Here is a 44,719-nt window from a genome sequence, read left to right on the forward strand (position 1 = left end):
AAACATTATTATCTGTCATTGCGGTGTTCCCTTTTTTATTGGTTGATCTGCCGAGATCTCTACCAACAGGTTACACCGCTTTCTTCTCCTGACATACACCAGAAATAATCATAGCTCTATGAACGATGATAGAACAGTAATTAATTCATCGGATACTCTTCCGAAAAAATTCAACTCAAACCATACTGCGTTAATACAACCGAAGTTAAGAGTATGCTTGCTTGATGACTATGGGAAACCATTAAAGCAATTTTTGTTTGCAAACCCATTTACCATAGGGCGTTCGCCGAATAACGATATTGTCATCGTTAGCAAATTAGTGAGTCGTTACCATTTTAAAGTTGAATGGGAGAATGGGAACTGGTGGGTTGTTGATTTGAACAGTTCAAATGGCATCTATGTTAACCACCAATTGGTGGATAAAAAATTACCATTGGATTCTTTCACCATTATTTCTCTCGGCGCTGCTAATGTTTCTTTATCAATTGAAGTGATTCATCAAAATGATGAATCATCTTCGTTCAGCAATAATATCAATGCCGAATCTCCATTAGAGTTACCTGCACAACCGAATCAGAATTTGTCGAAAGATAAACTGAAGGCTCGCCTGTTAGCAAGAAATGAAGAGGGAGATATTGGAGACTATACGCGTATGGTTCGCAAAATAATTCATGAAGATCGTACTGAGCACTCGAAGGGTTACAGAAGGATTATTATTTGGTTAGGTTGCTTGTTCTTAGTATTTGCTGCTCTGGCTACTTATCAGCAAATGATGTTGACGAATGTGCGGACTCTGGCCATTGATATGTTTTATGACATTAAAACGCTTGAAATCAGTCTGTCGCAATCTGAAATCAGATTGGATGAAAGTGCAGAAGTACTAGATCTTACTATGAAAGTCATCGTAGACCAAAAATTGGGAATTGACCAGGAGAGAGTGAAGGCTGAACGAGAGAAGATTGCTATCGAAAGAAAACGAATATCGCAGGAGAGGCAAAAACTGGCAGGCATGAAATTAAAATATCAACAATATGTCGATGAAGCTAAGTCTTTAAGAATTCAGTTTCCTAGTGATGCACAATATGAAGAAGAATTGATTGCTAAAGTGGCCAGAGGATTTGGTGAGAGTGAACTGGAACTCCCTGAAGGTTTTGTGGCTGAAGCTAGAAAGTATACCAAGTACTGGCAGGGCTCATCAAGAATGCAGCAAGCAATAGAGCGCCTTGAGAAAAATTATTATGCACCTGTGATTATTGAAGCATTGGAGAAAGAAGGGTTGCCCTTGTATTTTATGTATTTGCCACTTCAGGAGAGTAATTATGACGCGTATGCCATCGGTCCTGAGACTCGTTTTGGCATTGCTAAAGGCGCATGGCAATTTTTAGCAACTACTGCACAAGAGTATGGACTTTCCCCAGGTCCTTTAACTAATGCTAGAGCCTTTGATGAAAAAGATGAACGTTTTGATTTTATTCGCTCAACCAAGGCTGGGGCTAAATACCTTAAACATATCTACAGTACCGAAGCTCAGGCATCCGGGTTACTCGTCATAGCGAGCTATAACTATGGGCACACTCGTGTGAGAGGTTTGATTAGTAAAATGCAGGATAATCCTCGAGATAAGAATTTCTGGAAATTTATTCAACAACATAATCTTCCAAAGGAAACTTATGATTATGTTTTTTATATATTCTCTGCGGCTGTGATTGCAGAAGACCCCAAGTATTTCGGATTTAACTTTAATCCTCCTCTGGCTTTTTCTAACACACAGTAAAAAAATAATAATCTTTCGCCTTTCATGCGAAGGGTAGCGATAAATTTACCTGAGAAATTTTACTAAAGTGTGAGTTTCCTCACAGATAACGACATTCAGAATTATTATTCTATTAAGGTATTAATATGTTACTGATATGCAACAGTTTAAGGATAAAAATAATTGGTAATCTGTTGCTACTGGTAAGGGTATTATATTAAAAAGATTAAAGAATTATTTTATAGTCAGAGCAAAGAAATAAAAATGAGAGGGAGCAAGTAGTGAAAAATCTTTGGCTGTTTCTACTGCCGTTATCTGTGATTGGTTTTTGTATGAATGCACAAAGTCAGTCACTACTTCCAGTTGAACCACCACAATCCTCGGTATTCTCTGTAAAAACATTGAAAATTCATGGAAATACATTGCTTCCAGAAAGTAAGTTGACGGCGCTGGTTGCTCATCTTGTCGGGGATGGTCGAACTCTGAATGATCTTGTGCAAGGGGCGACTGCAGTGCAACAGGTCTATCGTGAGGCTGGGTACGGAGGAGTCGTTGCTTTTGTGCCTGAGCAAAAGCTGGAGGACGGGAATGTCATTATTCAGGTGATCGAGGGGAAAATTGATAAAGTACTAATTTCCGGTCATGCAGAACGCGATGAAGCGAATATCCTAAGAAGCTTGCCGCATTTGCGGCCAGGAGGAACTCCAGTCATTAGAAATATTGATCGCAATATTCAAATGGCCAATGAGAATCCGACAAAGAAAATGCGCGTTGCGTTGGTGGCAGGTTCTAAGCCTGGCTCTATTGATGCAGATGCCAAGGTAACTGACGAAAGACCGCTTCGACTCCTGTTTGGAACGGATAGTGCAGGCACGCCGGGAACAGGTAATTTTCGAACTAATGTTGGCATTCAACATGCTAATTTGTGGAATCGCGATCATATCGGTACATTTCAATTCCAGACTTCACCTACTGAGCCTAGTCGTGCTCATATTTATAGCGCAGGTTACCGAATTCCTTTTTATAATCAATTTGCAGCTATTGATGCATTCTATGCGCATTCTAATGTAGAAAGTGTCGCTTCAGCTGTACAAGCAGGTCCATTTGGATTCACGGGTAAAGGTGATATCGCAGGTTTTCGGGCCCATCGTTTTCTTCCTCGCCTGGGTGAATACGATCACCGTGTCACGTTTGGTTTTGATTGGCGTCATTTTAATAATAACTGTGCTTTTCAGGGAAATACCGGTTCTGCAGCATGCGACAGAATTGCTGCAGACGTAACGATTACGCCGCTTAGTCTTGGCTATGTTGGCCAAAAAGACGGACCGATTTTCTCTTGGGGAATCAATACCAACATCTCCGGCAACTTCGGTGGTAGTAGTCAAGCGGTCTTTAACACGGCGCGTCTTGATGCGGATAAGCAATATACCGTATGGCGTTTTTTTGGATTCACCAACGTGAATCTGCCGGCAGGTTTTGGTTTGTCGACGCGTGTGTTAGCGCAATACAGCCCGCATGCATTGGTTCCGGGTGAACAATTCGGTATTGGCGGCGGCGGTAGTGCAATGGGCGGTTTTATTAGCGTACGCGGTTATCGTGAAAGGGAAATCGTTGGCGATTATGGGGCTTCTTTCAACATAGAAGGCTTAGGCCCTGATTTTGCCAAGCTAGTTAATTCTGAAAGTCTGAGTTTACGCCCCCTTGGTTTCTTTGATTTTGGTTGGGCGGGAAACAATCATCAAGCGCCTTGTGATGTTCACGGATCATCATCCTGCGAAATCGCCGGGGTGGGTGGGGGCATACGTTTTGCCATTGGCAAGAAATTCTCGGGCCGCTTGGATTTTGGACATGCATTGATGGATGGCAACCAGAAAGCAGCTGGTACATCACGTGGGCACTTAGCTGTCAATTTCCACTATTAAGTTGGGCCATGATTAATAATTATAGTAAAACATTGACTTGATATTTGTGGAGAAGGAATAATCGTTATGGTCATCAAATACTTTCTGGCATTGTGGATGACGCTTTCACTAATCGGATATTCATTGACGAGTTATGCTCAATTACCGATAGATCCATCCATAGTTCATGGTCATGCGGTTATCGACACCGCAGGTAACCATATGACAATCATTAATACGCCTAATACTATTCTGGATTGGCAAAGTTTCTCCATTGGTACTGATAGCAGCGTTTATTTCCAGCAACAAAGTGCAGAAAGTATGATTCTTAACCGTGTTACCGGTAATGATGCTTCACATATCTTTGGTAGTCTGGGGAGTAATGGCCATATCTGGCTGATCAATCCTTATGGTGTATTGTTTGGTGAGCATGCGCGTATTGATGCGGCTGGATTAGTTGCCTCGACTCTGGATATTGCCAATATCGACTTTCTGGCAAAGAAATATCATTTCAATTCGACAGGCACTACCGGTGAAATAAAGAATCAAGGTGAAATTCGTACTAGTCTGGGGGGGCGCGTTTGGTTAATGGGGGATCGTGTCCAAAATGACGGTTTAGTACAAACACCCAGTGGCCAAACAGTCATCGCAGCAGGTAAAAGTGTCGAGTTTGTCGATTCTGGTGCACCGAATATCGTGGTACGCGTCAAGGCACCTGAGAATGAGGTCGTCAATTTGGGATCGCTAGTGGCCACGAGTGGTCAAGTGGATTTGCACAGCAGTATTGTGAACCAGGAAGGGATCGTTCGTGTTAATAGCCTTGGCACCGATGCAGCCGGGCACATTGTATTAAAAGCTGACCAAGCAACGCTGGCAGTAAACAGCCAGACCCAGGCTGACAAGGGTTCAGTACACATGGAAGTTAGTTCTACTCTGAATAACTGGGGCGCAATCAGCGGTAAAGAAATTGCTCTTACGGCCAATGAAATTCTGCAGAAAGGGCAGATAAGTGCTCAGAGTGGTAACGTAGCCTTGACTGCCAAAACATCGACTTATTTGGATGGATCAATCGATGTTTCCAATGTTCAAGGCACAGGCGGCAATATTTGGCTTACCACGAACAAATTGGAGGGCATGGCTGGTGGTGCGCTACGGGCTGATGGCGAACAAGGTGGCAATATCCGGGTAGATGGCAATGGCATAGTCGCATTTTCCTCCACGCTAGCTGCAACCGGCAACAAACAAGGCGGTACCATCGAAGTGACCGGTGATCAGGTTTATCTGCTCAATGCTGACGTTAATGCGTCGGGTGGTACGCAAGGCGGTGCAGTGCATTTGGGTGGAGGCTGGCAGGGTGGTGGTGAGTTGCCATATGCCCGTGAAGTATTGGTGGGCGTAGGGAGTGAAGTCAAAGCGAATGGCGGAACAGATATTAATGCCAAGGGTGGAGAAATTGTGGTGTGGTCGACACAAAGCAGCGAGCACTATGGTTCCTTGCAAGCCAAAAATGGAGGTCATATTGAACTATCTTCCAAGGGTGAGATTCGGCAGATCGGTGACATGCAGGTTGGCGTAGGTGGTGAAGTATTGTTCGACCCAAAGAATCTTATCATTACTGATAACCCACCAGATAATCTGGCTCTGGCACGAATATTAGCTTCAGGAAGCGTTAATGGTAAACCGGAATTAGCAAGCGGGGATAATTTTGGGACATCGGTAGCACTCGACGGCGATCGACTAGCTGTAGGAGCGCCTAGGGATGATACCAGTGGTCGTGATCGTGGTGCCGTACATTTATTCACCGGCATGGAAACAGATAACATGACTGGACTAACCTGGCAAAAGGTGCTTACTTCCAGTAGTGGTGCCATTGGTATGCCGTCATTGGAAGATTTTAATTTTTTTGGAACTGCGGTAGCACTTGGCGGTGACCGGCTGGCAGTAGGGGCGAGAGGGGCAATTCTCAGTGATAGCAATCATGGAGCAGTATATTTGTTTTCAGGCGTCGGAGCGGATTTTTCTGGGCTGACCTGGCAGAAGAGTCTTACTTCCGGTACAAATGGTATGCCTGTTCTGAGTGCTTTTGATTTTTTTGGTACATCTCTGGCAATGGATGGCGATCGATTGGCAATTGGAGCATCGGGTGATAGTGCTAGTGGAAAGAATAGTGGTGCAGTGCACTTATTTGCCGGCTTGGAAACAAATAACATGAGTGGACTGGCTTGGCAGAAGAAGCTCTCTTCCGATACGGGCGCGAACAACATGCCTGCATTAGCCGATTCTGATTTTTTCGGTTGGTCGCTAGCAATGGATGGCGATCGGCTAGCAGTGGGCGTACTTGGTGATAGTTTGAGTGGTGGCAATCGTGGTGCTGTGCATCTATTTACCGGCATGGAAACAAGTAACCTGAGTGGCTTGACTTGGCAGAAGAAGCTCTTTTCCGATACGGGTGCGAACAACATGCCTGCATTAGCCAATTCTGATTTTTTTGGCTGGTCGCTAGCAATGGATGGCGATCGGCTAGCAGTTGGTGCATTCGGTGATAGTTTAAGCGGCAGCAGTCGGGGTGCTGTACATTTGTTTACCGGTTTGGAAACAGCTAACATGAGTGGACTTACTTGGCAGCAGAGGCTTGCTTCTGGTACGGGTGCGAACAATATGACTTCGTTAGCTGATGGCAGTGGTTTTGGCTGGTCATTAGCGCTTGACGGCGATCGTTTGGCCGTTGGAATATTAAGCAATAATGGTGGCGATAGCGCTGTTTATTTATTCAATGGCATTTCGAAATTGAGCAATGGTATGACCGACACTGCTTTTGCTGCCAATCCCTCTGCAACTAGCTACATTACACCTGCTTCAATTACAGCATTATTAGATGCGGGAACATTTGTTACGCTGCAAGCTAATAACGACATCACAGTACAATCCGATATTACTGCCGGGAAAATTGGTACAAGCAGCAATCTCATGCTGCAAGCAGGGCGAAATATATCTCTTGATGCAAATATAACAACAAATAATGGTAACTTTACAGCTATCGCTGGCGACAGCGCTACCAATTCGGATTTTAGGGACCCTGGCACACCAACGGTGACTATCGCTAACAATGCTAGTCTTAATGTGGGTTCGGGATTGGCAACGATAGCTGCGGTAAATGGTGATTTTATCAATAACAATGGCGATTCCGCCATTGTGACGGATGGCGTTGGTCGATGGTTAGTTTATGCATCTAATCCTGCCAGCAGTTTGGAAGGTTTTTCGCCAGCCAATCACAATAAGGATTTTAATCAGTCATTTGCACTTGGCAATGTCCCAGGGAAGGCGGCAATTGGTAACTGGTTTTTCTATAGTAAGGGAGATATAAACTCTACCTTTCCTAACCCGGTCCAAAAGCAAGAAACACTTGATACTCTCGTTCAGAGCGTGAATGCCTCGGCATCAGGAGCAAAGGGAGTGCGAAACGAGTTTGTCGAGGGTAAAGTGATCGATATGATGTCTTCCCTAATACCCAACTTTGGTCGCCTTGATCTTGCACGTATGAGTCGTGCGGAAATGCAACTCCTCGTTAATGATAGAAAGGAATTCAAACAAGCACTGTTCGCAGATGCGATTTATAGGCTGGAGTTGGATCCACGCTTATCTGATGTGCCGCTATGCTCGAATATAATGGAGGTCAATTCGGGTTTATGTAGAATTTCTGCTGACCAGAGCAAGGAGTACAAGTCAGGCGTAACAGAAGTGCAACCGCTGCGGCACAAAAATAGATATAAAACAAAGGTCGCAAGTATCCCGCAGATCGGACAGAAATTTGTTGTGTTATTTGGCATCGATAAATACGTGGACAAGACTATTCCATCTTTAGAGAATGCAATCATCGATGCGGAAGTGGTTGGGCAACTATTCGCTGATAAGCTAGGGTATGAGGCCCTCGTAGTACGGAATGCAACAAGAGCCGATATTGTTCGGACCTTGAATCAACTTTCTACCGAAATGGCAAAGAATGACAGTGTGGTTGTCTATTATGCGGGGCATGGATATCAAAATGAAAAAACCGGCGCTGGATACTGGATTCCTTCAGACGCATCAGCAAAAGACCCGGCAAGTTGGATATCGAATGCCAGCATTTCTGAAATGCTGTCGGGCATTCATTCAAATCAAATCATGATGATCTCGGATAGTTGTTATTCCGGGGTTTTTACTCGAGAAGAGAAACTCAAGTTGAGTGACAACAAGGCTCAACCAGTCGATATTCTTGCCAATCGCTCGGTGGTTGCGATGTCTGCAGGTAATGATGAACCGGTTGCCGATGAAGGTAGAGGAGGACATTCGATTTTTGCTTGGTATTTGATGCAAACAATTCGTAATGTCGATAACTGGAAGTTGGGTAACAATATCTTTGAGCAGGTTCAACGTGAAGTCAGGAAAAGCTTTCCACAAACGCCGCAATACGGAGCAATCATTTCTGCCGGCTATGAAAAGAATACCGATTATCTTTTTGAATTCAGGCAATTGGAAGCGATGCATTAAGATTCTCTTTTCTGAGGAAAAAGTATTTTGATGAGAGAATCAAAGAGTGAAAGTTTTCTTGAAATTTTTATATATTGTTAGCTCAAGGAGAAAGCCATGGTACTAAGTCATTCAGATCCCAATATGGTTAAAGTTTTGTTGCTAACAAGCAATTTTCCTGGGTCAGATGCGTTACATAGCGAAATCATACAGATCTACGATCAAACGCGCGATTGGAATCAAGTTGCGGCAGTAGTCAATAATTTCATGAATCAACTGGTAACCCAATATGAAACGGGTGTGAGTGGCGTAGCACAAGCGATATTTGATAATAGCTTTGGTATAAAATTATCGATTACGCAGATCGAACAGTTAGTGGTTGATTTTATCCGACAAGGTATTGACTCATGGTCTGGTTTCTTCGAATTTGTCATCACTGATACAGGCGGGGAATTGGGGAAAACTTTGGATGGCCGCGTGGAAGAGCTGGATGCTCCCAAGCTATTAACCAGCTTGCCTGTTGATGAGGCTACAAAAGTAACGATCGATAGTAATGTAGTGCTCACTTTCGACGAGAATGTCATGGCGGGCGTGGGCGACATCATTATCAGCGATGGGCAAGGTGATAACCGCGTCATCGCTGTGACGGATACCAGCCAGGTCACCTTTAATGGCAATATGGTGACTATCGATCCTGCAAAAAACCTGATTTTTGGTAGAACCTACAGCGTGCAGATGGCAAGCGGTGTGATTGCTGATCTGCAAAACCATCCTTATGCGGGTATCACCGATGCTACGACACTAAACTTTGATACAGTCCTAATTCCACCAGGTGTAAGGTATGTTTTGACTACTAGTCCTACTGATAATGTTCCAGGAACATTGGGTAACGATTCCATCGTAGGTTTGTTGGATGGAGGAGCACAAACAATTCAAAGTGGTGATGTTATTGATGGCGGTCCCGGTAATAATGATTCCGCTATCCTCGAGATTGTTGACGCGGCTATTGTTGCACCGACTATTTCGAGAGTTGAAAAAATTCAGATAAGAGTTTTGTCTTCTGATAATAGTGCCTTGGATTTATCAAATATCGATGGAGTAGCATCTATAACAGTGCAAGCCGGAAGCTCGGGGCCATTCTCACTCTTCAATGCCGGCACAGTAAGTAGTGTAACTATTACTGGCACATCAGCTTTAAATTTATCAATAACCGGGCTAAGCGCTACTGATACAGTGATTGATGCGACTACATCGATGGGAGATATCCAATTAGATCTATCAAGCATAGTAAACGATTTATCTGTAACGGGTGGTTCGGGTAAAGATGAAATCATTAGTGGCTTAGGCGTTGACGAGATTTCCGGTGGTGCTGGTGCTGATACTTTTAATTTTGGAATTGGCACTTCAGGTCTGACTTTAGGGGCGATCGATATGGTGACTGGTTTTATCACCGGGACCGATTTTCTTGATTTTGATGGGCTGGCAGGAGATAGCTCCAACTTTAATGATGCAGGGACGGTAGCAAATTACAATGATGCGCTAGCAAACGCTAATACGATAATGCAGCAGCAATCTGGCGCATGTTATATATTTGCTGATAATGGAGCTGATGGATGGATATTCGTCGATAATAATTCGGATCAAGTTGCAGATTTGTCGGTTCAGTTGAGTGGCGTTACAGGCATTGTTGAAACCGATATTACTGGTATTAGTGGTACGTGAAGAATCAAAAGGCAACCCATGAGTAAAACTTGTCAGCTCAAACTTTTCTGATATTCCGTGCTTTTGGTACGGAGTAGTTAATTAATGATCTATTAAGATTGGGAGTTATCGATGATCCAGATCCAGGTAGTAACTTACGAAGGCATGCCGCCGGTACAGTCAATTTCTGCTACTTTCGATGAGCTGGGCGGCAATATAGGCCGGGCCGAGGGTAATGCCCTGGTGTTGAGCGATCCGGGGCGAAGCATTTCAAGGATTCATGCATCAGTGGTGTGTCGCGGGGGTAAGTATTTTATCCGTGGGCTTGGCAGTACGATGCCGGTTTATCTGAATGAACAGCCACTCAATAACGGGCAGGACACGCTGATTGCTGATGGTGACAGAATTCGTGTTGGCGATTACGTGATGCAGGTAATGGATAATGAGGGCTCATCAAGCCGTGGATCGTTTGAGCCAGCTATGCAACAACCACTGACACCCGCAAATGATTACTCAAATAACCAGTCGATAGCTGATTTGCTTGCTTTTCCGGAGGAACAGGTCAAGCAAAATCCAATGGCATCGAAAGTTGAAACGACAGATTCAATAGCCCAAGATATTGTAGATCCTTTTGCAAATAATGCAGTTGCGGCGCCTAAACAAGCGATACCTTCTGATTTTGATCCTTTCGCAATGTCATCTAATGAAGAGAATAAGCTGGTTGAAATAGCGTCTTCTAGCGATTTTAAGCATCCCGATGACTTTAGCTCGGCACTAGAATCCAAAGAGAAGCAACCCAGTATTGATGATGTGATTAACTCCTCCCATGCAATAGTGGATCTGCCTGCATCTGCCAGTAAAGGCAGCATCGATGATCCTTTGATAGCATTAGATAATGCAGCGAATGATCGGAGAATGAATCATGCAGTGCAACGTGATGATGTTTCTGAATTAAATTCATCGCTGCCACCGATGCATGTATATGAGAAGGTTGTCGAAGCGCCGGCGATTTCTAAACCAGAAGCACCTGCCGAAGTTTTTTCATCGAATCAGGAGGAATTACTGCAAGCCTTTCTTTCGGGTGCTGGACTATCAAATCTGGATAAACCCATCGAATTGACGCCGCAATTAATGAATCAAATTGGACAGTTATTGCGGGTATCAACGCAAGGTACACTGGATTTGTTGCTGGCTCGTGCGTTGATGAAGCGCGAAATGCGTGCCGAAATGACTATGATTAGGCCACGAGAAAATAATCCGCTCAAACTTTCACCGAATGTAGAAGTGGCTTTAATGCATTTACTCGTTCCTAAGGCCAGAGAGCAAGGTTTTATGCCTCCTTTACAGGCTGTGAAAGATGCTTACAATGATTTGCGCTCGCACCAATTTGGTTTTATGGCTGGAATGCGCTCTGCTCTGTCAGGAATACTCGACCGTTTTAATCCTAATCAATTGGAAAAACGGCTGGGGCAAAAAACATTGGTTGACTCGGTTTTCTCGTTAAACCGTAAAGCTAATCTTTGGGATATGTTTACTAATCGCTATGGTGATATTTCTCATGAAGCGGAAGAAGATTTTCATGTGATGTTCAGCAAGGAATTTTTGAGGGCATATGAGGCACAAATTGCCAAGCTCGAGATGGAAGATAAGAAGCGATGATCAGACGTTGATTCATTTGTTTTTTGTAAGTCTATTATTTTTAGCGCATTGTCCTTACTTGATTGATGTTCGTTGGGTCACAAAGTCTTTTTTATGTATCTTGAAATTGCTAAATTATCAAAAATAGGTAAACGCAAAGTAAATGAGGATGCATGCGATTATTGGTTGACTTCCAATCTTGCTTGTTGTGTTTTGTCAGATGGACTGGGTGGACATTTTGGAGGTGACGTGGCATCGCAACTGGTTGTAAGCAGCGCACATGATAGATTTCATCAGCAACCGGAATGTAGTGCGCGAGCAATTGAGTCGCTTTTGTATACAGCGGACGATGCGATTGTCAGAAAGCAGCAGCAGAATAAAGAATTGAAAGAGATGCGCGCAACTGCGGTAATTCTCATTGTAGATGCGGCAAACCGCCGGGCAACGTGGGGCCATATCGGGGATTCGCGTTTATATTGTTTCCGGGAAGGACGCATTATTTTGCAAACCCGTGACCATAGTATTTCTCAGAGCATGGTTGACGCGGGGTACCTAAAGCAGGAGGAATTGCGGGCTTCATCCGTTCGGAATCAATTGTATGCAGCTTTAGGTAATGGAGACCGATCCGAAGCTGAAATTTTATCCGCTGAGTTTTCAATTCAAAACGAGGATGTTTTTTTGATGTGCTCTGATGGATTATGGGAATGCGTGGATGAACATGAAATGGAACGGATGCTGAATTTGGCACCTTCGGCTTCAGGGTGGTTAGCAGCTTTGGAAAAACAGGTATTGCTGCGAGGTAATCAAAAACAAGATAATTATTCTGCGATTGCCTTATGGTGTAAAGATTCAGACGATAAAACGTTAATGCCTAGTTAATGAAATTGATCAAGACCATGTTTTTTTCTCGGAGAACTATTATGAAAGTAAATTCAAATCTCTTTACATCGATTCTAATCCTGTTGAGTGGATTCACCTTGCAGGCGAATGCACAAGAAGTCAAAGTGCTGCAAGAAAGTGATATTACTGAAGCTGCGATCATTGATGCACTAGCACCAGAAAAGATTGGCCGAACCAGATCTTTTAGACCGATGGATGACCAACTGGAATCAGAAGTCAATCAAAAGGCAAGTGCTTCCATGTTGATCACGTTTAACACTAACTCCGCAGAATTGACTTTTGGCGCGAAACACGCGCTTGATAAAGTTGGCAGAGCACTTAATATGGATAAGCTGGCTAAATTTGGCTTTGTAATCGAAGGACATGCGGATTTGAGTGGCTCCTACCAGTTCAATCAACGCCTATCCGCAGCGCGAGCTGCAACAGTCATGAATTATCTCATCCATATGCATGCTATTGAACCAAGCCGATTAACAGCGATTGGCAAAGGCTATACCGAGCTAATGAATAAGGACAATCCTCTGGCGCCGGAGAATCGCCGCGTGACGCTTATTAGAATCGATAATAATAATCGATAAATTTGATTTACAAAATTCGGTAGTGATTTTTAGTTGCAAGGTTCAGGAGGTTGTTCAGATCTTAATTTCTTCGATTGAAAATAAGGCTGCGCCATAGGATTCCTGGCAGCCTGAGGCTAGATCAGAAGGACATATTGCTTGGCCGGCAAAGAATGGCAATGTTCCTTTGTATGAGCGATACAATTCTTTTGTTTCGTTAGACGAGAAAGTTTCAAAAATATTGACCTTCTGAAGAGCTGTATGACTGAAACTACGAGGATAATTTGAAACAATCGCGATAAAGTGATTGGTGCCCGGCGGTCCTCCTGCAATCATTCTCCATTCATTCCTAGGCAATCCTATTTGCTGATTGGCCGTTATGTGGTTATTTTGATCTTTTGCATTAGGGAAGAGCAGCAAAAAATCCGATTGATCGGTGCCTACGGCCAAGATATAAACATATCCGGGTTTTGCGGAGCGGATTTTAAAATGTAATTGGTCTTTGTTAATAGTGACCTGTACTTTGTCTATTGATATGGTGACTGCATGATCTCGATCACGAGCATTGAAAATTGTTTCCAGCTCGCGAATCGGATCGAATTGCGCTGATTCAATAAAGGTGGGCTTGCGATCATAAGTGGGCGAGATCTTAGCTGATGTTTGCTGAGAATCCATAAAATTATTCCAAGGCAGATTCATTGCAATGAACGAAATGATTGTAATAGCAGACAGAATGGCGAAAAACTTCCCTTTATTTGAAACTGGTTTGTCCGGTGTATTGGAATCTCCGAATATTGGCTGCTGTTGAGTAATGCCAAGAAGCCTGCGAAATTCGTCAACATTTTTCGGGCGGTGTTCAGGTCTAACGGCAAGCGCTTTATCAATGCCTTTTAGGAAAGCAATGCTATATTGATTTTTTGCAAACTCGCTTAAAGGTATGAGTTTGTCGGAAACCAGGCGGCTGACTGATGGCGTGGGTGCTTTGCGAGTGATAACAAAATAAATGACTGCTGCTAGTGCGTAAATATCGGTCCAAGGGCCCTGCGTAAGGTTTGCTTCCTCAGCATATTGTTCAATCGGTGCGTAACCCGGCTTCAAAATAACCGTAAGTGATTGCGTCATATCGCTAATCACCCGACGGGCAGCACCGAAATCTAATAAGAGTGCTCTACCTTCCGGCAGGATAAGAATATTATCTGGAGAGATATCGCGGTGTAGACACGGAGGCTTGTCTTTATGAAGAACACTGAGCGCATCAAGGAGTTGAAATAATAAATCCTTTAACCATTTTTCATCAGGTGGCTTGTCTGTATTGCGTATTTTCTCTTTGAGCGTGATACCCTGGTAAAACGGCATCACCATATAGGCTGTTCCGTTGTTTTCCCAAAAGCGATAAACTTTCACCAGTGAAGGGTGATCAAAATGTGCAAGTAAGCGCGCTTCATTGATAAAGCTTCGTAAGCCTGCTTGAAATATTTCTCTATTGGATTCAGATTTTAGGGAGATTTCTCCTTGATTATTCCGCATGGCAAAGCTTGAAGGCATATATTCTTTCAGCGCAACCTGACGCTGTAGCGAATGATCGTATACCAGATAAACGATCCCAAAGCCTCCCCACCCAATAATATCGGTAATTTCGAATTCTCCGAGCGCTGTGCCAATAGGAAGAACGTGTCCTTCACGGGGCATACTGGTTTGAGAACCGATTACTGTTTCCTGAGCTAGGATCGTTAGATCATGATCGCCTGGTGGTTGGTTTGCAGTCATTATTTAATTTTTAATCAGGAGGTTAACTTTAAATTTAGAACGCCCTTATTGCGTAACATTATCAAGTAGAATCGAAAAGTTGTTTTCCGGTGGAAGCCCGGTAAAACAGTGCAACTGTGTTTTATCCGTTTCAAAGTCAACCTTCCACCATATACTTTTGCCGAGTCCTATTTTACTAAAAACATCTTGACTTGCCTCATTGAAAACTTCAACCAGAGAGTCTGTCGTCGGTAATGATAATGACTGATGATTATTACCTTTTAGAGACGAAGCTTGCCACCAATCACCCAATTCTTGACGATAAAATGATGAGCCTGCACCCGAAAATATAGGAGGAGGGTGGCATGATAAGTTTTGATCTAAGTCATCAGGCGATATATTGAAATCTAGCGAAGTTAGTGCAACTTGTTCCAGAGCTGCATACCAATGCTGTGCTAGAAGGATTGATAACACAGTGCCGGGATATGGTTCAATTTCAGTGACAATGGTTAACGGGAAATGCCGCCCAACTTTATCGACACTTGGCATGAGAATACCTGTCCATACTTTGGTATTGCCACAGGTATCCGGCATGAGTATAAAGCGCCAAATTGGGCTGGTAAGATATAAATCAAGCCAATGCTCGCCTAATTGTTCCCGGCTTGATGCTATGGCCTTTTGCAACCAAGTATCCCAGATATCAATAAAACTGGGAGGTAAGCGACGTGAAACGAAGTCACCAAGAGACGGTATTTTTCCGTACCAACCGACAGTTAAGAATTCTTTATCGCCCATCATAGCGTAGAGGGGCATCTGAATTCTTTGAGCTCTTGCAGTCGGAATGGATTCTGAACACTACTGGTCGTTACTTCAAATTGCGCTTTTCTACCGTTGATATTGAAGATTGCGCTGAATTTTTCGGGTTGTGAGGATGGATTGATTTGCACGTTATCGAACATGCGAAACAGCGCCCAAGGGCCTTCAAAGACTTGTCCCGATATGCCTTCTTGTTGAGCAGGAAAAATTTGTAGACGTACCTGCGTACTTCCTCGCGGACCAGGCCATTGAATGGAAACCGGTACTTGAGGGCCATGACTATATTTCACCAGTTGTCCATCGATATCCAGAATAAATTGTGTGATCGCTGGATCCATATCGATTGGTTTGAACGTGAAATTGATGTTCGTGGCACGCGCTCCCCCACGGAAAAAAATATCGCGGATAATTTGCGCACGTTTGAATTCTTGAAGATCTCTGGGAGCATTGCCAGTTTGTCGGAAATACCATGCTTGTTTTGTGTTATCCACATACTGAGCCAGTTCTTTCTGGAAATATTCATCAAAACGTCCACCAAAACCGAATAATTGCGTAAAGTCGTCTTGTGTCACATCCTGGTTACTTTTTTTCGTAAAAGGATATCGTCCGGCAATCGCTTTCTGACAGAAATCAGTAATTGCTATTTTGAGCGATTGATTCAAGTTACCCCGTGTCATTCCTTCAGTCTGATTCTGGCTGCTGGAAGAAAGTGTTGTGAACATAGAACGTAGCGGTTCATTTAAGCGACGGGCATTGGCTCCCATTTCTGATTGTACTTTACTGGTTGGAAGCGTAGTGTTTGTCTTTAGTGCCTCTTCAGTTGCCGTAAGGAATAAGTAAAGTTCATTAACCTGAGAAAGTAGTCCGTCTATGGGGGCTGATTGTCCAGGACTTTGTGCCTGCACCAAGCGACGCAACTCCTTAAATTTTTCGTCAACAATATGCTCTGGCCTTGAAACAAGTTCTGCGGTCATTATTTTTTCTTCCGAACGCCCAAGTAACTGCTTTAAAGTTTTGCTTGCATTCTTGACTTGATCGGTGGCTTTCTCAACCATATTTCTTTCAGCGGGATCAGTGTTGACCAATGTAACTTCTTTGACGATGGCTCTTAACAATAACGAAAGTGGAGAGTCGGCGGCAGAAAGAAGTCGTGTTAATTCAATATTTTTTTGCAAGGAGTTTGCATTGATGAGTTTTATATCGTTAATGAAGGCATCCCAGTTTTTTGCGTAGTCCTGCAAATATAAGCGGCGAACTTCTTCATTGATTTGAAATTCATCTTGGGAACTGAATATTAATTTGCTTTGTTTTTCGGGAAGACCAAGTACCCAAGATTCTTCTTGAGCAAGCTGCTGAGTGATTTCCTTGGCTGCCTGCGGGAAAAAATTGTAATAGCCATCATAGGTATATAAACCTGATATTCCCTTGCTAAGAGGCATGCCGCTTTTACGCTCGAATACAAGGGTGGCTGCCGATCCTACGCTTGTTGCGATGGTAAATTCAGGAACATTAATATTCATTCCTTGAAGTTTTAGGCGGTTATAAATCCGCTGTGCTAAAGGTGTTTTAGCGATGATGGAGCGTACCCGGTTGATGAGTTGCGTATTGATTGGAATGGGGGAAGCTAAATGGTCATGGCTCAATAAGGAATCAAGGTGTGATTCCAGAATCTTGCGTTGATCATGGGTAAATTCCCTCGGCAAGCTGATTTCCCAATCCAACATGATAAAAGCCTTTAAAGCTACCGGATCAAAATGTTCGGCTTGATGCAGCATAAGATAGGCTTTAAGGCCTTCATATAATAATTCCATATTGCTGGCATTTGCGCTGCTGAGTATATATTCGATACGCAGTATCAGTTGTGGAAGAAATGTATCCTGCAGTAGCCGTTGAAAAGAATTGTTCGCCGCAGCTGTCAGTTTATCGCCTTGATAAAGACCCATACTCATGGAAAGTGGTGGTGATTCCATGTTGCCGCCGGGGATCATGGCAAGTTCCTTCACGGCTTTGAGCGCAGCGATGAGATCTGGCATATTGATATTCTGTACCACGGGGAGTTGCTCAACCTGCTTGGAAACTTCAGGTATTTTTGCGGACACTTCTGCAACATAAGCTTGATTCTGGGTAAAGCTAATTGCCCATGCAGCAATCAAGCCGAGAGTACAAAATATTGCAATGAAAGAAACACTCCATTGCAACAGTGCGCGTTGACGTTCCCAGCGAAGATTAGTCCCCGCAATTTCTGCCTCGTTTAATATGACGTCTTGAATGAGCCGTGATAGGAAGAAGCTTTTTCCACTGGGCTTGTGAGGAATTAATTGTCTACCGTCAAGCTGCAGTGCTCGCGCAAAACCACTGATGATGCGATCAATCGGATTGCCTTCTTGTATGCCACTGGTAAAGTAAATGCCGCGTAATAGTGGCGGCTGACTAAAGCGTGACAGCGAAAAAATTTGATCGAGAAAATCCCCGAGCGTAGCTTTCAGTGCACTGAATTGCTGGGGAAAAGTATAGAGTAGGGCGCGTTTCTGGATATCTCTTTCATCTTGCAAGTAATCAATGAGCCTGTCGTTGAGGCGTTGTTCCAGTAAAGCGAATTCGGAACCAAAATTAGCAAGCGGCATGGCATCTTCATTTTCTGAAAGTGGAAAAGTTGCTCCCCACACTTGCATTCTTTCTTCTTTGCCATATTTGCCAAAAAATTCCATAAAGCCATTGAGTAAATCCATTTTGGTGACAAGCACGTAAATAGGAAAGCGGATATTAAGCTCGGAATGGAGTTCTTGGATACGCTTACGTATGGAATTCGCTTGCGCTTCTCTCTGGGCGGGCGTTTGTTGCAGTAAATCTGTCAAACTGATGGTGACAATAATACCGTTGATGGGGCGGCGGGGGCGGTATTTCTTGAGCAGCTTCAGGAATCCGCTCCAGGCGGCACTGTCTTGTTCTTGGTTGCTTTCTTGCGTGGTGTACCGGCCCGCAGTGTCGAGTAAAATGGCTTCATTGGTAAACCACCAATCACAGTTTCGAGTGCCGCCAATCCCATGGATAACTTCCTGACCAAAACGCTCAGCGAGTGGAAATTGCAGTCCTGAGTTCACCAGCGCTGTCGTTTTTCCTGACCCGGGTGCGCCGATAAAAATATACCAGGGAAGTTCATATACATATTGTCGGTTGAGTTTAGCGAGAAAAGCGTGTTTTTTACCGAGATTTGTATTTTTTAGTACAGCGACTGCTTCCTCGAAACGTTTTTGCAGCGTTGCAACTTCTTCGCTACCTGCGCTATTCATAGCGCCTTGCTGTGCAGGGGGTTGCTGCAGCAGTCCTTCCATGAAGCGAACATTCAGATTTCTGGAGTGAATGAAATTCCAGACTAATTTCCCAATATAAAAGACGATAATAACTGCGATAAGTATCATCCGGTGCGTATCCGATGCCAATGGATAATAGTCAGCAAATGCGATGAGTGGACCTGCAAACCATATGAGTGCGCTGATGGCAACCAGGCCAAGAATTGTCAACGTTACGCGGTTGAACAGCAGTTTTAGAATCTTTTTCATTTAGTTAATCTCAGGTTACTCAATAGAATTATGCATATACCAACAAGTATTGAATGAAATCTTAGTCAACAATTATTTCGACTCGCCGATTTTTTGCACGACCTTCAGAAGTATCATTGGAAGCAATAGGTTCGGCATCTGCTCGGCCTTCTGCTTGTATTCGATTGCTAGCTACCCCCATTTTGACGAGAAGCTGCCCGGCAGACTGAGCGCGTTCTTGCGACAAATGCCAGTTGGAAGGGAATTTTACTGTTCGGATAGGCCGATTGTCGGTATGACCCAGGACTTGAATCTGCCCCGTTCTTTTGTTTAAAGCATCAGCGACACGTTTCAAGACAGGTACAAATGATTGAGAAACAACCGTGCTGCCAGGCGAGAAGATTCCATCACCCAGTAATGTAATGATATGGCGGTTATTTTCATACCGCACAGTCAGCAATCTTTGGTTGATCTCCTGAGTAAGAAATTCTGTAAGATAGGGACTTGCCGGTGGTTGCGATACCGGTAGTTGATGTTGGATGGTATTTGCGGTGCGAATCGATTGTATCTGAGCGAATACTGGATCTGAAGCGTCACTTAATAGGAAACTAAAGCTCAAATAGGCTATTAGCAGGGCTAACCCGCATAAGGAAGCTAAAATCCATAGCGGCATGAATAAAAAAAACTTGGCGCGCTTGAAAGCAGCCGTATGCCAATGAGGCGATAATTCCGGTTCGAATTTGTTGCGTTCTTTTCCAATGATCTGAGCAAGCCGCTCACGCAATGCTTCCAACTGGCTCTTGCCGCTATTTATTACGCGATAGCGTCCTTCAAATCCTAAGGTAAGGCAGACATACATAAATTCGAGTATGTCGAGATTGGGTTTAGGATTTTCAGCAAGTTTTGCTAATAGTTGGAAAAATTTCTCGCCGCCGACAGTTTCATTATGAAACTGGATGAGTAAACTGTATTTTCCCCACTCATTACTTCCCCACGGCGTGGAAGCAATGCACTCGTCAACAAACGTGCATAGTGCATATCGTGCTGCAATGACTTTCTCGGATGGCACGCCAGCAGCTCTGGCTTGGTTTTCAAAAGTCTTGACACTTTGTACAAGGTAATCACGCAATCCGGCTAAATCGTTATGGTGCAAGGTTGTTCGTAATAGGGTGGTGGTATTTAATAACGGGTTGGCTGCCGTGATTAAGGGATTGAGCCCGGTCACTGCGGGCGTGTGATCGCTATCAATGATTGACCTGTCAACCGGTACGCCCAATGATGATTGAGGGGAAGATCGCTGTGCAGGGGGAGTACGTCCACCAGGAGATGGCATGATGATTGTCTTATCCAAGTCTGGTGATGCAAAGGGGTCATTCTCGCGCATAATAAGATTTAATCATTTAAATTAATAAGTTGAGAAGTTGAGCAGGATTGAACGTCAAACTATCTCATTCTTTTATTGCCCAGAGTTCAAGCGCAAGCCCTGGGAACTCTCCTCCAATATGTATCACTAAACCGGCTGAATGCTCCAATTGTTTCCATAATTCATTTTTCCGCTCCAATTCAAAATAGTTGAATCCTGCATGAAAAGGCAATTGCCTTGGAGCGACGGGCAAAGGAGTAAGCGGTATGCCAGGTAAAGCGAGATTCACTAAATCGCGTATTTTTTCTGATGGTCCGGCTTTTACTTGAACTGGGATTTTTACTCGTATGGCTTCAGCAGGAAGTTGCGCGTTGACAGCGAGAATGAAGTTCGCAGATTTGAATAAGCCTTTATCATGGACCAGTGCTATGCGTATGCTATGTTGGCGCTCTTCCAATTCAATAGGAACCACATTCGAAATACCTTCTAGTGCAAGTAGTCGGCGCAGTTCCATCATTAGGCTACTAAAGCATAATGCTAGTGCATCATGATGATATTCTTTGTAATTGGAAGGGCGACGCGAGTTTTTTTCATCAAAAGCTGACATGTCACCTGCAAAGCCGATGCATAGGCTATATAGTCTTTCTGGATGTAATACTGAAATTTTTGTCAAATGCTTGAACAACACCTCATAGCGATTGATGGTTTGCAACCTCAGAAAGTCGGCAATCTCTGCAATTCCACGATGGCCGGGCTGTGTTATCAGCGAGGCCAATTCTTCACCCCGCTGATGAAGCATTCCACACAATTCTTGCAAATAACCACTTAACATGACATCAGAACCAACGTGTAACAATGGCGGGACGAATTCTTTGTGCAGCACGACTTGATTATCCGCGCGGCGTTCAGAAATTTGCACTACACCTAAAACAGTATACGCGTCTGTGGCATCGCGTTTACGCATCAGCCTGAGGCGAAGTTGTCCTATTTGTAAGCATGCGCTGCTTGGGTTCTGAGTGTTGTTATCGGAAACTTCAATTTCTTCAATAGCGTAGCGCGCTAAATTGCCGTCTTGGCTGTCACCTGAATCAGTTTCAGTTGCACTGACGCGTTGCACGGGCAGTGCAAGTACAATGACTTCATCGCGTAAATTAACGTCAATATCCAGTGGCAGCGGCGCTTTATCCTGCTCTGGAAAATTAAACGGTGTGCCATCAGGGAAGATGCCGCGACCTGAAGTTAATTGTATTTTACCCAGCATTAATGCAGTCGAATTGAGTTCGAGGCTGCTAAATCCCCAGTAATAACCCAGCAATGGCGCAATGCGATTTTCTAACAATCGTTCATGGTAACGATTTTGCTGTTGAAAATGCTGGGGCTGGAGAAACATTCCTTCCGACCAAATAACTTTATTATTCCAGGACATACTATTTCTCTGATTATTTAATAATTAAACTAATGGATTGCAAATTTTTCATTAGCGAGCCTATTCTATAACTTCATACAATGTTCCCGGCGGTGGTTTGGGCGACATAAATTGGCAAAAGAATCCGCACTCTGGTTTGGCACCAATCTGGATTTTGTTTCCTTCTAAAAAAATATAGATTTCAGGCGCTTCTTCTTTTGGCGGAATGGTTGCAGATGCGCGCCATTGTGACTGTTCAAGATCTTTGTAAGCAGCAACGACACCGACATAGCGTGTATCGATATTCAATGTTCGGTTAAATTTCTGCTTCTGGCCCGGTGTCAATCTAAATTCTTCACTCGTTTTCAATTCGTTCTCAAGAGTCGCTTTGTAGTCATTAAAAATCGAGAAAAAATCTGCGGAACTGAATGCTGCCAGTGAAGTAAGCTCGTAAAATCTGATGACAACCGGCCTCGCTTCTGGCGCTTTTGTTTCTGCTGTCGTTGTGGTGTAAGGATTGATATTGGGTTGTACATTGAGAGAGACCACGGCTACGGGAGGTTTGGGGGGGCTGGAGCAGCCCGTCAGAATCAAACAAGCAGCGGCAAGGGTAATCCAGATAAACGCTAGTAGTGCCCGTTCCATTTTTTATACGTTCCTCCTTATCTCTAAAAAACGCCCTATCCCTAATGCCGGTAAGTATATAGAAATATTGGTTACAAAGCCTGTGAGAATTCTCACTGCGCAAATCAGTCATTGTTGAGATTTTTCATAGGCAGTTACTCATTTATTCTCCTTAGCGATGTTTTTTCAGAAACTCTATTATGCTCGCAGCTTCAAAAATCCCGAGGGTTCCGGCTTACACCCGATTTTCAGCCAATGCGACCGAACTACTTTTTCTGGATCACCCACGCAACATGAATAGAGCAGAACGAAGTACGGGAGACAACGAAAGTATCCTGAGTAGAAGAGACAACAACCAACAACCAACAACCAACAACCAACAACAACGCACCTGATTTAAGAAACCGAGGAAGAGAGAAAATATGGTCAAATAGCCCAGAGCACAATGAAACACATGAACATAAACAAGAAAGTCAAAACTCAGTCCCATGACTAGATCGAGAGAGAAAAGAGAGTACAATACCCAAAAACACATACCCATCAATCAGCCCTCGAGGAAACACATAAGATGCCCCGAACAAATTTAGTTAATATGATGACCAACTTCCGAATAGCAACAATTAATTCGAGCAAAGCATATGCGAAGATGCACCGAGGAGACCAACCACTGAAGCAGCCGACCTTACAGAACATTGATACATGGAATCAATTCATAGCGATAGGAGCCGACCCGAGTACTAACATGTTAGTTCTAGGCAGAAGTCAAGAGGTTTGGAATCCGCAAAATATCTTCAGAGACAAATGGTCGACGCAATCCGTGACATCCAAACAAATAGATCGGTCAATGAAAAGCGTATACGTAAATCCATCTTACGTTCAATCAACTGAAGGCCAAAAGGGCATAGCAAACTTAAAACGCCGGGCCGATCTAGACAACAAAGGAAAGCAGTACGACGCTCCGTTCAACCTCGACAGAGGGTCGGTATTATACAACTGGGCGGAATGGAGCTTACAAGGGAACGACGCATTCATCGCAGGAGGCGCGTGCGAGCGCAAGGCCATACAGGTATTAATCCCAAGCACGCGTTACAAGGACATATCTACAGACGTAATCTGGGACGCGAAACAAGCACGTCCCACCGTCTTAGGTCACGAGTTAGCATTCGCAAACTTAATAGGCGAGTACGAGCGCAAGAAACCGGTCGACCCACGCGAGCCATTAACACTAACACCGAAAAATAAAGAAGATACTGAGGAGATAACACCGGAGAAATTATCGAGTGCAATGGACATAATCGCTAGTATTACATCAGAGGGTGAACTAAGAGCGTTATTAGAGTCATTCGACAGTCCAGAGTCAAACCCGCAAGCGCCGCCGGTTGTGCTTCATATCGATACATCAAAAAAGGAGGATAATTAATACGGATTCGATCTTCAGGCATCACGAGAAGGACAGACAGTATCACGTGATGGCATAGACAGGTCGGACCGGTGCTGGCAAAACCCGAACCCGTGGAGCTCGATAGCAAAAACCGATCGGTCAATGCTGTGTGGTCGTTTGGAACCGGCAAGCAGATTCCATCATGGGCATGGCCAAAATGAGCGCACAAAAAAGGTAGTCCAACAAAGGGGTCCAACAAAGGCAACAAAGGAAGGCAACAAAGGGGTCAGACCCTTTTATAATAAATCATATTTATGCGAGATGCCGCCAGTTCGCGGTTCGTTCTTTCTTTGGGTATTAAAGTATGCGAACGACACTAAATATTGATGAGCTATAATTAGCGTATGCCAAACTCCATGCTATTCAGCTGAACGGTTCATTGGGTCAGTCCGCTTATTTATGGCTTATCCCCGATTCCGGCCTGCTTTCCTAATGCGACGCAAGCAATGCATCTCAGCAACCAATCCTGTCCCCCGGTTTACCATAATAGAAGCCTTGCAATAAATCGATACCGATTTGCCGACTCACCTTATCCTCGCCTGCTGTTTCCACGCCCTCGGCTAATACTTTAATGCCTTGTTCATGGCTATAGCTCACCAGCATTTCTACCATGCGTTGCCGAGCGTGGCTGGCCATATCTATGTTATGAATAAGACAAATATCAAATTTCAATATATCTGGAGAAGCTTCTGATAATTCGAGCAAACGTGCTTGACCAGCGCCAAAATCATCATATGCCAAGCCAATTTTTAATGCGTGCAAGTGACTTTTTAGTTCACTCATTTGCTGGATATTGGAAACCGCTTTTTCAGGTATTTCCAGGACTAGCTTGGTGTGTGGATAGGTTTCACGAATTTTATCAAGATGATGATATAAATTATTGATATTCTCGATTTCTTTAGGATGTATATTAAAGAAAAAGTAAACATTTTGCGGGTAGTTGTGCGCTTCTATTAATCCTGTTTCAAGAAATAATTCGCTTAATGCAATTTCGGCACTTCTCTGTTCAGCAATATAAAAAAGCGCTTCAGGAGATTCAGGTAACAAAGGGTGAGTTCCGCGCCCTAGTAGCTCATAGGCGACAATCGCCAGATGATTATCAAACACAGGTTGTGGCGCACATTTTACCTGTTTATTCTGAAGAAGCACTTTCAGCTCTTTAGCGCCTCTGGCAATTTTTTCCAGGACATTGCCGGTAGCAATGTAGGTATGTTCTTGTTCATCGGCGGTAGCCGATGGTTTCCCATGTTCAATAATAATTCTTAATTCCACATCACCCAGGCGCACAATATCACCATCCTCAATCGGTAGGCTCTGAGTGATCTTGTTATCATTGAGAAAAGTCCCATTGGTGCTATTAAGATCTCTTATGCATAATTGCCCATCGCAACTGAAAATTTCTGCATGATGACGAGATATGGTATCGGCATCGATAGGCAGCCCCGAATCTGGCATCCGGCCAATAAGAAAAGGCAGGTGATTTACTGCCACCCGGCTATAGGCATGCTCAGATGTGAGATATCCTTCTAAAAAACAAACATCCATATAACCATTCCTTGCTTTCTTAGATCTGCATTGAGTGATGCGAAAAATACAAACACCTTGAATACACGTAAATGTTAAGCATATATGCATCAAATCCAGCAACAAGCTACATGAATTCCCAGCCTGCTAGGAAACTGCTAGCAGGCTGGGAATAAAGCAGTCGATTCGTATACTGTAAGGGACATAAAGAAATTGTGCAATTATATAAATTCATGGTAAGAACTATTAGCGCTGCTTTCTGAGGCATGATGAGTTTCATTTCATATGACAAGTGGATTAGCTGTTACATTTTGGTTTCTGCAGATTTGATGCTCTAAAACCTGTTGAAGGAATGTATTATTTTGGAAATACGTATAGACTATAGGGGTTATAGCGTATTAAATTGTGTTAGCCAATTTTTTGAATATTTATCTTAATGTTAATGAATTAATCTCAAGATGATTATGGAAATTGAAAGATTACTTAAATCAGTATCTGCTGAATCACCTTGCGGTCCGGATCTTGAGTACGATGCTGATTTTCTCAAATTAAGCGAGGATCTGGAGAGTCCACAAGAAAGGATTGCGGGCGATGTATCTGAAAAAGAACCGAACTGGAATACAATTGCATTCCGTGCCGAAGCATTGTTTTCACGCACCAAGGACTTACGCGTGGCCATCTGGTTGAGCCGTGCATGGACACGCCGTGAAGGATTGGCTGGATTAGTCTCCGGACTACATTTGATTAATGATTTGTTGACCTTGTACTGGGAAGATATTCATCCCAATCTTGACAGTGAAGATGACAATGATCCTACACGCAGATTGAATGTGCTCTCCGAAATTGGGGATTATGGAATTTTGGTGCGCGATGTTCAGAATGTGATTATTTTATTCCCGCCGGTCAGAATATCAATACGCGATATCTTAATTGTTTTGGGAAAAATATCAGGTACAAATGTTGAAGTGGGATATACGCAAGCACAAATTGAAGAAATGTTTCATGCGCAAGATAATGCGCAAGCAGTCCAGAACTTCAGTAATTTGATAACAGAAGCATTAGAAACTCTGCAAGAAATAAGAAATTTTCTCAAACAAAAAGTCAATGAAGCTCAGCTCCCGGATTTTAGTAAATTGCAGATCGCGTTAGAGCCAATTTTGTTATTGTGTAAAAATGCAGCGACATCAAGTCAGGACACTGACCTGGAAGAATCTTCTTTAGCTGGTGAGGGCGTTAGGATGGCGGACAAAAATGGTTCTTCTCAAGGGGAAATAAGGAGTCGCGAAGATATCACCCGTGTTCTTGAAAAAGTTTGCAAGTATCTTGAGCGAACTGAGCCAACCAATCCGGTTTCCTTGATCATTCGATTGGCACAAACCTTAATGACCAAGAATTTTCTGGAAATTATTGAAGCAATACCGCCGGAAGATATGAAAGTTTTTAAGAAAATTATTGATTCTGATAAGGAAAAATAATTCTTTGGTTCTATTATTAATAGCGATGGGAGGAATTATTGTCACAAAGCAATATATTTTGAAGAGGGTGGATTTTAGCTGCGATTATTCTTTATCTGTTTCCTTTAACCAAACGTGATTTTTATCACAGATTCATTTGTTTCCAACGATTAGAATTTTTTCATTGATCTACTGGTTTCTTTTTTTTGCAGTCAATCGGGTTTTGATTAATTAAGAAACTCAGTAACTTTTAGAGAAGGGGAGAAGCTATGGCCGAGAGCAGTCAAAAATTTATCGCACGTAACCGTGCGCCGCGTGTGCAGATTGAATACGATGTCGAATTATATGGTGCCGAGAAAAAGATCCAGTTGCCATTCGTGATGGGTGTGATGGCGGATTTGTCGGGTAAACCGGCAGAAGCTTTGCCCGAAGTCAGCGAGAGAGATTTTCTTGAAATTGATGTTGATAATTTCAGTGAGCGGTTAAAAGCAATGAAACCACGGGTTGCTTTTCAAGTACCCAATGTTTTAACTGGCGAAGGAAATATCAGTGTGGATATTACTTTTGAGAATATGGATGATTTCTCGCCGGCAAGAGTTGCTGAAAAGGTTGATGGATTGAAAGAACTGCTGCAAACCAGAACGGAACTTGCCAATTTAATTACTTACATGGATGGAAAAGGCGGTGCTGAGAAAAAAATCGCTGAAATATTGAAAGATGAAGCCTTGCTTAAGTCATTAGCTTCGACGCCAAAGCCTCAGCAACCGGAATCTGAGGTTTCTGAAAGCGAATCCAAGTAAAAAATAAGGAGAATAAATGATGGCCGAGACAGCGATTGATTCACCCAAAGAGGAAGCGAAAACACAAGAGTCGGATGTTTTTTCTGAGTTATTGCGGAAAGAATTTAAACCTAAATCACCAGAAGCTGAAGGAGCTATTGAAAAGTCGGTAAGGACATTGGCTTATCAGGCTCTCAATGATGGGAAAAGCTTAATACCAAAAGATGAGGTAGATGCAATCAGAACCATCCAGTCAATGATTGCGCAAATCGATAAAGTGCTGAGCGATCAAGTAAATCTGATTTTGCATCATGATGATTTCCAAAAATTGGAAGGCAGCTGGAGAGGATTGCACCATTTGGTGAACAATACTGAAACCGATGAAATGCTAAAAATCAAGGTGTTTAATGTCACTAAAAAAGAGGTGCATAAGACACTCAAAAAATTTCAAGGAACTGCTTGGGATCAAAGTCCGGTCTTTAAAAAAATCTATACGCATGAGTATGGAATGTTTGGTGGAGAGCCCTTTGGTTGTTTGATCGGGGATTACGAGTTCGATCACTCTCCACAGGACGTAGAGTTTCTGAAAGAAATCGCCAAAGTTTCAGCGGCAGCGCATATGCCTTTCATCGCAGCGGCATCTCCTAAAGTCATGAATATGGATTCCTGGCAAGAGCTTGCTGATCCACGTGATTTAACCAAGATATTTGGCACCCCGGAATATGCAGCATGGCGGTCTCTGAGAGAGTCCGAGGATGCTCGCTATATTGGATTGACATTACCGCGTTTTTTGTCCCGCCTGCCTTATGGCGCCAAAACATCACCCGTGGAACAATTTGATTTCGAAGAAAATGTTGCCAATGCAGATCACAGTAAATATACCTGGAGCAATTCAGCATACGCGATGGGCGTGAATATCAATCGTGCGTTTAAATTGTACGGTTGGTGTTCGCGGATTCGGGGTATCGAATCGGGTGGGGCTGTCGAGGGATTGCCTACGCATACTTTTCCTACGGATGATGGCGGCGTTGATATGAAATGTCCTACTGAAATTGCCATTGATGATCGACGTGAAGCGGAGCTTGCCAAAAATGGCTTTATGCCATTACTGCATAAGAAAAATTCTGATTTTGCAGCATTTATTGGTGCACAATCGTTGCAAAAACCTTTTGAGTACGATGATCCGGATGCAACTGCCAACGCAAATTTGTCGGCCAGACTACCTTACTTATTTGCAGTTTGCCGTTTTGCGCATTACCTCAAATGTATTGTGAGAGATAAGGTCGGTTCCTTTAAGGAACGGGACGATATGCAAGCATGGTTGCAAAAGTGGATTAATAATTACGTTGAAGCCAACCCGGCGACAGCGAGTGAAATTGACAAGGCCAGAAAACCCTTGGCCCAAGCTGAAGTGGTCGTCGAAGCAGTAGAAGGAAATCCTGGCTACTATACTTCCAAGTTTTACCTGAGGCCGCATTATCAACTGGAGGGATTAACCGTGTCTTTACGATTAGTTTCAAGATTGCCTTCAGAGAAGAAATAACCGGGTTGTAAAATTTGAATTATTCGCACTTAGTTTCCGGAGTAGGGTGTGAAGCATGTGTCGAGCGTTATTTTTATTAATTAATCTCAGTAAATCAAGGAGAAGAGAATGGCTACAAATACCTATCTAAGCTGCGACCCTATTAAAGGCGAATCAACAGATGATGGTCATAAGGAATGGATCGAAGTATTCGCTTTCAATCATGGATTGAGTCAACCTATGTCCGGCGCTAGCGGCACTGGGGGTCGTGGCGCAGCTCGCGCTGATTTTAGTCCTTTTGTCATTTCAAAAAGCATGGACAAAGCGAGCGTGGATCTCAGCTTATATTGCGCCAAGGGAACACATATTGCCAAAGTAGTGCTGGAAGTATGTCAGGAATCCGGAGAAAGAGTGTGCTATATCAAGTATGAATTAGAAAATGCAATGATTCAGTCTATTTCAGTAGGCGGTGGCGGTTCCGGCCGTCCTAATGAAACAGTGACATTTGTATATGACAAGATATCTTGGACCTACACCCCTGTGGGTAATGATGGTAAGGCAGGTACTGCCGTGGGGCCCAAAAAATGGAATCTAGAAACAAATAAAGCTGAATAGTAGTAGCGTAATAGGTAACGGAAGTGTTGATTCATAACGAATGGTGACGACTGTGCGAGTGAGTTGACGCTTCCTTAATAACACTCAATTAAATTAATAATGCCAGCATGACACCTGAAGATTGCTTAAAGTTGGGTAACTTAGACGAGTCGTTGCGACTGCTGCAGGACCGGATCAAGAAGCAGCCATCGAATTCTCAGGATAGGATCTTTTTATTTCAATTGTTGGCGGTAATGGGGCAATGGGATAGAGCGCTGACCCAATTAAAAGTTGTGAAGGAACTGGATGATAGTTCAATCGCAATGGTGTTGATGTACCACCAGGTTATTGCTTGTGAACGAATCAGAGAGCAGGTTTTTCTGGGACAGAAAGAACCCATGATTATCGGAGAACCCAAGCAATGGATTGCATTGATGATTCAAGCGCTAAGGTTGGCTGCGGAAGAAAAATATGAGGCCTCTCAAACGTTTCGTATGCAGGCATTCGAGGAAGCGCCAAGTCTCGGTGGAACGATAAACAATGAATCGTTTGCATGGCTGGCTGATAGCGATGCGCGAATTGGACCCGTCATAGAAGCTATTATCGACGGTCGTTATATATGGACGAGTTTGGAAAACCTGCGCTCGATTGTAATCGAAGAGCCTGTTGATTTACGTGATGTTGTGTGGCTTCCGACACATTTTACTTGGCAAAATGGTGGAGAAAATTACGGATTGATGCCAGCTCGGTACCCGCGATCCTATCAAACAGACCCGCTTCTGGCGTTGTCTCGTAAAACGGTTTGGCAAGAATTTCCGCATGATTTAAGTATCGGATATGGGCAGAAAATGTGGATAACCGATCAATCCGAATATCCCCTGCTGGAAACCCGAACAATTGATATCAAACCTGCTTCGAGTCACGTCGAGGGGTGATGTTTTGGGAACCTTCTCAAAAGACCTTTTTTTACCATCATTGTTGGATCGGCTTACCAATGAAGATCCGGTCAATCAGCTGATAAACGAAGTCAAGCAGAAAATTAAACAAGTAGAGCAGGATTTGAATAATTCAACCAATATGCCAACCAATCACGAGGGCATGGGAATTGATGGGCAGAAAGAGAAACAGCATCAATTGCACCATCAACTGGTTGGATTGCAGGCTCAATATAATACGCTAAGTGCTTCTATCAGCTCAAAGCAAGATATTCAATCGTGCGTGAAGCGGGATCTCGAATGGTTATTCAATGCCATTCAATATGTTCCCAACGAGGGACTCGATGACTTCCCTGAAACAGCGCGATCGGTTATTAATTTCGGCGTACCGGATTTCACGGGAAAGACTGTTTCCGGACTGGATATGATCCAATTGGAGCGTTTGTTATTGAAAGCCATTATTGATTTTGAGCCGAGGATAATCCAAAAAACATTAACCGTTAAAGTGATCGCAGATGAGAATAAAAAAGAACATAACGTTTTTGTTTTTGAAATAGAAGGTGAAATATGCGCAAAGCCATTACCTTTGCATTTACATTTACGAACTGAAGTTGAATTGGAAAGCAGTCAAGTGATTATTTATGACATGCATTAAAATCCAAGGACAAAAATGACACCGCGCTTGCTTGATTATTATGAGAAGGAATTGCGATTCATCCGTGAGATGGGATTTGAATTCGCCAAGCGTTATCCAAAAATTGCCGCAAATCTCGATTTGGGGAGCACTGAATGTAGCGATCCCTATGTAGAGCGATTACTAGAGGGTTTTGCCTTTCTGACAGCACGCATTCAATTGAAAATGGATGCGGAATTTCCCCGTTTCACGCAACATTTGCTGGAAATCGTGTATCCGCATTACCTTGCCCCCTTGCCATCAATGATGATTGTGCAGATTAATCCCGACTATAAAGGGGGAATCACTGAAACGGGTTTTGTGCTGAAACGGGGAACTAAGTTTTTCAGCAGGGCCGCAGGCGGAGGACGGAGTCGGTGTGAATTTCAAATTGCGCACGAAGTGAACGTTTGGCCAGTCCAGGTCAAGGAAGCTGTTTATTTACCCCTGGGCCAGGTGCCGGTTCATCCTGGTTTAAATACCAAAAAAACAAAATCAGGTTTTAGAATAAAACTGCAGACTGCTGCAAATTATCGCTTTAATCAACTGGCTACCGATCATTTAACGTTTTACTTGCATGGCACGGGCAGCCTGCCTGTACAACTCTATGAATTAATCATGGGACATGGCCTGTCGGTTGTCATCAGAAATCCATCAAATCAACAAAGTTATGTTTTGGATCGTTCGATGCTTCAATCGGTGGGCTACAGTCAGGAAGAATCCTTGTTGCCCGATACGGCACAAACCTTTCAGGGCTACCGTCTATTGCAGGAATATTTTGCATTGCCTGAGCGTTTCTTATTTTTTCAATTGAATCAACTTAATGCAGTGTTTCAACAATGCGATACGGATGAAATTGAAATTTTGATTCTGTTGGATGTTTCGCAAGATAAATTGGAACACGTTGTTCATGCAGAAAATTTCAGATTGAATTGTACGCCGGCGATCAATCTGTTTGAAAAGCATGCGGATCGCATTCACTTGAAACAGCATAATGCAGAACATCATCTGGTTGTCGATAAAACCAAATCCAATGATTTTGAGGTCTTCAGTATTCTCGAAGTCATTGGATTTGGAAGCGATATGCAATCAGAGCAGACATTCCGTCCTTTTTATTCCAGTTCGCATGAGCACAGTGGAAATACCGGCACTTTTGCTTACTATACGATCAGACGTCAACCCACCTTATTTCCAGTCAATACCAGTTCAAATATTTTAAAAACTGAATATGTTGGTAGCGAAGTCTATTTATCCCTGGTGGATTCCAGCGAGATGCCTTTCGATACCGAAATGAAACAACTGGGAGTTCGGGCACTTTGTACCAACAGGGATTTGCCAAAGCTTTTGTTATTGGATGGCAACAAGTCTGATTTTAGTTGGGAAGTAAGCGCGCCTATTGACCATATCGTTTGTTTAGTGGGCCCTACGGATCCCAAGCCATCCGCTACGGAAAGCAGTTACATGTGGCGTTTAATCAATCATTTATCATTGAACTACCTCAGCTTGGTCAATAATGATCAGCAGCAAGGTGCCAAGGCGTTGCGTGATATGCTGGCATTGTATGCAGATTATTCCGAGCACGCGATAGCCAAGCAAATTGAAGGACTGCAATCGATACAATGTCGCCCGATAACTTGTCGGGTGCCGCTAAAAGGTCCCATCACGTTTGGGCGTGGACTGGAAATCACGGTTACATTCGATGAAGCGGCTTTTGCGGGGGGGAGCAGTTTTCTGATGGGGGCTGTTTTGGATCGTTTTCTTTGTAAGTATGCATCCATGAATAGTTTTACACAGGTCAGGATTTCAACTAAAGAACGTGGTGAGATAATGCAATGGCCAGTCAGATCAGGAACCAGAATTCTGTTGTAGCGATGCTGAAGGATCTTCAGCAAGAACCCTACAAGTATGATTTTTATCAGTTTGTGCGCTTAATCGAGTGCATGTATCCTGATAAACAGCGGTTTGGCTATTCGGTAAAACCCAGCGATGATGCCATTCGCATGGGGCAATTGCCATTCCTGCAATTTGCGCCAGCAGCCATTGCAACTTTTGAAGCGAATGCGGACTATCCGGCGGCATTAAAAGTGTTTTTCTTTGGCTTGTTTGGCCCCAATGGTCCTTTGCCTATCCATCTTACCGAGTTTGCAAGAAATCGCAGTAATATCGCTAGGGATCCGACGCTAGCAGAATTTGCCGATCTTTTTCACCACCGGTTACTCAGTCTTTTTTATCGCGCATGGGCGGATAAAGAACCCACCGTACAGCTTGACCGCCCGCAAAATGACCGTTTCAGTTTTTATGTGGGGTCGTTGCTGGGAATCGCAGAGCGCTCTCAACAGCAGCGTGATGGCATCTCTGATCATGCAAAATTACATTTTGCAATACATATGGGCGGCTCAACAAAACATGCCAGTGGATTGATCGCAATATTGCATGCTTACTTTCAAGTACCCATCGCAGTGGAAGAGTTTGTGGGTGAGTGGCTTACGATACCCAAAGATAGTTTGTGTTATTTGAATACGGATCAGCAAACAGGTCAACTGGGAGTCTCCGCTACGGCAGGAAAACGTAGTTGGCAATGCATGCATAAGTTTCGTATCGTGGCTGGGCCACTTGATTTGCAACAATTTGAATCACTATTGCCAAACGGGGAAAAGATAACCGCATTTTCTGATCTGGTTAAAAATTACATCGGCTTTGAATTCAAATGGGATTTAAATCTCGTTCTAAAGAAAAATGAGGTGCCGACTGCGCGACTCGGCAAAGATAGTTGGTTGGGTTGGAACAGTTGGCTTGCGATAAAAAACAGAACTAATGATGCGAGAGATATGTTTATCGATTTGGAGAAGAACTTATGACGGAAATTAGCCGGGCAGCCTTATTTGGAAAGTTGAACAATTTGGCATACAAAGGCATAGAAAGCGCAACCGTTTTTTGTAAAATGCGCGGCAATCCTTATGTTGAACTGGTGCACTGGCTGCATCAAATCCTTCAATTACCCGATTCCGATGTGCACCGTATCATTAAAAGATTCGAGCTGAATCCATCACGCTTGGCGAATGATTTTGTTCAATTGCTGGATCGTTTGCCTGCAGGGGCTTCCAGTTTGTCGGATTTCTCCACTGATGTCGAAGAATCAGTCGAAAAAAGCTGGTTATATGCTAGCCTTAAGTATGCCAGCAATCAGGTAAGGTCCGGTCACCTGGTGGTCGGCATTATAAAAACGCCCGCGCTGCGCAATAAATTGCTGATGATTTCGCAAGAATTCAAGAAAATCAATACGGATACATTGGTTGACGAGCTAAATGCCATCGTTCAAGGATCGCCTGAAGACCAGATGGCGGCATCGGATGGTAGCCAATTGGCGGGAAATGCTTCACCAGGAGAATATTCTAGCGCCATGCCAGCGGCGCAAATGGGAAAACAAAAAGCACTGCAGCAGTTTTCAATGGATTTAACGGAAGCGGCGCGCCAAGGAAAAATTGATCCCATCGTCGGCCGAGATAATGAAATTCGTCAACTGATTGATATCCTGATGCGGCGGCGTCAGAACAATCCCATTCTGACGGGGGAGGCGGGGGTTGGTAAAACTGCCGTGGTTGAAGGATTCGCTTTAAAGATTGCGAGCGGTGATGTACCGCCACCATTACAAGGCGTGAGCATCAGAACACTGGACTTGGGGCTGCTGCAAGCGGGTGCCAGCATGAAAGGCGAATTTGAAAACCGGCTACGCCAGGTGATCGATGAAGTGCAAGCCTCGGAAAAACCCATCATCCTGTTTATTGATGAAGCGCATACCTTGATCGGCGCAGGCGGATCGGCTGGTACCGGTGATGCAGCCAATCTGCTAAAACCGGCGTTGGCTCGTGGCACATTACGCACAATCGCTGCCACGACCTGGTCGGAATACAAAAAATATTTTGAAAAGGATCCTGCGCTCACCAGGCGTTTTCAGGTCGTCAAAATCGATGAGCCGCATGAGGAAAAAGCCATTCAAATGGTGCGTTGCCTTGCCAATGTGATGGAACAGCACCATAAAGTGTTGCTGCTGGACGAAGCCCTTGAAGATGCAGTCAAATTATCGCATCGTTATATTCCCGACCGGCAACTACCGGATAAATGTGTCAGTGTGTTAGACACTGCTTGCGCACGGGTTGCCATCAGCCAATCTGCGGTTCCTCCCGAAGTTGAAGATAGCCGTCGCAAAATTGATACGCTTAAAACAGAAGCCGGCATTATCGAGCGGGAGCATGCGGTCGGCGTGGATATCAAGGATAGAAAGCAGATTGTTGAGACCAAATTGACTGAAGAGGCACAACGGCTGGAACAACTTGAACAGCGATGGCTCAAGGAGAAGCAGTTGGTTGATCAAATTCTTGAATTGCGCATTGAACTGCACAATCAACAGCCTGAGGCGGATTTGCAATCGGGCAATGAGACACCCAATCACCATTCCAACCCACAAGCGCTTGCCACATTAAAATTACTTCAGCAGCAGCTTGTCGAGTTGCAAGGGGAGCAGCCACTGATGTTTCCGACGGTGGATAGTCAAGCAGTGGCATCCGTGATTGCAGGTTGGACCGGAATTCCAGTGGGACGCATGGTGAAAAATGAAATTGATGCTATTCTCAATCTGGGGGGGACATTGAATCGCCGCGTAATCGGTCAGCGGCACGCGCTGGATATGATCGCCAGGCGCGTGCAAACTTCACGCGCCAATCTGGATAATCCTGGTAAACCGATCGGCGTGTTCTTGTTATGTGGATCTTCCGGAGTCGGTAAAACGGAAACCGGTTTGGCGCTGGCTGAAGCATTGTATGGCGGTGAAGAAAACATCATCACCATTAATATGAGCGAATACCAGGAAGCTCATGCAGTGTCCACTTTAAAAGGTTCTCCTCCGGGCTATGTCGGTTATGGCGAAGGTGGAATATTGACCGAAGCCGTCAGGCGCAGACCGTATAGCGTAATCTTGCTGGATGAAGTTGAAAAAGCGCATCCGGATGTGCACGAAATTTTTTTCCAGGTATTTGATAAAGGCTGGATGGAAGATGCGGAAGGCCGCTTTATCGATTTCAAAAATACCATCATCCTTCTGACCTCCAATGCAGGTACCGACTTGATCATGAATCTGTGTAAGGATCCTGAGTTGATGCCCGACGCGGATGAAATTGCCAAAGCATTGCGCACACCTTTACTTAAAATTTTCCCTGCAGCGCTTCTCGGCAGATTGGTAACCATCCCTTATTATCCGATCAGCGATGAAATGCTCAGAGCCATCATCAAGCTGCAATTAAATAGAATCGAGAAACGCATTAAGGCTAACCACCGCATACCATTTGGATACGATGACGCCGTGGTGCAATTGATTGCCGATCGTTGTAACGAACTCGAAAGCGGTGCCCGAGTGGTTGATGCGATTTTGACCAATACGGTACTGCCAGCCATTAGTCAGCAATTTTTAACTAAAATGATGACCGGGGAAGCGATTTCAGCAGTTAATATTGGTGTGCAGAATGGTGAATTCAGTTACCGGTTTGAATAATCTTTTAATCTACCCATGAGCTAAAAACTATGCCCTCAACACAACAAAATCGTGAAATCGAAATCATCACCCCACTGGGTGCTGATGTGTTGTTATTGCGCGAAATGACTGTGACTGAAGAATTGGGGCGTCTTTTTTCGATCAATGTGGAATTGGGCAGCACCGAAGACATCAATTTTGAAGACCTGCTCGGCCAGAATGTTTCCATTCGACTCAGTCACGCAAAAAGCAAACGGTTTTTTAATGGCTATGTCAGCAGCATCTCGCAAGGTGTCAGCGAAGGACAGTATGCGACCTATTTTGCAACGATTCACCCGTGGCTCTGGCTTTTAACCCGCACCTCGGATTGCCGGATTTTCCAGAACAAGACCGTGCCAGATATCATTAAGGATGTGCTTCGAGAGCAGGGATATTCCGATATCGAGGATCGATTAAAAGGCAGTCATCGTACTTGGGATTATTGCGTGCAGTATCGTGAAACCGATTTCAATTTTATTAGCCGGCTGATGGAGCAAGAGGGCATTTATTATTATTTTAAGCATGAGCAAGGCAAGCACACACTTTGTTTGGCCAATGACATGGCCTGCCACGACAAGATGTCAGGTTGTTACGATATTTCTTACTATCCACCGGATCAGGCTGTGGTTAGAGAAGGTGAGTGCATTTCAGGTTGGAATATCACCAGAAAACTGCAAACGGGTACTTATTGCCTGAATGACTATGATTTTGAACATCCGAAAGCGGATTTGCATGTTAATTCCAACATTATCCGGGATCATGATAGAGCCAGTTTTGAGGTCTACGACTATCCAGGAGAGTATGTTAAAAACGATGAAGGAAATGATTGTGTCAAGGTTCGCATTCAGGAACTGCAAAGCCAGTATGAACGCATGCAGGGTAATGGCAATGTGCATGGCTTGATTTGCGGTGGCTTGTTTAAATTAGCGCTATTTCCACGCGCTGATCAAAACCGCGAATACCTGGTAACTTCCGTAACGCACAATGTTCGCGTTGATAGTTTTGATTCCAAAACCAGTAGCGGCAATCACTATAGCAATAGCTTTACTGTCGTTGAGAGCAGTACGCCCTATCGAACTGCACGGTTGACGCCAAAACCCTTCGTGCAAGGCCCGCAGACCGCCGTAGTGGTTGGTCCGTCGGGTGAAGAGATCCATACGGACAAGTATGGGCGGGTCAAAGTACAGTTTCATTGGGATCGTCTTGGCAAGAAGAATGAGAACAGTTCATGCTGGGTACGGGTATCACACCCTTGGGCCGGAAAGAATTGGGGGATGATTGCCATTCCACGCATTGGTCAGGAAGTCATCGTTGATTTTCTCGAAGGCGATCCTGATCAACCGATCATCACAGGACGTGTCTACAATGCCGAGCAGATGCCGCCTTATGAACTGCCTGCCAATAAAACGCAGACCGGCATCCTGACACGTTCCAGCAAAGAAGGGAGTGCTGCCAACGCCAATGAGTTACGTTTTGAAGACAAAAAAGGCTCCGAGCAAGTTTACTTGCATGCCGAAAAGAATCAGGACATCGAAGTTGAAAATGATGAAACCCATTGGGTAGGGCATGACCGGAAAAAAACGATTGATAATGATGAGACTACGCTAGTCAAACATGATCGCACTGAAACCGTCGGCAACAACGAAACCATTACTGTCGGTGTCAACCGCACTGAGATGGTGGGTTCGAATGAAAGTATCACCATCGGCTCCAACAGAACCAAAACAGTCGGCGCCAGCGAAACGGCGTCGGTTGCATTGCAGCGCACTCATTTAGTCGGTGTCAACGAGACCATCGGTGTCGGCGGTGCGCAGGAAATCGGTATCGGTGCGTTTCAGGCAGTTGCGGTGGGTGCCTATCAGACGATCAATGTTGGCGCATATCAAAGTACCAATGTGGGCGCCAATCAAAGCAATACCATCGGTACGAACCAATCTACAAAGGTAGGCGCGAATCAGTCCTTGGAGGTTGGCGGGAATCAAAGCGAATCGGTTACGGGTAATGCGTCCAAGAGTGTGAAAGGTAATGATTCCCTGGGCGTGGATGGTAACCGCAGTGCAGACGTCAAGGGTGATGATAGCGCAAAAATTGGTAAAAATCTGGTGATTGATGCAGGGGATTCAATTACCATCAAAACCGGCAGCGCCAGCATCAGCATGAAGAAAGATGGGACGATTGTGATCAAGGGTAAAGACATTACTGTGGACGGTTCGGGCAAGATCAATATCAAGGCTGGTGGCGATATTGTGATGAAGGGTACTAAAATTCTTCAGAATTAAAGAGGGGAATTGGGAGAATGCAAAATGAGTAGTCAAGATACGATCGAAGCCGATGCTGGTTTGATGATTGAAGAAGAATCCGGTAACGACATTCTGCGTCCATTGATCGAAAGGGAAGTAACCCGTGATTCCCGAAAGGCACCCGCAGAAAATATACACACGGGAATCATCGTGGGTGAATTAATCGGCATCACGAACGAAGGCCGTACACCACTAGTAAGTTATCCCGACCAGCCGGGTTTGGCGGCTTTGCAAGCACGAACCACTGTAGATCTACACGGAAGACATATCGGGCAACAGGTCGTACTCATGTTTGAAGCCAATGATCCTGAGAAACCGATCATTATGGGCGTATTGCAAGGCGCTGAGGGTTGGCCGCTCGAACAACACTCCGCTCAAGTTGAAGTCGATGTGGATGGTCAACGCATGCTCGTGAGTGCCAAGGAGCAACTGGTGCTGCGGTGCGGAAAGGCCAGCATCACGCTGACCAAGGCAGGTAAAGTGATCATCAAGGGCAGTTACGTGCTTAGTCGCTCCAGCGGAGTGAATCGCATCAAGGGTGGTTCGGTGCAGCTTAATTGATGGTATTAATAATGTTATTGAATGAACAGCGTAGATGCCAACGGTATTAAGAGTTGGGCCTTATCGTTTCTTCTTCTACTCGGGTGATCGTAACGAACCGAAGCATGTTCACGTTGAACGAGAAGATAATATAGCGAAGTTTTGGATTGATCCTGTTCGATTGCAAAAGAGCGGTGGTTTTAGCCGATCAGAGATCATTCGGATTATGAACATTATTGACGAGCATAATGAACAAATTATGGAGACATGGGATGAATACTTTGGATATTGAACTGAAAATACCTGAAGCAATGGATGTTCATGTATCTGAAGATACGCTCAGTGTTGAGTTGAGTGACGGAAGAACAATTTCTGTTCCAATCGATTGGTATCCTCGATTAACTCATGCCACTGAACAGGAGCGGTCTAGTTGGCGGATAATTGGCAAAGGTCATGGCATTCATTGGGAAGATCTCGATGAAGATATCAGCGTTGGAAATTTACTGGCCGGAATCCCCTCAGGAGAAAGCCAGTCGTCTTTCAAAAAATGGCTGGATGCAAAAACGAAAGCTTCTTAGATAAACTAGTATCGGTTAATATTTTTCAATTGAATTGCAATGGATCTAATCAACGAAACCAACATGATTGCAGGCTACACGATGGGTATGGAACCATCGGGGCGAGAATTGCTGGTGGTTGTCGTCAAAGGAACGTTTCAGTTACCCAAATCGGGTGAGGAAGTGCGGTTGCATGAAACACAGTTGCCGCTGATCATGGCCGATACGTTTACTGGTGAACCGGGTTTTTCGGCGCCGTACTACGAAGTTGATTTTGCGCCGCGTAAATTAAAATGTGACCTTCTACTCCAGGGCAGTGCTTATGCACCGGATGGACGGCCAGTTCCCCGTGTGCCGGTGGGATTACGCATCGGGCAGTGGCAAAAGACCTTTGTCGTGTGCGGCAAGCGGGTGTGGGAATATGGATTGGCGGGAGTGCAAGCTACACCACCAGAACCATTTACAGTGCAATCGTTTTCTTACGATGTCGCTTTCGGCGGTGTCGATAATTTCCCGGAAGACCCAGCAAAGCACGTGGCTTTCATGCATAACCCAATCGGTAAAGGTTTTCATAAGAACATTAAGAAAGAATGGATTGATGGCGCACCCATGCCGCATACCGAAGCGCTGAATCAACCGGTTGAAAAACCGGATGGCGACTATGCGCCGATGGCATTCGGGCCAGTTGGCCGTGGTTGGGCATCGCGCCTGCCGTATGCGGGTACCTATGATCAGAATTGGATTGATAATACGTTTCCATTCCTGTCGCCTGATTTTAACGATATGTATTACCAAGCTGCTCCGCTGGATCAGCAGATTTCTTACCTTCGTGGCGGGGAAGAAGTCGTGCTGGTCAATCTGACACCGGAAAGCCGAACCGGATTTGTACTGCCAACCATTGATGTACCCGTCGTCTTTTTCCGCAAAAAAGGCGATCGCCATGAGACCAAGGCGGTAATCGATACACTGGTGATTGAACCGGATAAAAGTTTGTTTACCATAACCTGGCGCGCCAGCGTGCCGCTCAAGAAAAATATGTTTGAAATCCCGCAAGTGCTGGTGGGAAAAATGTCTCGTGGTTGGTGGCGTGCGCGTGAATTGGGTAAAACCTATTATCCTTCGCTGGAACATCTGGCACAGTCGAAGAAGGTTGAAACAGAGGATGATGCTTCATGAGCGGTTTTCCACTAGCCATCACAGCAACCGGCATGGTAACCGGTGTCGGCTTAAGCGTCCCGGCATCTTGTGCAGCGATTCGTTGCGCCATTGATAATTTCCAGGAAACCCGTTTCATGGACAGCGGCGGGGAATGGATCATGGGCTGCGAAGTGCCATTGGAACAGCCGTGGCGGGGGAGAACCAAGCTCATTAAAATGGCCAGTGCAGCTATTCAGGAATGCCTCTCTGGCAATCAGAAAGTCGTTCCCGAAGCAACACCATTGTTGCTGTGCCTATCTGAAAAAGACCGCTCAGGGCGTGTGTTTGACGATGACAATCAATTTTTTCTCGATTTGCAGGAAGAATTAAAACTGCAATTTCATCCGAAGTCACGCGTCATCGCGCAGGGTCATGTTTCGGTGGCTGTGGCGCTCAAGCATGCACGCGAACTGATTCAGGAATTGAATTTGCCACATGTGTTGGTTGCCGCAACCGACAGCTTGCTGGTCGGCCCAACGCTCGCGCATTTCGAAGATAAGGAGCGCTTGTTAACCAGTCAGAATTCCAATGGCTTTATCCCGGGCGAGGGGTCTGCGGCCTTGATTGTGGAGCCGGCTACTGCAAATCAGGTAAATCAGTTGGTTTGTGTTGGTTTGGGGTTTGGGGTTGAGCTGGCGCATATTGATTCGGAAGAACCTTTAAGGGCAGATGGGTTGACGGCGGCGATTAAGGAATCTTTGGATGATGCCGGACATGGCGAAAGTCTGCTTGAATTCAAAATCACCGATATTGCTGGTGAACAATATCAATTTAAAGAAGCTAGTTTGGCGTTTAGTCGTATTAATCGAAATATTGAGAGGGATGAGTTTGATATCTGGCATCCGGCAGATTGCATCGGTGAAGTAGGGGCTGTGATTGGATTGGTGATGCTTGCGGTTTTAAAGGCAGCTTGTGAAAAAGCCTATACCAAGGGGCATCAAGTCCTAATGCATTTGGGGAATGATGATGGCAAGCGTTCTTCGATGATTATTGCTTGGCGGAGTAGTGGGGGTAGTCATGGCGAATGAAGTTTATGCGAATGGAATGGAATTGGCGTGCAAAGCAGGCGCGGGAAAAACCATTTGCGCCATGCCGGATGTTTGCTTTACACCACCTGAGAATCCGGCAACTCCGCCCGGAGTACCAGTACCTTATCCAAATACTGGAATGGCTTCTGATACAACCGAAGGAAGCAAAACTGTACAGATTTCTGGTAAGGAGATAATGTTGAAGAACAAATCTTACTTTAAGAAATCAACCGGCGATGAAGCTGGCGCTGCGGCGAAAAAAGGGGTTATTTCCAGTAAGAATACTGGTAAGGTATATTTTATAAAATGGTCGATGGATGTTAAATTTGAAGGAGAAAATGTTGATCGGCATTTGGACATGACCACTAATAATCATGGAAGTCCGGCTAATGAAGCTGTGCCTTGGCCTTTTATAGATGCGATGGCTATGGCTGCGGTTAATGACCACCCCTGCAACACCATGGGCAAGGAGATCGTGGCCAAGTGCAAAGGCGAAAATGACTATAGCGAAGGTTGCTGTACAGCCCGTAAGTGCCTGTTGGCGCCTTTCGATCCAAATTCTTGCTGCAATGGTAGCAATGGCGAACAAATGACTCCACATCATGTTGTTCTGAAATCACAATTTTATGAATCCGGATTTGCGGGTTTAAGTAGTAAAGCCGCACAAGACGCAGGTGCACTTCTAAAAGATGATAAAGGTAAAAACAAATACTCAATTAATAAAGCGCCATGCATATGTGAAGAAGGGACAAGTCAAACAGAAGGAGATCATGGTGAAATTCATACCGAAACGAATATTGCTACTCTTGAGCACGAATCGGTTAAACCTTATTTGACTGAATCTGGAAAATCAATCAAAAAGGATGCTGAGTGGAAAGTAGGAGAGTCTGAAGCTGTAGGAGCCCAAGCAGTCGAAGATGTGACTGGCTGTGATAAAGACTGTATTGAGGCACAAGTGCGTCAGGGACATGCCGACATGGGTATAGATTCAGAGGATAAAATACGCCCGACTGTTACGGGGAGAAGAACCCGCCCGGCTAGTGGTACAGGTCAAGGATTTGGAAGATAGATATTAATAGAAACGTCGAGCATAGATACTTATGAGTAATAAATTACCTTTGGCAGAACTGACAATAAGAACCGCCGTAGTGCATTTATCGGACCTTGGATATATTGCTGCTGCGGACACCAAGACAGAGATGGATGAGCCTCATACCATTACTTTTAAATGGGATAGAGGGAAATTTACTCAGGGAGATCGTAATTATAATGCGCATAGCCTTTGTATAATTACTAAACCAGAACCGGGGTTGGTAGATATATCTGAACAGGGATATTACTCTGTAACCACAGCAAATGGGTTCATGAGTGGCGATGTATTAGAGAGCAGTCAACCGCCATCCAAGGAAACTCGCTATGGTGGTTTTCGTTCCGTTTCAGAGATAGCTGGTCGGGCCTTTGTCGTTGGATTACGTGGTCTGGTATATCGGTTAGACGAGTTAAAGCTCTGGACGCGCATTGACGATGGATTGCCGAAAACTTTTAATATTCAAGCAATTCATGGTTTTAATGCGACAGATATTTATGCAGTTGGGAGGAAAGGGGAGGTTTGGCATTATGACGGGAAAATATGGCAGAAACTTGATATGCCAACAAACGCTAATTTAACAAGCGTTAAATGTGCTGTTGATCGAAAAGTATATATTACTGGTCACAGTGGCGCATTGCTGTGCGGTTCAGGCGAAACATGGGAAGTCATAAATCATGAAAGCACCAATGATGATCTTTGGGATGTCGAGTGGTTCGAGGATAAAGTCTATGTTTCGTCCATGAGCTCGGTATATCGATTGGAGGGACAGCGGTTGGTCAAAGTTGATTTTGGAAATGATACCCCTAAGACGTGCTATCAGCTAAGTACCGCAGATGGTGTGATGTGGTCTAACGGTGAAGACGACATCATGTCTTTTGATGGAAATGTCTGGACTCGGATTGTGTAAAGATCAACAAAAACATATATTGCAACATGCGATAAGGAGAAAAAAGGTCGAAAAGGAAAGAGGCCAGACCCGAATGGCACTTACTTAAGCTTTTTTGGGTGACCGTGCATACGGATTTCATCACATGCTTGCCCCCTCGGTTTCATCAATCTTGGGTAAGGTTTTG

The 44,719-nt window shown here is 44.3% G+C and carries 33 protein-coding genes; 26 read left to right on the top strand and 7 right to left on the bottom strand.

Annotated elements, in window-relative coordinates; genetic code table 11:
• Nucleotides 1-118 precede the first annotated feature (118 nt).
• From C8R34_RS13370 to C8R34_RS13400, 7 genes are all read left to right on the top strand, one after another.
• Nucleotides 119-1,774 carry an FHA domain-containing protein gene (locus C8R34_RS13370; protein ID WP_110341418.1) on the top strand — a complete coding sequence of 552 codons (1,656 nt, stop codon included), beginning with the start codon at nt 119-121 and terminating at the stop codon, nt 1,772-1,774.
• Between the two features lie 260 nt (nt 1,775-2,034).
• Nucleotides 2,035-3,675 (top strand): ShlB/FhaC/HecB family hemolysin secretion/activation protein, encoded by a 1,641-nt coding sequence (locus tag C8R34_RS13375; RefSeq protein WP_110341420.1) that lies wholly within the window; start codon nt 2,035-2,037, stop codon nt 3,673-3,675.
• Between the two features lie 66 nt (nt 3,676-3,741).
• Nucleotides 3,742-8,181 (top strand): caspase family protein, encoded by a 4,440-nt coding sequence (locus C8R34_RS13380; RefSeq protein ID WP_110341422.1) that lies wholly within the window; start codon nt 3,742-3,744, stop codon nt 8,179-8,181.
• 96 nt (nt 8,182-8,277) lie between these two features.
• Nucleotides 8,278-9,882: an Ig-like domain-containing protein gene (locus tag C8R34_RS13385; protein WP_110341424.1), complete on the top strand. Its 1,605-nt coding sequence runs from the start codon at nt 8,278-8,280 to the stop codon at nt 9,880-9,882.
• Nucleotides 9,883-9,993: 111 nt separating this feature from the next.
• The gene (gene tagH, locus C8R34_RS13390) at nt 9,994-11,520 is read left to right on the top strand and encodes a type VI secretion system-associated FHA domain protein TagH (protein WP_110341426.1); all 1,527 of its coding nucleotides are present in this window, start codon (nt 9,994-9,996) and stop codon (nt 11,518-11,520) included.
• Nucleotides 11,521-11,613: 93 nt separating this feature from the next.
• Nucleotides 11,614-12,378: a PP2C family serine/threonine-protein phosphatase gene (locus C8R34_RS13395; protein ID WP_110341428.1), complete on the top strand. Its 765-nt coding sequence runs from the start codon at nt 11,614-11,616 to the stop codon at nt 12,376-12,378.
• Nucleotides 12,379-12,419: 41 nt separating this feature from the next.
• Nucleotides 12,420-12,977 carry an OmpA family protein gene (locus tag C8R34_RS13400; RefSeq protein WP_165872576.1) on the top strand — a complete coding sequence of 186 codons (558 nt, stop codon included), beginning with the start codon at nt 12,420-12,422 and terminating at the stop codon, nt 12,975-12,977.
• A 54-nt stretch (nt 12,978-13,031) separates the two neighbouring features.
• Here C8R34_RS13400 and C8R34_RS13405 read toward each other — a convergent pair whose 3' ends face one another.
• The 6 genes from C8R34_RS13405 to tssJ all read right to left on the bottom strand — a co-directional run bounded on the left by C8R34_RS13405 (nt 13,032) and on the right by tssJ (nt 22,470).
• Nucleotides 13,032-14,723 (bottom strand): serine/threonine-protein kinase, encoded by a 1,692-nt coding sequence (locus C8R34_RS13405; protein ID WP_110341432.1) that lies wholly within the window; start codon nt 14,721-14,723, stop codon nt 13,032-13,034.
• 45 nt (nt 14,724-14,768) lie between these two features.
• The gene (tagF, locus tag C8R34_RS13410; protein WP_207896481.1) at nt 14,769-15,515 is read right to left on the bottom strand and encodes a type VI secretion system-associated protein TagF; all 747 of its coding nucleotides are present in this window, start codon (nt 15,513-15,515) and stop codon (nt 14,769-14,771) included.
• Nucleotides 15,497-19,078, bottom strand: coding sequence for a type VI secretion system membrane subunit TssM (gene tssM / locus C8R34_RS13415; protein WP_110341436.1), 3,582 nt, complete (start codon nt 19,076-19,078; stop codon nt 15,497-15,499). The genes tagF and tssM overlap by 19 nt, the downstream gene beginning before the upstream one ends.
• Before the next feature lie 61 nt (nt 19,079-19,139).
• A complete protein-coding gene (locus C8R34_RS13420) occupies nt 19,140-20,441 on the bottom strand; it encodes a DotU family type VI secretion system protein (RefSeq protein WP_110341438.1) in 1,302 nt (433 codons plus the stop codon).
• A 64-nt stretch (nt 20,442-20,505) separates the two neighbouring features.
• Entirely contained in the window at nt 20,506-21,846 is a 1,341-nt protein-coding gene (gene tssK, locus C8R34_RS13425) for a type VI secretion system baseplate subunit TssK (RefSeq protein ID WP_110341440.1), read from the bottom strand.
• A 60-nt stretch (nt 21,847-21,906) separates the two neighbouring features.
• A complete protein-coding gene (gene tssJ, locus C8R34_RS13430) occupies nt 21,907-22,470 on the bottom strand; it encodes a type VI secretion system lipoprotein TssJ (protein ID WP_110341442.1) in 564 nt (187 codons plus the stop codon).
• 179 nt (nt 22,471-22,649) lie between these two features.
• Between tssJ and C8R34_RS16310 the strand changes: the two genes are divergently transcribed.
• The gene (locus tag C8R34_RS16310; RefSeq protein ID WP_132467109.1) at nt 22,650-22,844 is read left to right on the top strand and encodes a hypothetical protein; all 195 of its coding nucleotides are present in this window, start codon (nt 22,650-22,652) and stop codon (nt 22,842-22,844) included.
• Nucleotides 22,845-23,293: 449 nt separating this feature from the next.
• On the top strand, nt 23,294-23,869 hold the full coding sequence (locus C8R34_RS13435) for a hypothetical protein (RefSeq protein WP_132467110.1): 576 nt from the start codon (nt 23,294-23,296) through the stop codon (nt 23,867-23,869).
• A gap of 474 nt (nt 23,870-24,343) precedes the next feature.
• Here the strand turns inward: C8R34_RS13435 and C8R34_RS13440 are convergent, their stop codons facing one another.
• Nucleotides 24,344-25,540 (bottom strand): EAL domain-containing protein, encoded by a 1,197-nt coding sequence (locus tag C8R34_RS13440; protein WP_110341446.1) that lies wholly within the window; start codon nt 25,538-25,540, stop codon nt 24,344-24,346.
• Nucleotides 25,541-25,878: 338 nt separating this feature from the next.
• Between C8R34_RS13440 and tssA the strand changes: the two genes are divergently transcribed.
• The 17 genes from tssA (at nt 25,879) to C8R34_RS13525 (ending at nt 44,553) form a co-directional block, all read left to right on the top strand.
• A complete protein-coding gene (tssA, locus tag C8R34_RS13445; RefSeq protein ID WP_165872577.1) occupies nt 25,879-26,889 on the top strand; it encodes a type VI secretion system protein TssA in 1,011 nt (336 codons plus the stop codon).
• A gap of 248 nt (nt 26,890-27,137) precedes the next feature.
• Nucleotides 27,138-27,668 carry a type VI secretion system contractile sheath small subunit gene (gene tssB / locus C8R34_RS13450; RefSeq protein ID WP_110341450.1) on the top strand — a complete coding sequence of 177 codons (531 nt, stop codon included), beginning with the start codon at nt 27,138-27,140 and terminating at the stop codon, nt 27,666-27,668.
• Between the two features lie 16 nt (nt 27,669-27,684).
• Entirely contained in the window at nt 27,685-29,190 is a 1,506-nt protein-coding gene (tssC, locus tag C8R34_RS13455; protein ID WP_110341452.1) for a type VI secretion system contractile sheath large subunit, read from the top strand.
• A 108-nt stretch (nt 29,191-29,298) separates the two neighbouring features.
• The gene (locus tag C8R34_RS13460) at nt 29,299-29,784 is read left to right on the top strand and encodes a type VI secretion system tube protein Hcp (protein WP_110341454.1); all 486 of its coding nucleotides are present in this window, start codon (nt 29,299-29,301) and stop codon (nt 29,782-29,784) included.
• Between the two features lie 107 nt (nt 29,785-29,891).
• The gene (locus tag C8R34_RS13465) at nt 29,892-30,698 is read left to right on the top strand and encodes a type VI secretion system accessory protein TagJ (RefSeq protein WP_110341456.1); all 807 of its coding nucleotides are present in this window, start codon (nt 29,892-29,894) and stop codon (nt 30,696-30,698) included.
• 4 nt (nt 30,699-30,702) lie between these two features.
• A complete protein-coding gene (gene tssE, locus C8R34_RS13470; RefSeq protein ID WP_132467111.1) occupies nt 30,703-31,353 on the top strand; it encodes a type VI secretion system baseplate subunit TssE in 651 nt (216 codons plus the stop codon).
• A 15-nt stretch (nt 31,354-31,368) separates the two neighbouring features.
• A complete protein-coding gene (gene tssF, locus C8R34_RS13475) occupies nt 31,369-33,240 on the top strand; it encodes a type VI secretion system baseplate subunit TssF (RefSeq protein WP_110341461.1) in 1,872 nt (623 codons plus the stop codon).
• Between the two features lie 2 nt (nt 33,241-33,242).
• The gene (gene tssG / locus C8R34_RS13480) at nt 33,243-34,229 is read left to right on the top strand and encodes a type VI secretion system baseplate subunit TssG (protein WP_165872578.1); all 987 of its coding nucleotides are present in this window, start codon (nt 33,243-33,245) and stop codon (nt 34,227-34,229) included.
• Nucleotides 34,226-36,916 carry a type VI secretion system ATPase TssH gene (gene tssH, locus C8R34_RS13485; RefSeq protein ID WP_110341465.1) on the top strand — a complete coding sequence of 897 codons (2,691 nt, stop codon included), beginning with the start codon at nt 34,226-34,228 and terminating at the stop codon, nt 36,914-36,916. The genes tssG and tssH overlap by 4 nt, the downstream gene beginning before the upstream one ends.
• Nucleotides 36,917-36,945: 29 nt before the next feature.
• Entirely contained in the window at nt 36,946-39,213 is a 2,268-nt protein-coding gene (locus C8R34_RS13490) for a type VI secretion system Vgr family protein (RefSeq protein ID WP_110341467.1), read from the top strand.
• A gap of 24 nt (nt 39,214-39,237) precedes the next feature.
• Entirely contained in the window at nt 39,238-39,795 is a 558-nt protein-coding gene (locus C8R34_RS13495; protein WP_110341469.1) for a DUF6484 domain-containing protein, read from the top strand.
• A gap of 34 nt (nt 39,796-39,829) precedes the next feature.
• The gene (locus tag C8R34_RS13500; RefSeq protein ID WP_110341471.1) at nt 39,830-40,066 is read left to right on the top strand and encodes a DUF4160 domain-containing protein; all 237 of its coding nucleotides are present in this window, start codon (nt 39,830-39,832) and stop codon (nt 40,064-40,066) included.
• Nucleotides 40,047-40,352: a DUF2442 domain-containing protein gene (locus C8R34_RS13505; RefSeq protein ID WP_110341473.1), complete on the top strand. Its 306-nt coding sequence runs from the start codon at nt 40,047-40,049 to the stop codon at nt 40,350-40,352. Before C8R34_RS13500 ends, C8R34_RS13505 begins: the two co-directional genes overlap by 20 nt.
• Before the next feature lie 39 nt (nt 40,353-40,391).
• Nucleotides 40,392-41,507, top strand: a complete 1,116-nt coding sequence (locus C8R34_RS13510; protein WP_110341475.1) for a DUF2169 domain-containing protein — start codon at nt 40,392-40,394, stop codon at nt 41,505-41,507.
• The gene (locus tag C8R34_RS13515) at nt 41,504-42,556 is read left to right on the top strand and encodes a hypothetical protein (RefSeq protein ID WP_110341477.1); all 1,053 of its coding nucleotides are present in this window, start codon (nt 41,504-41,506) and stop codon (nt 42,554-42,556) included. The genes C8R34_RS13510 and C8R34_RS13515 overlap by 4 nt, the downstream gene beginning before the upstream one ends.
• Nucleotides 42,546-43,625 carry a PAAR-like domain-containing protein gene (locus C8R34_RS13520; RefSeq protein WP_110341479.1) on the top strand — a complete coding sequence of 360 codons (1,080 nt, stop codon included), beginning with the start codon at nt 42,546-42,548 and terminating at the stop codon, nt 43,623-43,625. Before C8R34_RS13515 ends, C8R34_RS13520 begins: the two co-directional genes overlap by 11 nt.
• 31 nt (nt 43,626-43,656) lie before the next feature.
• Nucleotides 43,657-44,553: a hypothetical protein gene (locus C8R34_RS13525; RefSeq protein ID WP_110341481.1), complete on the top strand. Its 897-nt coding sequence runs from the start codon at nt 43,657-43,659 to the stop codon at nt 44,551-44,553.
• Nucleotides 44,554-44,719: the final 166 nt, after the last annotated feature.

Origin of the sequence: Nitrosomonas sp. Nm84, assembly GCF_003201565.1 — a bacterium.
In the GTDB taxonomy this organism is placed as follows: domain Bacteria; phylum Pseudomonadota; class Gammaproteobacteria; order Burkholderiales; family Nitrosomonadaceae; genus Nitrosomonas.

Coding starts and splice junctions, on each gene's coding strand:
- C8R34_RS13370 (WP_110341418.1), top strand. CDS start 119: ATGAACGATGATAGAACAGTAATTAATTCATCGGATACTCTTCCGAAA.
- C8R34_RS13380 (WP_110341422.1), top strand. CDS start 3,742: ATGGTCATCAAATACTTTCTGGCATTGTGGATGACGCTTTCACTAATC.
- C8R34_RS13385 (WP_110341424.1), top strand. CDS start 8,278: ATGGTACTAAGTCATTCAGATCCCAATATGGTTAAAGTTTTGTTGCTA.
- tagH (WP_110341426.1), top strand. CDS start 9,994: ATGATCCAGATCCAGGTAGTAACTTACGAAGGCATGCCGCCGGTACAG.
- C8R34_RS13395 (WP_110341428.1), top strand. CDS start 11,614: ATGTATCTTGAAATTGCTAAATTATCAAAAATAGGTAAACGCAAAGTA.
- C8R34_RS13400 (WP_165872576.1), top strand. CDS start 12,420: ATGAAAGTAAATTCAAATCTCTTTACATCGATTCTAATCCTGTTGAGT.
- C8R34_RS13405 (WP_110341432.1), bottom strand. CDS start 14,723: ATGACTGCAAACCAACCACCAGGCGATCATGATCTAACGATCCTAGCT.
- tagF (WP_207896481.1), bottom strand. CDS start 15,515: ATGCCCCTCTACGCTATGATGGGCGATAAAGAATTCTTAACTGTCGGT.
- tssM (WP_110341436.1), bottom strand. CDS start 19,078: ATGAAAAAGATTCTAAAACTGCTGTTCAACCGCGTAACGTTGACAATT.
- C8R34_RS13420 (WP_110341438.1), bottom strand. CDS start 20,441: ATGCGCGAGAATGACCCCTTTGCATCACCAGACTTGGATAAGACAATC.
- tssK (WP_110341440.1), bottom strand. CDS start 21,846: ATGTCCTGGAATAATAAAGTTATTTGGTCGGAAGGAATGTTTCTCCAG.
- tssJ (WP_110341442.1), bottom strand. CDS start 22,470: ATGGAACGGGCACTACTAGCGTTTATCTGGATTACCCTTGCCGCTGCT.
- C8R34_RS16310 (WP_132467109.1), top strand. CDS start 22,650: ATGCTCGCAGCTTCAAAAATCCCGAGGGTTCCGGCTTACACCCGATTT.
- C8R34_RS13435 (WP_132467110.1), top strand. CDS start 23,294: ATGAAAAGCGTATACGTAAATCCATCTTACGTTCAATCAACTGAAGGC.
- tssA (WP_165872577.1), top strand. CDS start 25,879: ATGGAAATTGAAAGATTACTTAAATCAGTATCTGCTGAATCACCTTGC.
- tssB (WP_110341450.1), top strand. CDS start 27,138: ATGGCCGAGAGCAGTCAAAAATTTATCGCACGTAACCGTGCGCCGCGT.
- tssC (WP_110341452.1), top strand. CDS start 27,685: ATGATGGCCGAGACAGCGATTGATTCACCCAAAGAGGAAGCGAAAACA.
- C8R34_RS13460 (WP_110341454.1), top strand. CDS start 29,299: ATGGCTACAAATACCTATCTAAGCTGCGACCCTATTAAAGGCGAATCA.
- C8R34_RS13465 (WP_110341456.1), top strand. CDS start 29,892: ATGACACCTGAAGATTGCTTAAAGTTGGGTAACTTAGACGAGTCGTTG.
- tssF (WP_110341461.1), top strand. CDS start 31,369: ATGACACCGCGCTTGCTTGATTATTATGAGAAGGAATTGCGATTCATC.
- tssG (WP_165872578.1), top strand. CDS start 33,243: ATGCTGAAGGATCTTCAGCAAGAACCCTACAAGTATGATTTTTATCAG.
- tssH (WP_110341465.1), top strand. CDS start 34,226: ATGACGGAAATTAGCCGGGCAGCCTTATTTGGAAAGTTGAACAATTTG.
- C8R34_RS13490 (WP_110341467.1), top strand. CDS start 36,946: ATGCCCTCAACACAACAAAATCGTGAAATCGAAATCATCACCCCACTG.
- C8R34_RS13495 (WP_110341469.1), top strand. CDS start 39,238: ATGAGTAGTCAAGATACGATCGAAGCCGATGCTGGTTTGATGATTGAA.
- C8R34_RS13500 (WP_110341471.1), top strand. CDS start 39,830: ATGCCAACGGTATTAAGAGTTGGGCCTTATCGTTTCTTCTTCTACTCG.
- C8R34_RS13505 (WP_110341473.1), top strand. CDS start 40,047: ATGAATACTTTGGATATTGAACTGAAAATACCTGAAGCAATGGATGTT.
- C8R34_RS13510 (WP_110341475.1), top strand. CDS start 40,392: ATGGATCTAATCAACGAAACCAACATGATTGCAGGCTACACGATGGGT.
- C8R34_RS13515 (WP_110341477.1), top strand. CDS start 41,504: ATGAGCGGTTTTCCACTAGCCATCACAGCAACCGGCATGGTAACCGGT.
- C8R34_RS13520 (WP_110341479.1), top strand. CDS start 42,546: ATGGCGAATGAAGTTTATGCGAATGGAATGGAATTGGCGTGCAAAGCA.
- C8R34_RS13525 (WP_110341481.1), top strand. CDS start 43,657: ATGAGTAATAAATTACCTTTGGCAGAACTGACAATAAGAACCGCCGTA.